This is a genomic window from Elusimicrobiota bacterium (genome assembly GCA_026388155.1).
Taxonomy (GTDB): Bacteria; Elusimicrobiota; Elusimicrobia; order Elusimicrobiales; family UBA9959; genus UBA9634.
Genome location: JAPLKI010000018.1, coordinates 172,340 through 226,832, shown reverse-complemented (window position 1 = coordinate 226,832; position 54,493 = coordinate 172,340). Strand labels below are relative to the sequence as shown.

Here is a 54,493-nt window from a genome sequence, read left to right as displayed (position 1 = left end):
TGTCGTCGGCGCGATTTCCGGGGGAAAAAGCGTCTTATTCAACGGATAGCCGATAGTCAGCTCGCCGTATTTTGCTTTTTCATCATAGGCCGCCAGAATATCATCTATCCTTAGAACGGATTTAAGCAAAGTGACCAGCAACGCTATCAATACGCACGCGGCAACAGCAACGATCATGGTCACTTTCCGGCTGAGTATTTTACGCATTATATACTCCTTGAGATGGCATCCACCTCAATTTCAAACAAAAGATCGTCACGGCATATATCAGCGCATAGGACGATCATGGGAAAGCCGGTTTTTTCATGGTCTTGACAATAGTTATTAAAAGCGGCGATATCTTTTGCGCGTTTAAGGTAGACAATAGACCGGGTAATATCAGAAAAGCCCATCTTTCGGGAAGCGAGTATAGCCCCGACAACTTTCATGGTAAACGCGATCTGCGCGTCTATATCATCAATATGGGCGGTTTTCCCGCTGATGTCAATGCTTGCGGTGCCGGATACAAGAACACAGCGATGATCGGGCATGACTATTTCCACAGCCCTGCTGAACAAACTGCCGTATGCGGAAGCGGGGTCCTGCAGGGGCGATAGTACTTCCCGTATAATGACGTTCTTTTGTTTTGTCTGAATCGATACGGCGCCGGCGATAAGCGCGCTATGAGCGGGGTTATTTCCTCCGATACCGGTACTGGCAGGCAATAAACCGCCAAAAATGGCTTTTTGCTTGAAAAACCCGGTGCGCGCGGCGTTGAACTCAGCATACCACTGAACAATGTCAGCGTTATAGAACCAGGTGCGCACAATGTTTGACACCTTCATCCCGGCCAGTCCCAGCGTTTTTTCCAGCTTTTCCAGGGTTTGCCGGGCTTGTTCACTTCGCGGGACAGAAGAAACATCCGGATTTACATTCCCGATAAAACAATATTTTGCGAGATTATCTTCAAAAACACGCGCTGCAGGTTTAGCGTCAAGGAATATTGTCTCAACCTTAACGCCGGATACGGCATGTACCTGTATGCCTGCTATGCCGCTTCCGGGATAACGATTGCCCTCAACCCAGGTAACCGGCCAGTTTATCCGGCCAAATGCATTCTCCAGATATTTTATAAATGCGCCGGATTCGCTAAGAGGTCCGAACACGTCAAATTTAACTATCTCGGCGTTCTGTGTTTTAAGCGAATGGGCCAGCCTATCGATCATGGCCGGGAATTGTTCACCCGCATTGGGATAAACTGAAATATAGATCTCTTTCAGATTGTGCCGGGAGATAGTTGTTGAGTAAATCCCCGGACCTGATAGTTTCTGTATATTTGCCAGGCTGTCCACGACCTTTCTCCTGTCTGCAAGCCTTATATCTTCGCGAATTTATTTAAATGACTATTAAAAGATTATGTCAATTCTTCGAGGATAAGTCTACCGCTAGAAATATCCAATGCCGGATGAGCCTGAGAATTTCCATGTTTCCAACGCAAGATGAGCATGAAAATGATAAGTGTCTTCGGTGTTTGTAAATCATCCGATAAGAGCGCGGCAGGCAAATCAATGGAGCGGGTGACGGGGATTTGGGTGGAAAAAACCGTCCGGAGGCCGAGACTTACGTAAGCGGCGAGGCCGAGGAACGGAAGGGCGGGCACGGTGTGTCCCGACCCTGATTTTTGGAACCCAAACCCCCGACAGGCCCCGCGAACCCTATCAACAGCTATCCATGCTAAAGTCGGAAGACCCTAAAAGATTATGTCAATTCTTCGAGGATAAGTCTATCCCTCATTTAAAAAGACTGTTGCTGTAATATTTCAGTAATTAAGGGAGTATTATGGAGTAAATTAAACGGGGTGGCAGCAGGGGCATTTCGCAGAAGCCTCCGGAGCCCGACTTGGGCTTGCAGTCAGTGGAGGGCGAGGATGGCAGGGGCCGACGCGCTGGAGGACCCCGGTTCTGCGGGGTGCCCCTGCTGACAGGACCCGGAAACAGTTACCGAATCACTAAGCATTAACACCTTTTGCCTTTTTTCTTGATATCCCTATCCCTTTATTACAAGCAGCGGCCTGAACCTGGCCACCCGGCGGGCAATTCCGGTTTCAGCCACCACCCGCACCACGGCTTCCACATCTTTGTAAGCTTCCGGCATTTCCTCGGCCAGCGTTCCCCGCCCGGCTGAGCGTACCCATACTCCCTTGTCGGCAAGTTCCTGCGCTATATCCCTGCCGCGGGCGCGCTTTACGGCTTCGTGGCGCGACATCAGCCGCCCGGCGCCGTGACAGGCTGAGCCAAAAGTTTCGCTCATAGCCTTTCGGGTGCCGGCAAGCAGATAAGAGCAGCGCCCCATGTCGCCGGGTATTATAACCGGCTGGCCGGTGGCGCGGTAGGCCGGCGGGAGTTCCGGGTGGCCGGGGCCGAAGGCGCGCGTGGCGCCCTTGCGGTGCACCACAACTTTGATCATTTTGCCGTCCACTTCATGTTCTTCCAGTTTGGCGATGTTATGCGCCACATCGTAAACCAGATTCATGGCCAGCGCCCTTTCCCCCAGGCCCAGCGCCGCGCCGAATATTTCCCGCGTAAGGCCTGTAAGGGCCTGGCGGTTCGCCCAGGCGTAATTAGCGGCCGCCTGCATGGCGCCGAAATACTTCTGTCCCTCGGCGCTCCTGAAAGGAGCCGCGGCCAGTTTCTGGTCGGCCAGGGCTATACCGTAACGCCGGGCGGCGCCGCGCATGACTTCTATAAAATCGGTGCAGACCTGGTGGCCGAGGCCGCGCGAACCGGTGTGCAGCATTACGGTAACCTGTCCCTTGAACAGGCCGAAGCTCCGCGCGGCGGCTTCGTCGAATATGTCCGTCACCTCCTGCACTTCCAGAAAATGATTGCCGGACCCCAGCGTGCCGAGCTGTCCGCTCCCGCGCTCCAGGGCGCTCCTTCCCACCGCGTGCGGGTCGGCGCCGTTCATAACGCCGCCTGATTCCGAGTTCAGCAGGTCTTCAGGCCGGCCCAATCCGTTTTCAACCGCCCAGGCGGCGCCCTTTATAAGCGGCTCTTCCCGCGAACGCCTGCCCAGCAGTATGCCGCCGCCCACGCCCACTCCGGCGGGAATGCGGGAATAAAGCGCGGCCGCCAGCGCCTCAAGTTTGTCCTGTATGCCGGGCCTTTCCAGGCTTGTGGCCAGCAGGCGAACACCGCAATTTATGTCGTAGCCCACGCCGCCGGGTGAAATTACGCCGTTTCCTGCGTCAAAAGCGGCCACGCCGCCTATGGGAAAACCATAGCCCGTGTGTATGTCCGGCATGACAAGGGCCCGCCCGGCCAGACCCGGCAGAGTAGCGGTGTTTGCCGCCTGCTCCAGGGCTTCGGCTTCAATGAACTCTTCTATTGCGGAGTCTGCGTAAATGACGGCGGCGGCGTTCATGCCCCGCTTATAGGAAGGGCTTATCTCAAGCCTGTAAGGGTCCAGGCGTTTAATATGCGGATTTTTAACAGACATAAAACAATAACCTGCCGCCTTTTTCCCCGTGATCCGGGAGGGGGCTCAGGCGTGTGCGCCGCCGGCGGTTATTTTTTAAGCGCGGCTGATTGCGCGCCGGCTTCCACAATACGATAATCTTTGGCTCTATAGAGCGTTTTGTACAGCCGAAGGGCGCTGCTTATGTTCTCAGCGGCCTCGCTCCTGTCACCCAAAGCTTTCAAGGTGCGTCCCTTATAATCAAGAACGCGGGCTTTTAACGCCGGCCTGGAGTCCAGTTCCGTCCAGTTGGTCCAGGCGCGCAGGGCGCGGGTATAAAAATTGTTCGCCGCTTTTATATTTCCCTGCCTGCGGTAAAATTCCCCGGTTTTATAGAGAATAATAGGGTAAGAGTCCATAAGTTCGGCGTCCAAAACCTGAAACGGAAAAGCGGTCTCCTTGTTATGGAATATTGCGACCGCTTTGTTGTAAAAAATTTCCGCGTTTTTTAGATTCCCCTTTTTTTCATTAAATTCCGCCAATGCGGATAAAGCATCGGCAGTACTATATTTTTCTTCGACGTTCTCCTCTTCCCGCCGCGACAATATTAATCCTTGCTCAAGGAAAGGTCCGGCCTTGCCAAGCTTGTTCTGCTGAAGATATAGCCTGCCCAGGCCGGATATTCCCATGAAGCACCCTTCAGGATTGTTCTTGCAGTTATAGTCCAGGCTTTCCCGGTAAAACCTTTCCGCTTCGGGCAGATACCCGTGTATATGGTACGCCGTTGCGAACAGCACACTTGACCGTCCATATTCCCATGTTGCTCCGGGCAATTTTACCGCCTCCGTCATGGCAGCGTAATAAGAGGCTTCGGCATCCCTGAACTTGCTTGTCATATGGGCGTTTATAGCCTGGTTGTAAAATTTATAGAAAGCTTCTTTTCCGGGTTCCGGTGAGACAAATTGTTGCTGCGCGGCCAGAGTTCCACCGGTCAGAACTATGGTAATTAACGCCAGTTTTACCGTTTTTCGCATATAGCTCCCAATGTGTAAAATAATATGAGGGACGATCTTAAATCTACCACAAAAGACTTAAATGGTGCAACAATAAAAAAGATAATATCGCGCCTCTTACTTTACCGGGATTTCAATGTTTTTTTCGGGACAGAAGCTCCGCCCGGAGTACTTTATACTGTTGGATTTTGGACTTGTAATAGTCGTCAAGCTCGGGATAGAGCGGTTCTTTGATATCTTCCAATCCGGCTTCCGAACAGGGGATGTTCAGAACTTTCCGGCAGTATTTTTCCGGGTCGGCGGAGTAATATTCCCATCTCCATTTGTAAGAGGGGTTGGCCATCCGGGAGACAAAGCGGGGCGTCCGGGCCATTTCAAATCCTACATAGGTCTGCTCGACAAGATACGCCAGATATTCGCCGGCGTTGGAATAGCGCAGGTTCCATTCCGCGGTCAGGGGCCTGCGGCCCAGCTTGACGGGGTCCAGTTTATAATAGGGCCACTCGAACGATATCCGCATATGCGTCAATTCATGCGCGATAAAAGCCGCGTTCTCCCGGATAAAACTCCGGAACACCTTTTCATTCCCCGCAAGCCTGCCGAGCCGCCAGTACTTTTTCAGATACCTGCTGTCCGTGTAAACGGTCTTTCCTTTGCTGTTGCACCAGTTCAGCGCGGTCTCGTCGTCCGTAAGCCCTATCCTGAAGGATATTTCCGGATGCTCTTTCAGGAACCCCGCCGTTTCAGCGGCCACCGGGTTCGAGCTGCTTTGAAATATATCCAGATACGCCCCGCGCAGCCGGGGTTCTATTTTTTTTATCGCGGCCACATCCGCGCGCGAGAACAGCTCCGCTTTCTTCCCGGCGGAAAAAGCCGCCGGCCCCGTGAAAAGAACCAGAAGCACAATTAACCAGGGTTTTTTATTATTCATCCTATTTTCTACTCGTACTGCGGCTTCCATAACCGCGAGAAACGGAGCGAGACGCCGGTCATCAGACTGTATCCCCAAAGCGGGCGCGTCTTCAACGAGAACCAGTAGAGATCCACGAACGGCGCGATGGACAGATGCCTGTGAACCGGAATGCTGAGCCTCGCGTTCGCGTCGCCCTCCACGCGCAGGTCTGTCGGGCTGTCGCCGTGCGCAGAAAAAAAGTAGTTATTCCAAAATTCCCCTTCCAGCTTCGCGCCGCCGGGGCCGAACGGCGCTGAAACAAGGGCCCTCACGCGGAGACCGGTCTGGGTGTTCGGCGGATCGCGCGAGAGATCGCGCTTGATGTCCGCCGTAAGTTCAAGGGTCTTTACCACCGAGCCGTCATAGAATTCAACGCCGGGGAAAACGCTGTAGACCTGCTTTCTGCGCAGGCCGGGCACGGCCTGAAATTCGCCGTCGGCCTGCAGGCCGAGCGAGGGGCCCCAGGCGCCGGCGAGCCAGCCATACGGGGTGCCTCCCACGCGCCGCGTGGCGAGGGTCAGCAGCATAATACGGTTGGCGGCAAGGTTTGTAATCGTCGGCGCATTGCGCGGGCTCAGGCGGTCCTTCGCGTAATCCATCTCAAGCGTGGTGGTCCACTTGTATTCGCTGCGCAGATACTCGACATCGGTCTTGAGGGTTCCGCCGATAGTCAGCTCATTGAAACCCTGTATGCGCGAATTCGGCACCTGGTCAAAGCCGGCCGGGCGGTCAACGCCTACCTGGCGCAGATTCAGGCCTATATCGCGGAAATTGACCCGCCAGAGACCGTGCTCGCTGACCGGTTTGCCGGTCATCCATGAACGCCAATCCGCAAGCGTTGCGGTCCCGGAAAGAGCGCGCAGTCCGTCAATAACTGCGGCCGCGACGGTCGGCGCGTCCCTGAGCGGCGCGTAGGGCGCCGGCAAGCCGAGAGCCTCGGCCGCGCTGCGGGAAGTCGCAAGAAGATAGGTATCCTTCTCATTGAACGGTACTCCGCTCACAAGCCCTTTTTCCGAGTCAAAGCCCGAAATCGCCATGCGTATCCGTCCGCCGGAGGGCTGGCCGGCGGCCTCCCGCTTTTTCTGCCCGGCGGCCTCGTCGAAAAGCGATTTAAGCTGCGAGCCGGGTATATGCGCCAGCACTGCCTCGTCGGCGGGGCCAAGCCACTGGCGCACAAAGCTCTCGCGCACCGCTCCGACGGTTGGAGTCTGCAGCCCCGGCGCGGGTAAGAGGGCGGCCTCAGCCCGGGCGCGCCAAGCGAGCACCGCGGCCGCAAGCGTCCAAAAGTCGCGAGATTCGTAAACCGGCAGGCCGGCGCGCTCGGACTGAGGAAAGACCTCGCGCGCTGACGGCAGTATAGGGACATCGGTTGAACGGGCGACTTCCAGGAATTTTAGAGCGGGCTCCGGTGAATCGGCGGCGAGCTCCACCTCGTCGTCCAGCAGGCGCGCGCTTTGAGCCATCTTCCACATTACGCGGTCCCCGTCGGCGCGGCGCTCCACCTCAACGATATTGAGCGCGGGCCAGTAAGCGTACACGGGCGGCAGTGTATTGGCAAATTGCTGCCGGCCGGACTGTTCAAAAGCGCTCGCGGGGGGCGGAGTAAAAGTCAAAAACGGCGCGTCATCCGCGAATATCAGGTCAAGGCCGCGCGTTGTAGTGGCCAGGCGCGCGTTGTCGGTCGCGTCCAATGGTGAAAGGACGATTACAATGTCGGCCTCCGCGCGCAGGCGCGGTATCAGCGCCTTGACCGCGGCAACGGGCTCTTCAATTTTAAAGTCCGCCAGCTTTGCGGGCTTGAGCAGCCGTCCGGCCCACGCCGGTGTGAGGCCGACAACGGCCACGCGCGCGCCGGGAACTGAAAAGACCGCGTACGGCGGCAATATAGTCCGCTCGGATGCGGTTGAAAAAACGAGGTTCGCCGATAAATACTGTATCCCGGCGGGGCGCTCACGGCGGTAAGCCTCAAGCGCGGGCCAGTTCTCTATTTCCGAAGCTGAAACGGCTGAAAACTTCAGCCCCGCGCGCTCAAGCATCTCCAGCGCGGCGCGGCCGCGCGCGTCCGAATCATCCGCGCCGAAAGTCCCTCCGCGCGCAAGGCCTATGAGCGGGCCTTTCGCGGCCTCCTGCGCCGCCGCGGCGGACAGCCGCCCGATACCGCCATAGCTGCGCCCGACCATCACTATAGTGACATCGCCCCCCTTCCAATGCAGGCGGTAGTAGGCGGCAAGTCCCGTGCGCAGGCGTCCCGAAACCGGGTGATATAGTTTGGCATGCGCAATGACGGAAGCCTCAGGATCGGGCGTGGTTCCGACATCGGTTTCCGCCTGGGATTCGTTCAAAGGCCTGGAATCCGGCATCCGGAACGTAGCGGGATTTGCCGCGGCTTTTTTGAGCGCCGCTATGAGGGATGCAACCGGCGGATAGACAAATATGATCTCCGAATCGGATTCAAGTACCGCGGTCCCGGACGGTGCGGCGCCCGTGGACAGGCGCAGATAATAATCCGGGCCGGCAAATGAACACGGCAGCTCGTCAACGGAATCAAGCGTCGCATCGGCGCCGGCTTCGCGCAGAACGCGCTCTATCGCCTGAACTAACTGGAGCGTGACCTCGGTTGGTTCGTTCTCTATGAGAGCGAAGCGCAACGGCGCCGCAGCCGCGCCCTCCGAGAAAGCGGAAACAAGCAGGGCCGCCGCCGCGAACACAAAGGCTTCCCCCCGCGCGAGGCAGATTAATTTACGGAATATATGTGATCTTTTTCCTGAATTCCCCGGCCGGCCGCAAAAAAGTTTAGGGTTATATGTCATGTCCACAAAGTTGCCGCCAGGCTGTCCCGCTAATAAAAAATAGGTCAACACCTGTTTGATTTATTTTTTCCCGAAACGCAGTTTAAAGGTTAAAAGAGATTCCCCGGAGAAAAGCCGGCCCGCCACGGTCACGAACACGGCGAACACCGCCGCCTGGTAAGCTATTCCCCATACTACATTGGCGTTATTGCCCGCCATGACGTTCTGGGGAGCTATGAAAGCGTGCGTGAACGGAATAGCGTAGAGCAGAAATTTGAGGCCGAACGACGCGCTGTTTATGTCCACGAACATCGGCAGGAGATAGGAGAGCATAAGCATCATCATAAGCGGAGTCATCATCCCCTGCACGCTTTTCAGGTCGTCGGCGAGCGCCCCCAGTATAAAAGCTATGGACAGCGCGCAGAGAATGCAGAACAGCACCGACACCCCTATCAGCAGGTAGCCCTGGGGCGTTATTAACAGACCGAGTTTTGCAAGGGCGGCGCGCGTGGAAGCCGCCACCGGGCCCGCCCCGCCGGTCACCCCCGACATGAACGAGCGCATGCCCAGCATATACGCCGCCGAAAGGAGCGATGCGATGAATGCCGAAGCCGCGAGCTTGGACACCACCAGCATCCGCCTGTCGATGGGGGAGCTTAAAAGCGTCTCCAGCGTCTTGTTCTCTTTTTCGCTCGCCACCGCCGTCATGACCATCTGCGCCGACAGCATCACAATAAAGAACACCGCTATGGGGAAAAAATAGGTCTGCGACTGCGCGAAAGCCGTTACCTGCGACACCGGCACCCTGGCGACGGCGCCGCCGACAGCCACGAATTCCGCGGCGGACATCGGCTCTTTGAGGAAAGCGGCGTCGGCCGACGGGGCCCTCTTTTTTATTGCGTAATCGCTCAGTTCGGCGTTAACGCGGGATATGGTTTTGCCTACCCTGGAAGCCGACAGCGCCGCGCCCATGCCGGTCACGCTCGTTTTAAACTTGGAGTAGAATCCGACCTCCGGCTTCCCGCCGGCGTCCAGCGTCTTCTGCATGCCGGCGGGCAGCGTTATAAAAGAGCTCTCGCCGGAGTATTCGGGAGAGAAAAGCGCTTCCTCCGCGCCCGCCGGTATCACTTTGTAGCCCGCTTTTCCCAAAGCGCCGATAACAGCCCCTGATAGGGCGGAACGGTCCATGTCCGTCACAACCACGCTGTTATGCGCGGCCGACGCTTTGGTCTGCTCGCCGGTGAACTTGCCTATCAGATTGAAAACAAAGAGCATCGCCGCTATGGATATTACGAGCTGGCGGGTGAGAAGCTCTTTTATCTCTTTTTTGACCAGTATGAGGAAGATGTTCATTGCGCCAATTTTATGAAGACCTCCTCCAGATTGTCCGTGGCGAAATGCGCCTTCAGCGCGGCCGGCGTGTCGCAGGCCAGTATCACGCCCCTGTTTATCATTCCTATCCTGTCGGAAAGGAATTCTATTTCCAGCATGTTGTGGCTGGAAATAATGAAGCTCATTCCCTCGGAAGCGAGCTGTTTTATGGTCCGCCGTATCTCGTAGCCGTTGATTATGTCAAGTCCGCTCGTCGGCTCGTCAAGTATGGCCAGTTTCGGCTTTATCATCACGGCCCGTGAAAGCAGGAGCTTCCTGGCCATGCCTTTGCTGTATGTTTTTATCTTTTCCTTAAGCCTGTCCTTCAGCCCGCAAAGCTCGGCGCCGTAGCGGACCGCCGCGGCGGCCTTTTCTCCGTCGCGCAGGAACACGGAAGCCATGAAATGGAGGTATTCGTGGCCGGTGAGGTTTTTATAGGCGCCCGCTTCTTCGGGCAGATAGCTTATTATTTTTCTGACCTCGGCCGCGTCCTTGACGGTGTCCAGGCCGAACACCTCGGCCCGGCCGGAGGTCGGCAGTAGTATAGTGGCCAGTATTTTTAGAGTGGTGGATTTTCCGACCCCGTTGGGGCCGACCAGGGCGAATATTTCGCCTTCATGCACATTGAAACTCACGCCTTTGACGGCTTCAACGCTCTTGTACTTTTTAACGAGGTCCGTTACGTTTACCGCGTTCATACGGATAAGTTATCAAGTTTCCCCCGTCTTTACAAGCCCGCGAACGGCGATAACGCACTAAATATTTTCATGTTTATACCATTAACACCGGGCGACTTTCCACCCACCACAAAAGGTAGACGCTACCTTTTGCTATTAGTATCGTTGGGTGGCTGACCTCATTTCTTCAGTCCGCGTAGTGGTGGAGTATTTCGGAGATGAAGGTCTGATAAGGAACGCCCAGTTTCTGGGCTTTTTGCTTGAGATGGGTTAAATCTTCACTGTTGACGCGGATATTCAACACGGCGTCTTTTCTGCGTGCGGCGATAGCCCTGGCTATCCCGCGGATTTCGACCGCGCCGGCAGGCACATATTCCCCGCGCAGAAGCGCCTTCTCCGCGGCGAGTTCCGTTTTACCCAGCTTGATTTTTTTCATTAGAGTTCACCCTTCTCCAGCAGCCTCGTATACTTTCGGCTCGGGAACAGCGTCTTTAAAAATATTTCGCCATCGCGTGAAACATACGGCACTACCCAGATATAACCCTTGTGCCGAAAAAGCAGGATATTCTGGTTCGCCCTTTTTAAATGCTTTAACACGCCCACAAGTTCGGCATGTATGATCTCCTCAAAAGAGACCCCGCGCTCCCGCTTAAGCCGCTCGCTCTTCCCAATATCCCAGCGCATCCCGCCTCCAATATTGTAATACATTTGTATATACAAATCAAGGCCCCTGTTTTAGACCTTCTTTGGATCAATTTTTTCTCCTTATTTAGCATAGCAGACGAACACGACAAAGGTCTGTCGTGTTGGCTTTTCCATATACGATGTATTGTCTTAGGGATTTAACCCGGATTTATCAGCTCTACCGCTATTTTAATTACGATTTTCATTACAGGGGATGGTGAGTTCACGGCCATTTTGGGGGCATGGCCGTCTTCGGGGTAAAACACAGCAAGTTCACCCGCCTGCAGATGTACAGGGGTCCAGCCCCCGTTCATCACCGTACCGAAGCAGGCATCCTTGTCCGCATCATAGGCCTCGGTAATATCCAGCCTCTCCAACGGCACCCAGCCTATAATTTCCGAACCTGACGCGATATACTGGATATCAATATACTTCCTATGGCATTCAAACTTAGGGGCGGTCGTTATCACCGTTTCATAGCGCTGCACCAGGGCGAACACCCTTTCCCCGTCTATCGCTATCTTCCCATCGGCCAACCCGCCAAGGTCCTCCCGCCGCAAAAAATCCATCACCTTAGCCATACCCCCCGGCCCAATCCCCTGCCGCCCAAAGCTCTTAATATCCGTAACGATCATGTTTTATTTCCTCGGTACATTTTTTCAATCTGTTCCCAGCTACCCTTATAAAATAAAACCGCCGGGTTTCCCCGGCGACGACAAGAACCCACCTCAAATTAATTATTCACGGCCCATAAGGTCTCTTGTGGGGCACGCGTAGCTATTCGCCTTTCACAAGAAGCCCTGCGTCGTCAAAATCCCCTTGATTGGCGTTCCATTCTGTTTTTAAGCCAACCTTTAAGTTATACAAATCACGTAGTTCCCAGGAAGCCACCTTCCAATATTTATCCGCTTCCTCAATTATTTGAATTTGCAATAGCAGATGGTGTGCATCCATTTTTATTTTCTTCCCAGACGTGAAATAGAATAGCCGATGGTGGGTTCCTTTTTTATTCTTCTGTGCACTTGTTTTTAATTCAATATATGATATTTTCCCATCTAAATTTATAAGCAAATCAGGATAACCACTACTTCCAAGTTTTTCTGGGTTCAACGATGTCTTTTTCATTTCTTCAACAATTGCGCTTTCCATTTTACTGCCAGCTTCATTTGCCCGACTTGCTTTATATCGTGTTTCCGATTTTCGGCTGGCCTTCATGAAATTATCCATCGCTTTTTTGATTGTATCTAACAGTTTGCTGTCATCCGGGTCGGTTAAAGTCATTGGCAAAATGTTGTAATTGCAGACAGCCATAAGAATCTCAGAAAAACTACGCTTCCCAAGTTCCCCGGGCAACTGAGATATTTCCTTGATTGTTATTTTATCTTTTGGATTAATGTCCATTTGATTTTAGTATTAACAAGTCTTGTTTTCGTTTGAAAATAGCTTTTTCAGCTTCTTTTACATATCTAGGATCTATCTCAGTACCTAAAAATGACACACCGAGTCGAAGGCAGGCAAGAGCAGTGGTTCCGATTCCCATGAATGGGTCGTAAACTATCATTTCGGGTGCTATTCCATGAAGTTTTACACAGAGGTAGGGTATTTTTTCCGGAAATACTGCCGGATGGACGATGGGAGTAAAAGCACCCTGTTTGTTTTCATATCTAACAAACCAGATGTTTCCCCTATCTCTTTTGTTTGATTTGGTTTTCCATCGAGTTCTATTGCTCTCATGTTGATAAGGCACACCAATCGCCAACTTGTCTAATTCCACTGTCCCGTTTTTTGTAAAGTGAAAAATATACTCATGACATTGGTTTAAATATTTAGGGGTATTTATGGGCTTAAAGTGCCCCAACGAAATATCCCCATTAAGCCCATTTGAATTAGATTTCGTCTCCGTGCTCTCCTTTGGGAGTGCGATTGCTTTAACCCAGTGGATGGTGTTTTGTAATTTAAAATACTTAGAAAACTCTTTAGCCACATCGAAAGGAACCCAAGGTTCACTAGGAGATCCAACGATATTGAGAAAAAAAGAGCCATCATCTTTTAAGACTCTTTTACTCTTTTCAGCGACTAACCCCATCCACGCAACATATTCACCATTTTCTTTGTTGTCTTTATATTTTGAATACTTTTTATGTAAATTATAAGGAGGAGAGGTTACAATCACATCGAGCGATTCTCCCGGCAGCTCATCCATAAAGACGAGACAATCTTTTTCATAAATGAGGTTAAGTCTATTCTTCGCCAGTTTTTCCTTTTCCCCCAGTTTGATTTCTCTGGTGGGCATTACTGCGGAATTTGAAACTGGTAAAGGTGTGCTCATAATTTTATTATAACTAATTCGGAATAGATTGTCCTGCATGAGGTCCTCCCGAGTATACGATTGTGTTCCTCTTGTAGATATGCACATATATCCTCCTTAAACATTTTTAAACAGTCCATGAAGATCATCACGACAACGGAATGTTATGAGACTTTAGAAGGGATATATTCCGCTAAACTGTATTGCTTTGCTCTGGAATACACACCCTCCTCCTTAATATCCACATAAATAGCATAGCAGACGAACACGACAAAGGTCTGTCGCGTTAAAATGGGTGGGATATTCGGATTTATCGTTAATGGGCGGGGAAAATAACCTATTAATTTAATGAGCCAGAGAAACGTGACAATCTAAGGGGTGGCACCGGGGTTTGTTCGCGGGGGTTTTCCGGAAGGCGACTTGGTCTTGCAGTCAGTGGAGCCTGAGGATAAGGGCGGCCGCGCTGGCCGACCCGACCCCCGCGGACAAATCCCGGTGACAGGACCCCGCACTTTTTCTGGAAACCAGCCAAAGTGCGGGACAAGCCCCGACTTGCCATTGACTGGACCCCCGATAACGAATCTCGGGGGTGACAAGGTATATATTTAAACTGTTACGGCTTTTCTATCTCCACGGTGGAGGCGGCGGTGCGGCCGAAGACTTCGGGCTCGTACATGCCTTCCACAAGCGTCGACGGCGCATAATACACCCCCGGCACCGTCGCCTGCACAATATAGGAATACTTGTGCTCCCCCGCCGTCAGATAATCCGCGAAAATGAGCATCCGGTCGTCATACTTCTCCGCCCGCTCAAATTCACCCCAGTCCCCCCCGCGCTCCCCCTTGGCCGCCAGCGTCCGCGCGTCCTCCGAACTTTCCACCGCGAAAGCCGTATTCACTATCTCAAAACCCGCCGGCACCGGGTCGTTGACCGCCACAAAAGTCCGGTCCTGCGGCGTCTTGACCGTAATAGTTACCACCGCCCGCGCCCCCGCCTTGAAAGCCCCCGACCCGCCCAGCATCGGCTTGATCTCTTTTGTTATCTCAAAACCTTCCGAAGCAGGCTTATCCCTTTTCTCCGGCACAAAACCCATTCTGAGAGCATAGTAAAACCGGCCCGTTCCGGACTTTGAGAACTCCAGCTTTAACTTGTCCCCCCCGCCGAACAGCCCGGTGAAACCAAACGTTTTTTCCCTCGGGGAAGGCGTTCTCTCCGTGAACCGCTCCCGTATAAGCTCGGGCAGCTTCTCTTCCGACCTGGAAACCACGGCGGTAAAATCAGGCGTTTCCTTTTCATAATGCCGGTAAAAATTCTCAAAGGCCCGCAGGGACCAGGAATTTTCCTGCGTGGTGCGCCAGCGCCCCTTGGCCTTGCGCTCCCCGGTAAGCCAGGTAACCGCTTTTTCGTCACCCGCAAAGCCGCCCTGCGAGTCAAGCATGGCGTCCAGCATTACCGCCGTGGTCTGCACGGGGCTCGAGTGTATCCAGGGCATGGCCTCGGCGTCCTCAAAATGCAGTTGGGTGGGCGAATACCGCGCCTGCGTCATTATTTCGGCCGAGAGTTTTTTGGAAGTCTCGGCGTCAAAGCCCAGCAGCTTGGCCGCTTTTACCATGTAAGCCTTGGCCAGATACGGCACCTGGTCGCGCTTATCATAAAGCTGGCTGAAGTAGCCGCTCATGTTTTTGCCGTTAAGCGCCAAAGCGTAAACCGCGTAGGCGCGCGCGGCATAATTCTCGCTTGTGCTGTAAGGGTAAGCCCAGTTGGTCTCCTCGGAGCCCAGATAAGCGGTCAGCCAGTCAATGTCCTTATTGATAACCGCCGGGTCCACCTTATAGCCTTCCTTAACGGCCAGCGCCGCGGCCTCAAGCGTGTAAGCGCTGATATAAGGGTCCGGCTTCCAACAGCCGCCGGTCCAGTAGCAGAAGCCGCCTGACGGGTGCTGATAATCCGGCAGATGGTCAAACACCTTCTGCGTTTCCTCTTTCAGCGTGGCGAGCCCCCCCAGGCCGAAAGTTTCAATAAGTTCCGCGCCGGTAATTACGGGCATAGAGCGGGAAAGTTTCTGCTCAAGACAGCCGTACGGATATTCAAGCAGGTAGCGCGCCCCTTCGCTGAGGCCGCTTAAGGCCGTGGGTGAAAGGTTCACAAGCAGGTCCCCCTCGGCTTTGGGGTAAGGCCGCAGAAGCGTTTCCTCGCTTAGACCTGAAGAAACGCCGCTTGTGGCCGCGTATTCGAGGGGCTCCCAGGTCTTGACCGGCACGCGCCATTCAAGACCGTCGGTTTCCGAACCGGCCTCGGCGCGGAACCGGAATATCGTTTCGCCGGGTTTTTCCGCCGTGCAGGCCCAGGTTATTTCGGCGGCTTTGCCGCTTTCCACCGACACCGTGCGGTAGTCTTCCCCCTTGACCAATATGGAGTAGCCGCTGGTCTCTATGGAAAGCACCGCCGTGGAAATGCCGGCGGTGTAGTTATGAAGGACCACGCCGCAGTTAAAAGTATCCCCCACGCGGGCCATGCGCGGCAGGCTTGGCCGCAGCATCAGCGGTTTTGATACGGTGACCGAAGCGTCGCCCGAGCCGAACAATTTGGCGGAGTTCGCCACAGCCATAAGCCGGAAGCGCGTAAGACTGTCCGGCAGTTTAAAATTGACCTTCGCCTTACCGTCGGGCCCGGTTTTAACCGAAGGGTTCCAGTAAGCGGTGGGCGTAAAGTTCGAGCGCAGATCCAGGCCCGCAAGCGACGCGCCGCCGCCCCCGCCGCGCGCCTCGCCTTTTTCACCGTAACTGCGCTGGCCGATAATGTGCAGGCGCGAGTCAACGGTGAGAATATTAAGCGGCCTGGGGCCATAGAAACCGGAGAACACGTCCGGCGTGGCGTAGCCGGTCAGGCTCAGCACGCCCTGGTCAACGGCAAATATTGTGAGCTCGGAAACTATCGGGCGGCCGGATTCATTCGCGGCTTTGACCTCCAGATTTACTTGCTGGCCGGGGCGGTACTCGGCTTTGTCGCTTTTAAGGCTTACTGCCAGGCGTCTGCCGGCGGGGCTGACCAGCAGGCTTGCGTAGCCGAATTTTGCCTGCGGCTTTGACAAGTCGTCCTCGCCGTCTTCGGAATATTTCTGGTCGGCCGCGCGGCCTTTAACCAGTATCACGCTGATAAAGGCGTTGGGCAGGTATTTTTCTTTTATGGGCACATTTATAAAATCCGCGCCGCCTTTGGTGGTGGTCAGCCAGCGGTCCAGCACACCCTCGCGCTCCACCGTTACCAGAGCCTGCGCTTCGGCGTAGGGCGACTTCACCATAATTTTGGCCGTTTCACCGGGCTTGTAATCGGTTTTTTCCGTTACCAGCTCTATAATATCGGAATCCTCCCTGGCCCACCAGGCATCGCCTTTGCCGAACACATAAAAGCTGAAAGAGGTTTCTGTTTTGCGGTCTTCTTCGTCGGAACCCTCAACGGTGAAAATATAATAGCCGCCTTCCGCCGGGGTGAAGCTCCAGGTTTCTGTTGAGGCGGAAGCGGTGAAAGTGAAGCTTGACACCACGGTGTCTTTGGTTTCGCTCACCCATTCAAGCCGGCCGCCGAGGCCCGCGCGCCGCGAGCTCAGCCACTGCCGCTTTACCATTTTGCCAATGCCCGCAAGCCCAACGGCGGGCGAGCCGTCCGGCCTTACGCCTATAAGTTCGGCCGACCAGGGCTTGCCGGCTTCCACAAAACCGCCCGAGGCTTTTACGCCGAAGTAAAGATTCGCCTTGTGCACAAAAGCCGAGGCCCGGCCGAACAGTTTTTGGCGTTCGGGGTCCGTAATGCCGGCTTCAAAAGAAGCCGTAACAGCGTTGCCGCCGCCCTTAAGGTTCTTCTCGACCTGTACCTCCACCGAGGCCTTGCCTTTTGAGTCCAGCTCAACCGAACCCGAACCGGCCAGTAGGTCCAGCCTTTCCTGCGTGAATTCCCGCCCGAAGCTGAAGCCTTCGTGGCCGGGCGGCGCGTAATAAGCGCTTTCAAGCCGCAGGGTCCAGTCGGCCCTGCTTTCGGACATGGGCGCGCCGAAAAGATACCAGCCCTCCACCGCTGCCTTGAATTTATCGCCGGCGAGGAAAGAATTGCCCAGCGTGCGGGTTTTAACTTCAAAAGTTGCGGGCTTGAACTCCTCCACGCGGAAGGTTTCCGTGAAAAGGAAAGGGCGCTCTTTGCCCTGATAGCTGCGGTCCTCGTCTTCTTCGTCGCCTTCCACGGCGCGCGCGACGGACTTGTCGTCCTCGTAAGGCTCGGAGGCCTCTATGCTCCAGACGCCGGTGGGCGAACCTTCGGCGATCTTATAGGCGTAATCAAAGGAGGAAAAATCGGTCGTTACGGGCACGGTGGCCTTTAATACACGGTTGCCGCGCGAATCGGTTACGGAGATCTGCACCGCGTCAAGATCAAGCGGCGCCCAGTCGCCGGAGACCAGTTTTCTGCCTATGCCTTTTATGTCCACCGTTTCGCCGGGGCGGTAAACGCCGCGCTCGGTGAACAGCGCGGCCGAATAGCGGCGCGGCCGCGGGGCGTTTTCATAATTAACCGAAAAACGCCAGGGCTCAACGCCGCCTGTCCAGGAAGTGTTCATTACGGCCGTGCCGTTCTTGCTGCGCGCGAACACCCATAGCGCGGGCCGGGACCACCGCTTCCAGTCGGTTATCCCCAGTTTCATCCAGCCGGGCGCGTCGGCAAAGCCCTGCTTGTCGGTGACGCCGGACCACAATATTTTATTATCGTCATTCCTTATTTCAACCGGCGTGTTGGTGGCCGGGCGGCCGTTCCTGAGGAAACTGACCCAGATAAGTGTGGAATCGGGCGAGCTTTTGAGCGTGAGGCCGAGGCGCGTGACATTATCCACCATGCGGTCGGTCCCGCCCCGCGCGTCCGAAACGCCGGCGTAGGCGAAGCCCCCCGTTTCGGGGTTCAGCACATCGGAATAATCCAAGAAGGTCCGTATACGGATGTTCTTCTGCCCGACGGAGGGCTCCCAGTTTTTGGAAACGCTGTTAGAAAGCAGGATCGCGTCTTTCATGCCGCCTTTGTAAAAGGGAATAAAATAATCTTCGTTTATGTTCCCTTTTACGACGGCGACGGGGCCGGCGTTCACCGCGCTGGCGGGGTGGCGCGGCGGCAGATAACCCTCCAGCACGCCGAAGCCGGGCTTAACGGATAAATAGGGGCAGTAATCCCCGGTTTCAACGGGGAAGTCAACGGCGTCGCCAAGCTTATTGCCGAAAATATCGGTTAAGCCGGCTGGAAGTTTAAAGACGTATGAAGAAGCCAGCTTGAATATTTCATAGGGCAGGTCATAATAGACCGTGCGTTTGGAACTGTCCCTGTAGCCCTCCCTCCTATATTCCTCGACCGTGAGCGCGGGCATAAGCACCGGCGCCGCCATTTTCGTGTAAAGTTCCCAGTAGCTAAGCGGGTTGGAAAAGCCAAGCCTGAATTCGTGCGGCATGCAGCCGCCCTCGGGAAATTCTTTCACCTTAAAAGTGTAATAAGGTTCAAAATTTATGACCCTGTCGGCTTGCAGACCCAAATTACCCCCGCCCGCAAGCAGTCCTTTTTTGAACCTGAGCGCGTAGGAGTAGTCCGGCTTAAGTTGTGAGGCGGGCCTTATGGCAAGCACCGTGCCGGTGGAAATATCCTGCCAGGGGTAGGGCCAGAGTTTTTTAACTTCTTCGTCTTTGGCGGAACGGACTCCGGCGGGAACTTCTTTCACGCTGCCGTCGGGGGCGGTTTCCTCAAGGGTTATGAAATCTCTGGCTCTGACTGAAGCCATGGGCAGACTGAAAGCCGCATAAGCCACGGTATCCAGCGGCAGCCAGCGGGCCGCGTCGCGCGGCTCGCTTTCTTTTATAGCGGGGCGGAGAGTCTCAAAGAACCAGACCTCGTCATTTTCCAGGACCTGGCCGCTGTTGCCGGATTTAAGGCCTTTTTTAACGCGGGCCGCATAGAGCGTGGCGGTGGTCAGCGCCTGCGCCGGCTCAAAAGCCACGGTCTGAGTGCCCTGCCAGCGGCAGCGGCCTTCAACGGATTTGAGGTCCCTGAAACTGTCCAGTTCGGCGGAGGAAAAACCGGAGTAGTTGGCTTCGGTCAGCGTATCCCGCACCTCAAAAACCTCAAGCGGGCAGACCTCTCCCATTTTTTCTGCGGAGGTAAGGGCGGCCATGGGCTGGTTGAAGGTGGCGGCTATGGAGCGGACGGCGTTCATGTCGCTTACCGGCCCGTAGGGCGTCTTAGAAACCACCTGCGCGGCCGGGTATTCCGCCGAGGCGGCGGCACAAAACAGAGCAGAAAGAATTAAACCCACCGGAACGGTCAAATTTGAAAGTTTTTTCATTATTTCCCCCAGCCGGAATTTTTTTGATGTATCCGGAGATTATCTGTCTTCCTGATATATGGCTATTATAGAGTTAGGCTTAGTAATAGTCAATGGCCTCACTGAAAAACCCGGCAATTATCGCATCCGGCATACGGCTTTTGCGTAGCGACTATTTAATATAATACTTTTATGCAGATATTATTCCTTTCCTTTTTGTTTTTAACGCCGGCTCTTTCATACGCCAAGAGCGCCCCCGCTCCTTTGGCGGCAGCCCCGGCGCCGCAGGTTCAGCCGAAGGATCCCAATAATCCGAAGGACACCCCGGGCTTCTGCATATTCGGGGCGCAGTCCGGCAAGCCGTTTGACAGCGAGGCGGCCTTCAAATCGGTGGTCTGGAAAAGCGATATTGTCTATGTGGGCGAGACGCACGATCAACTGCAGGACCATCGGGCCCAGCTTGAAGCCCTGAAAGCCATGCGCCAGGCGCGCGGGTCAAAGATAGTGGTGGCCTTTGAAATGCTGAACATGACTTTGCAGCCGGTTTTGGACGACTACGCCGCCGGTAAAATTACCGAACAGGAATTTCTTCAGAAAGCCGACTGGTCCAAAGAGTGGGGTTTTGACTTTAACCTATATAAGCCGCTTTTTGATTTCATCCGCGAAAACAAGCTGAAGGCGCTCGCCCTGAATCTGCCGAAGGAAATTGTTTCAAAAATAGCCCGCGAAGGGCTTGAGGGGCTTTCGTCCGAGGAAAAGCAATATCTGCCGGAAAAAGTGCAAATAACAAAACATAAAAAATACACGGATTACATGAAAAAGTCTTTTGCTGAGCACGGCGATAGCCCCATGGTTAAAACGTTCAAATTTGAAAATTACCTGGCCTCCATGTGCGCCTGGAACGAGGGCATGGGCTCGCGCCTGGCCGATTTTATGAACAATAATCCGGGGTATTCGGCGCTTGCGGTGGTAGGGAACGGCCATGTGCTGTATAACGCGGCCATACCGGCCTCGGTGAAGGCGCGCGCAGAGAAACTGCGGCAGGCATCGTTTTATACAGAGGACGCCGCACTTTGCCCCGACACAATGCCGGCTGAAGCAAAAAATATGGCCAATTATATCTGGTACATAGCCCACCTGAAAAAGGCGGAACCCGCAGCAGTGCAAAGCTCAACCACCACATTTGGGAACACGCCAGCGCCGACAGCGCCGGAAGCAGAAAAACTGCCATAGGCTATACGCTTTATGCCATAGGCCTTTAAGGAATTCCTTTAAAGCATATAGCTTATGGCGTACGGCTTACGGCGCGGCTGTTCCAGCCGCATGGCTTATGGCCTAAAGCGTATGGCGTTCTTCGCATATAGCCTAAGGCTTATGGCTTATGGCGGGCGCGGCGCCCTTACAGCTTATGGCATTCATCATGCGCGATATCTTTAAAAAATCCTTTGCCACCCTGTGCGCCTTCCAGCCGAACGCGCGGCGGTTCCTCGCCATGTCTTTTTTGCTGGCTTTCGCGCAAAGCGTGTTCGGCCTGGTGTTCAATCTCTACATCTTGAAACTTGGCTACAACCGTGACTTTCTCGGCTCGCTGGGCGCCCTGCCCTCGCTGACGCTGGCGGTGCTCTCCGTGCCGCTGGCGCTGATGTGTTCAAAAATTTCAGCCCGTAAAAACCTGCTTTTTTCGCTGGCCCTGGGCTTCGCGGCCATGACCGGGCTTTCGCTGCTGCCGGGCAGAACGGCTCTCCTTTTTTTCTCGGTCCTGTCCGGCGCGTCCGGCGCCTTCTTTTCAATAACCGCTTTCCCGCTGATGGCCAGGAGTTCCTCCGAAAGCGAACGGCAGAATCTTTTCAGCTACCAGTTCGCGGCTTCAATGACGGCGGCTTTCGCGGGCAACCTGGCGGCGGGCTGGCTTGCCGGATTCGGGGCGAAGTTGTTTTTCGGAGGCGAGGAGGGGGCGGCGGCCTACCGGCTTACCATGCTTGCCGCCTGCGCTTTGCTTGCGGCGGCCGCCTGGCCGGCGCTTAAGATAAAGGAAAACGCCGCCGCCCGCGGCACGGAAAGCGGAGCCTTCTCCGGGATAAAACTTTCGCGCGCGCTTATGGTGTTCGCGCCGCAGCTGATAATAGGCTTCGGCGCGGGTATGATAATGCCCTACCTTAATATCTTCTTCAAGAGCGGTTTTGACCTGCACATAGGCAGCCTGGGATTTTTTATGTCCCTTATGCCGCTTGCCATGGCGGTGGGCGGAATGCTGGGGCCGTGGCTGGTAAAGCGCCAGGGCCGCGTGCGGGCCATAATAACTTTCCAGACGCTTTCCATACCCTTTCTCGCGACAATGGGCTTTTCCGGCCTGCTGCTGCCCACCGTGCTGGCGGCGTTCGTCCGCACCATGCTGATGAACGCGAGCTGGCCGGTTTACAGCGTGTTCATGCTGGGGCATTTTCCCGCGGCCCAGCATTCGGCCGCCAGCGCCATGTATTCGGCCGGCTGGAACCTTACCAATTCGCTTGGCGCGCGCCTGAGCGGCCGCCTGCAGATGGATTCCGGCTTTACCCTGCCTTTCCTGATAACTATAGTCTGCTATTGCCTGGCGACACTCCTCCTCTCAAAGCGCTTTCTGAAAGAAGACAATAAAAAGACCGCGCCCCCCGCGGCCTTGAAAGAAGAGATGGAGTGAGCAGGGCAGCGAATAGCAAATAGCGAATAGAGAATAGGGGTGAGGGAAGGTATTCCTTAACTACCCTTTCTTTTACCCTAAACGCTAACCCCTATCCCCTGCTGTATAACCCCCTAGCCCCTCGCCTCTAGCCGCTAATCAAATTAATTAAACGCTACTTCCAAGGATTTACTGCGCAGGAGCAGTGAATTGTCTTTCAGCCATTTCCTGCGCATTTTGTAGTCCGGATAGAACCCGCTTACCAGGCTCCAGAATCTTTTCGAATGGTTCATCTCACGGAGATGGCAAAGCTCGTGCACGATAACGTAATCCAGCACTTCCGGGGGCGCGGCGGCCAGGCGCCAGTTGAAATTAAGGTTCCGTTTGCCGGAGCAACTCCCCCACAAAGTGCGCTGGTCTTTTATAAAAACGCGGCCATATTCCAGGTTCAGCGCGGCGCCCCAGTACTTAACCCTGGCGCGGATGATATCTTTTGCCGCTTTGCGGGAAGCATTATCCGGGTAATAGCAGCGGCTAAGCCGCATTCGCCCCGCCCTTTTGGATTTAACATCAGCCCAAAAGGGCGGGGCGGGAAAAATATCCGGCAGTTCGCGGGCCAGGTCCCGCAGAAAGTTCCGCACATCGCGGCAGACTGCATTCAACATAAAATAAGATCCACGGAGAAGGGAACTTCGTTGAGCACCAGGTTCAAAGACCTGCCGGAAGCCTCGCCGTAAACATGGCTGGATTCCCGCAGCGCGGCGGTCCATTTTATAAATTCTTCTTTGGGCCAGGCCCAGATCTCTATCTTTTCGCCCTTGGGTATCTCTTTTTTTATCACCTCGCGGAACCTGCGCCCGTCCTCCGGGCTTTCCCGCAGCGCCACAAGCCTTGCGCCATGCAGGCGCCTGGCCACCTTGGTAAGCTTGTTCGTGGCGATATTGCCGCATTCTATCCATACGCTGACGGCGCCCGCTTCATCCGTAACAAGAAGGTCCGGAAAAAAACCGAAATCCACCACCGCCGGGTGCTTTGGGCCGACCTCAAGCGCCGGCTCTTGGCCAAAAAAAAGAATAGCAGCCGCGAGCCTGAGCGCGACATGCTCAATTGTTTCCTCTTCTTTGGCCACAAGCAGTATCCGCCTGGTCCCGCCGTTTATATTAAGCTCGCATCTTACGGTCATAGTTCTGATTCAATTCTATAATTAATGTGGGCGACGGTAAACCCCAACAGGATAAAAAAAGGGCTATCCCCCAATATAATGCGATAAGCAAATACGGGGGATAACCCGCCAATAGTATACAAGAACTTTATTTTACAGGCAAGAAAATAATGTGCGATTCAGGTAAAGGAAGCGGGATTTTTCCCGGAGGTAACCGCGCGATAACCGCTTATGCTTCCGCCAAATTCTTGTATTGCTCAAAATTGGCGCTGACGCTGACCAGATAGTTCTGGGTTTCCCTGAACGGGGGGATGCCGTGGTATTTTCTCACATTGCCCGGACCGGCGTTATAAGCCGCTATGGTGTTTATTAAGTCAGCCCTGGTGATATCGCCGGCGGAAAGACGCGAGAGATCTTTGTCGCCGAACTCGGCCCAAAGGTCTTTAATGTATTGGACGCCGTACTTGATGTTAACTTCCGGGTTCAGGAGTTGCCGCGTGTCTTTCAGCCCCATGCTCCGGGCTGTGGCCGGCATCACCTGCATAAGGCCAAGCGCGCCGGCGGGGCTGTGCGCCTTGGGGTTAAAGCCGGATTCCTGCTGGATAACGGCCAGCACCAGGGCCGGGTCCACGCCTTTTTCTTTGGATACCCTCAGAATAATGTCGAGATACGGAATAGAGTCGGGCAGGCTGCCCTTGTTATTCAACTGGGAAGGATCAAAATACTGCGCTTCCGGGTCTTTTTCGGCAGGCTGGCGCACCATGAAGGCCTGCTCGTCCGGCAATTGGGCGACGGATACTGATCGGGGCTCTTCGGCTTCGCCGGCAGCCGCCGGCTGGGGCTCGTAGGAAGCCACGACCGGCTGGGGAGCCGGCAAGTACCCCTCGTTCACGTCATCCGTGATTTCTTTGTCGGAGCTAAAGCGCTGGTGATACGCGTAAATTATCGAGCCGCCTTTAACCATGCCTATCAAGCGCCCCCGCTGCGACGGTTCAACCGCGGGACAACCCCAGCTTCTTCCAAGCGCGGCGACATAGTCCGCGCCGTGAACCACAATTGCCCGCTCGCGCGCATTGCTGTTGGTGGAACTCAGGCCATCCAGTCGCAGAGAATATCCGTGCTCTCCATCATAGGTTTCGGCTGTTTTGTAAAATCCCAGCGACGAGGCATGCGTACGGTCCTCGTTGGAAAAATAAGTGGCGTAGCCGGTGTGAGAGGGGTCGGACCCGCTGCCATGCGCGACCAAAAACCGCTCAACGGCTCCTGTGCGCATATTAATAAGGTAAAGTCTTTTCGCACTTGCGTGCTGAGTGAAGTCGATGACCGACAGGTAGTTCGGGTTCCCGATCCTGTTCCTGTTCGCTTTATAATACGACAGGGCGGTTTGCAGGGGTTTTGCAGGCACTATGTGGCGCGGATCTATGTAATCGAACTCAGCGCCGGTGTTGGTGTCTACAGGGCCCGACACCGCAGGGAACTGTGACGATATGGATTTAGAGGCGCCGAGCAGATCGTTTAAAGCTGAGTTCTGGGCCGCCGCCGCGCTGATAAAGCAGGTGGTTATAAGTGCCGCTGCCGCGTACCTGAACATTTGCCTTTCCATATTCATAGTGTAATGCCCGCATGGCCTATATTAAAGTGTCCAAAGTCCCACGCGTCAATAGGCCCTTTGGCCCAGTACCTATGGGGTTTAAGCTAGAGACCGCAACCGACGGGTGGGTTACTGTGATGTATAGTGAAAAGGGCGGGCCCCGCCCTTTTGGAGCAATCAACGGCGCGTGAGATTATAATAGGCGGGGTGATAAACCACAATTCCGATACCAAAAGGGCGGGGCGGGCAAATATCACCTTATATTTAAAGAAACGCCGGGGATATAGCCAGAGAAACGTGAGAATTGAAGGGGTGGCGGCGGGATTTATTTGCGGGGGTCTGGGGAGCGGGCCAGTCATAGGATTGCCCTTACGCCACGTAGGAAACCCTCCCGTGGTTTCCCTCCAATCAGAATTGGAGCCTCCCATCCGCTATGTGGCTCCAGAGCAAACCCATGCCTAGCCCTTAAAGGAATTTATTTAGGTAAAAGGAAAATTCCTAATTCCGGAAAACCCCCGCAAATCAATCCCACCGACAGGACCCCGACTATACATCTATGCAACTTATGGCCCAAAGTAGTAAACCGGCGTTACCTTACGTATTCTACGGCATTCTTAAAGAACTGATACCCTACGGCCAGGGCTTCTTTGGTTCTTTTTCGGTCCGGGTGCTGCCACGCGAAGAAATTGCGCTCCGGATGCGGCATCAGGCCGAAAACCGTCCCGCCAGCGGAACAGATACCGGCGATATCCGCCATGGAACCGTTCGGGTTATCCGGGTAGGTAAGCGCGTGCAGATCGTTTTTGAGTATGGCCGAGAGGGTTTTTGTGTCTTTCGTTATAAACTTCCCTTCACCGTGCGCTATAGGAAGCTCTATTTCAGAAGGCAGGCCTTTGGTGAAAATGCAGGGGCTTTTCGGGTTAACCCTCAATTTTATCCATTTCGCCAGAAAATGCCCGCAGTCGTTCGTGAAAAGCGTGGCAATACGCTTGCGGCCTTTATTTTGCGGCAAAAGGCCGGTTTTTACCATTATCTGAAACCCGTTGCAGATGCCTATAACGGGCCTTTTGTCCTTAATAAATTTATCAAGGTCCCCTGAAATTTTTTCAAGCTTTACCGCGAATATCTTGCCGGCTGAAATATCATCCCCGTAGGAGAACCCGCCGGGAAACGCCATAATATCATAGTCCAGAACGCTTTTTTTGCCTGAGAGAAAATCATTTATATGAGCAAGCTCCGCGCGCGCCCCCGCGCAGGAGAAAGCGTTGGCTGTTTCAACATCGCAGTTGGTGGCGGAACCGCGCAGAATGAGCGCTTTGGGTTTTTTCATAAAAGTTCTCTCTGCCAGCAGGCAAGCAAATCGGCGGTTTTTTCTTTTACAAGTTCCTTTCCGCGGGCGCTTATTATTGTCAGTTCGGCACGGTTATTGACATAACCCGCCTTTGCCACCAGCAGGCCCGTCACAATAGAGAGGAACTCTGACTCATACCCGCTGTCCACCTCAAGCAGCAGCCTTGAAGGCGCCTCGCCGAAAAGCAGTTCGGTTTCGGATATGCCGCTTTCGGCAAAACACATTTCGGGGCACAGATCGGCGCCGTAATTCCCCGCGAAAGCCATTTCAGCCGCCGCGGCCGCGAACCCGCCGTCCGAAATATCGTGCGCCGACATAATATATCCCGCGCGCATAGCCGAAAGCAGGGCCTTGTAAAGCCTGACGTTGTCTTTAATATCCAAACCGCTAAGCGCGTTATTGCCGGACGGGTACAATTCGTTGTAGATCGAGCCGCCCATGCCCTTGCAGGCCGCGCCGGCGAGGTAGATCGGATCGCCCGGTTTTTTAAGGTTCATGGTAAAAGACTTGCGTATGTCCTCCACCGGGGCCACGGCCGAGATCAAAAGCGTGAGCGGCACGGGGTACTGGCGGCCATCGGCAGCCGTTGACTGGTTGTAAAAACTGTCCTTGCCGGAAATGAACGGCGCGCCGTAACCCATGGCTGCGTCGTAACAGCCCTCGGCCGCCATCACAAGCCCCCCCATCACTTTGGGGTCTTTGGGAGAACCTGCGCAGAAATTATCAAGGAACGCCGTGCGGGTGATATCGGCGCCCACGCATAAAAGGTTGCGCACGGCTTCATCGGCCGCATAAACAGCCATCAGATACGGGTTTATGCGCCCGACCGCCGGGTTAATGCCGTGGGCAATGGCGAAACCTGAAAAATCCTTCATATCACCCGTGGCCGACTGCGGCCAGATAACGGCGGCATCGGAAGGCCCGTTCTGGCCGGGGCCTACGAACGGCTTTATAACGGTGCCGCCCTGCACTTCGTGGTCATACTGGCTTACAATGGCGCGGCGCGAGCATACATTGGGGTGGGAAAGAATGCTTTTAAGTATCTGATGATACGGCTTACTGTTTTGTTCAGGTGGCAGGTTACAGGTGGCAGGCGGCAGGAAAGCGGCGCTTTTTTCAAAATTGGGAACTCCGCCGTGCAGGAAGGAATTATCCAGCTCCACCACGCTTTCGTCGTTGAAATTGACCCTGAGTTTTTTGTCCCCGGTAAAGCGCCCCAGTACGCAGTAGCCGCAGTTTTCGCCGGCCAGTATTTCCACCAGTTTTTTGAGGTTTTTGGGCGGCACGGCAAGCACCATGCGCTCCTGCGATTCGGAAACCCATATTTCCCAGGGCTCTATGGCGGTGTCTTTAAGTTTCGCTTTTTCAAGATCGACCAACGCCCCGCACTCCGAGGCAAGCTCGCCTATGGCCGAAGAGAAACCGCCCGCGCCGCAGTCCGTTACCGCGCTGTAAAGGTTTTTATCCCTGGCTTTCAGTAAAGCGTCCAAAGCTTTTTTTTCGTTCAAAGCGTGGCCTATCTGCACGGCCGAGTTTGAGGTGTCCTCTTCAATATTGGCCGAGGAGAAAGTGGCGCCGTGTATGCCGTCCCGGCCGGTGCGGCCGCCTATCACCACTATCAGCTCTCCGGGGCTTACTTTTTTGTGTATTTTATCGCGCGCGATTATGCCGGCGCAGCCCACGAACACCAGCGGGTTAAGCATGTAGCCGTCGTCAAAAACCACGGCTCCGGCCGCCGTGGGAATGCCCATGCGGTTGCCGTAGTCGCGCACACCTTCCACCACGCCTTCAAATATGCGGCGCGCGCCAAGGGCGTTCCTGGGCAGTTTCATCTTCGAATCCAGCCTGCCGAAACAAAATATGTCGGTGTTAAGCACGGGCTTTGCGCCAAGGCCCACGCCCATTATATCGCGCACTACCCCGCCCACGCCTGTTTCGGCGCCGCCGTAGGGTTCCAGCGCGCAGGGGTGGTTATGGGTTTCCGCCTTGAAGGCAAGCGCCCACTTGCCGTTCGCGCCGAATTCAACCACGCCCGCGTTATCTTCGAACACCGACAGACACCATTTTTTATTAAGCTGCCGGGTGGCCTTGACGATGGTTTCCTTGAAAAGGTTTTTGTAGCGTTTGACTTTGCGGCCGGAACGGAATTTAACGGGGCCGGAAAAGGTTTTGTGTTTGCAGTGCTCGGACCAGGTCTGGGCTATGGTTTCAAGCTCGCCCCGGGTGGGTTTGCGCCTCAGCTTTTTAAAATATTTTTGGGCTGTTTCAAGCTCAAGCCGGTTAAGCGACCAGCCGTATTCTTTGTCAAGCGCGGCAAGCTGTTTACTATTGAGCGTTGTAAATTTTGATAAGAGTTTTTCCATAGGAATGAACTTTTGGGTTTTGGCACGCATAATAAACTCATCCACGGCATAAAGGCCGTGGCTTTGAATATCCGTAATAGGCGCTCTGGGCCTGTCGGCGGATTGGCCTGCGGGGGCCGGGTCGGCCAGCGCGGCCGCCCTTATCCTCGGCCTCCACTGACTGCAAGCCCAAGTCGGCCTGCGGAAACCCCCGCAAACCAACCCGCCGCCACCCGATCGCGGCTAATGAACCATAAAAAAATATTTAACCATTCACAGCAAATCCGAAGCCCCGACTTTTGTTACCGTACAGTAATTCACGGTTTCGTTCGCGAGGGTTTTGGCCACGGCGTGCCGGAGTTTAGTTGCGGAGGCCGCGCGCGCGTATAGGCTTTTGCCGAAACGCGCCATGGCGGGCTTGTCAAAGCCCATATCAGTCACGGCGGACCGCACGCTTTCCCCCACCACATCGGTTACGGAATCCTTCAGCCATATTTCAACGCTGTAAATATTGCGGCCGGTAAAGCGGCGCGGCGTAAATGACCATGACTCGGTTATGGTGTCGCACAAAAGTTCCCCGGCCAGTTTTTTTGCGGCGGCCTTTGAATAATTCCCGTCCAGGCGATACAGTTTCGAGAACCGCAGAAAATCGGTTTTAAACCCGGCGGCGGCCAGCTTTTTTATAAGCCCGGCCTGCTCATTTTTGGCGTATTTGTCTTTGGTAAATACTTCTATTATCATGCGGTTAGCCTTCTAAGGGCTTCCTGATATTTTTCAAGCGTGCCCTGCACAACTTCCGGCGGCAGATCGGGCGGCGGGGGTTGTTTGTCCCAGCCGGATTTTTTCTCAAGCCAGTCGCGCACAAATTGTTTGTCAAAACTTTCGGGGCTGGATCCGACCTTATACGCGGCTTTATCCCAGAACCGCGAAGAATCGGGGGTCAGGGCCTCGTCTATAAGTATTATCCCGCCGCCGGAGTCGGGATGACCCTCCAGCTCGCCGAATTCGAATTTTGTGTCGGCGAGTATTATCCCCCTGGGCTCCGCGTAGGTAGCGGCAAAATTATAAAGCTCCAGGCTTTTAGCTTTGATAACACGGGTTTTTTTTACGCCGAAAGCCGCGGCCATTTCCTCAAAGGTCACATTTTCGTCGTGGCCGTGGTCCGCCTTGGTCGTGGGGGTGAATATGGGTTCGGGCAGTTTTTGCGCTTCTTTTAAACCCGCGGGCAGCTTTATGCCGCAGACGGTCCCGGCTTTAAGGTATTCTTTCCAGCCGGAGCCCGTTATGTAGCCGCGCACGACGCACTCAAAATTCACCCGCTTGGTGCGGCGCACCAGCATTGCGCGCCCTTTCAGATATTCCCAATCCAATTCCTGCGCCTTGTGTCCCGTAACCTGCGACTTTATAGCTTCTATGTCGGAGGTGACAATATGGTTATTTATTATGTGTTTTGTGCGCTCGAACCAGAACAGGCTTATGCGGTTGAGCAGTTCGCCCTTTCCAGGCACGGGAGTGGGCAAAATATGATCAAAAGCCGATATCCTGTCCGACGCAACGATAAGCAGGTATTTATCCCCCACCGCGTAAACATCCCGCACTTTGCCTTTGTGAAGAAGTTTTATTTCGTTTTTCATAAATTAGATAAAAAAGGTAGCGTCTACCTTTTTATACCCTTCAGTCTTTCCCTACTCCCACTCAATGGTCGCCGGGGGCTTTGAGGTTATGTCGTAAACCACGCGGTTCACGCCGCGCACTTCGCTTATCACCCTGGACGAGATCTTCTGCAGCAACTCGTGCGGCATTTTTGACCAGTCGGCAGTCATCCCGTCCACCGATTCCACGCAGCGCAGCGCCAGCACATTTTCATACGAGCGCTCGTCACCCATCACGCCCACTGTTTTTATGGGCAGCAGCACGCAGAAAGCCTGCCAGATCTTGCCATACCAACCGGCACCCCAAATTTCATCCCTCATTATTCTGTCGGCCTCCCGCAGAATCTCAAGACGCTCAGGCGTAACCGCGCCAAGCACCCGGATGGCCAACCCCGGCCCCGGGAAAGGGTGCTGCATCAAAACGGCCTCGGGTATTTTCAAGCCCCGCCCAAGCGCCCGCACTTCGTCTTTAAAGAAATAGCGAAGCGGCTCTATCAGCTTCAGATCCATTTTCTCAGGCAGGCCGCCCACATTGTGATGGCTCTTGATAACCGCCGAGGGCCCCTTTACGGAAACCGATTCTATCACGTCCGGATAAAGCGTGCCCTGCACCAGAAAGCGGGCGTTCTTTATTTTTTTGGCCTCTTTTTCAAAAATTTCTATAAAGGCATGCCCTATTATCTTGCGCTTTTTCTCCGGGTCGGCCACACCCGCAAGGCGCGACAGGAATAATTTCGACGAATCCGCTATTTTAAGGTTGAAGCCGAATTTGCGCGCGAATATATCCTTCATACGCTCTCTGTCGCCATGGCGCAAAAGCCCGGTGTCCACGAAAATGCAGTGCAGCCTTTTTCCCACGGCCCGGTGAACCATCACCGCGGCCACTGAGGAATCCACCCCGCCTGAAAGCGCGCAGATAACTTCGGCACCGGCGGTATCCTTTTTTATATCCGCCAGAGCGCCGTCTAAAAATGAGACCGGCGACCATTTATGGACGCAGCCGCATATATTTTTTGCGAAATTGGCCAGTATTTTTGAGCCGTGCTCGGTATGGTGAACCTCGGGGTGGAACTGAACGGCGTAAAGATCCCTGCCGGGGTTTTCCATGGCGCCGGCGGTGATTTCTTTCGTGCCGGCCTTAAGCGCGAAGCCGGGCGGAAGTTTTTTAACTTCGTCTCCGTGGCTGAGCCACACTTTAAATTCAGCAGGCAACCCCGCCAGGAGCATTGAGCCGGACTTAATTTTCAGCCGGCCAAGGCCGTATTCCCGCTTTTTGGCTTTAAGAACTTTGCCGCCGAGTTCGCAGGCCATCAGCTGCATGCCGTAACAGATGCCAAGCACCGGTACCCCCAGGTTGAAGATGGCGGGGTCGGGCTTGGGGGCTTTTTTATCGTAAACGCTGGACGGCCCGCCGGAAAGGATAAGGCCTTTAGGCGCGCGCCCGAGTATTTCCTCCACGCTTGTATGGAAGGGGAGTATTTCGCAATATACCCCGATACTGCGCAGGCGGCGCGCGATAAGCTGAGTGTACTGGCTGCCGAAGTCGAGAATTAATATTTGTTCCATAGTTCAACATCAGGGAATAGCGGCTGGCGGCTGGCGGTGAGGGCACATAAGGAACTCCTTCCCTAACCCCTATCCGCTATGCGCTCGCCCCTATTTTTGCTTCCCCATTCCTACCGCCTGGGAGCGCTGGAGAAGTTTTCCCTCGCTTTTTATGGAGGGCGCTATTATTATCTGCGAAAGCTGCATTTCGCGGATATTATGGCAGCCCAAAGCCCCCATGGAGGTTTTTAAAGCGCCGACCAGATTCTGGCTGCCGTCATCCACACGCGCCGGGCCAAAAAGTATTTCCTCAATGGAACCGGTAATGCCGACACGCACGCGGGTGCCCCGCGGAAGGTTCGCGTGAGGGGTGGCCATGCCCCAGTGAAAACCCTTGCCGGGCGCTTCGGTCGCCTTGGCGAACGGCGAGCCTATCATCACGGCGTCGGCGCCGGCGGCTATGGATTTGCATACATCGCCGCCCGTGTGCATGCCGCCGTCGGTTATTATGGGCACATATTTTCCGGTTTTTTTGTAGTAAAAGTCGCGGGCGGCCGCGCAATCGACGGTGGAAGTGACCTGCGGCACGCCGATGCCCAAAACGCCTCTGGTGGTGCAGGCCGCGCCGGGCCCCACGCCCACAAGCAGGCCGGCGGCCCCGGTCTCTATAAGCTCAAGCGCCACGCGGTAGGTTACGCAGTTGCCCAAAAGCACCGGGATCCTCATGTCTTTTACGAATTTATGTATATCCAGCGTTTTTTGCTTTGTGGATTCATACTTTATGGTGAGCACGGTGGCCTGAACCGCGAAGATGTCCGCGCCGGCTTCGCGCGCTATGGGGCCGAACTCGGCGGCATTCTGGGGGATGGAGGAAACGGCGCAGGGGATCTTCGCTTTTTTCATTTCCTCAACGCGCCTGGCTATAAGTTTTTTGTTTACCGGCGCTTTGTAGAGCTTCTGGAAAACTTCGGTGGACTTGGCCGGATCGCAGTTCACTATTTCATTTACGGCTTCCTCGGGATTCTCGTAGCGGGTATTGAGGCCGTCAAGGTTAAGCACAGCAAGCCCCCCCAGCCTGTTCATGGCCACGGCAAATCCCGTGTTTACCACTCCGTCCATGGCCGAGGCCAGGAACGGAATTTTAAATTTAATGTCAGCTATGTTAAACGAAGTATCGGTGTCGTCGGGGTCAACGGCTATGTTGCCCGGAACCAGCGCCACCTCGTCGTAACCGTAGGTCTGCCTTGCTTCTCTGTTCCTGCCTATAAAATAAGACATTGAGCCTCCGTATAATAAGTTTTGATGCGGGACGTGTAAAGAGCAGTTAATTGAATAAAGAAATTCTAACAAATTAGAGAGCCTAAATGAATTTTCCGAGGAAGGACGAACAGAAGCGGTCAAGAGAGGCTTTTTCAAGAACGGTTTTCCTGGCCTTCCGCCTTAGGCGGAAGAGCCCGGCGGGAGTAAGGGCGATTATTTTTTTAATGCCGGCCTCAAGGTTGCGGGCGGAGAGGGTGTTATACATAAAACCGTTCGCTCCCTCCTTTATATAGCGCGCCATGTAGCGTGTGCGGCGGGCCAGCACGGGTACGCCGCAGGCCATAGCGATAAAAATTATGGAATTGCCTGCCGCCTCGTTTATGTAGCCGTTTTCTATCGGCAAAACCACAAGTTTTGAGCCCAAAAGCGCCTCTTTAAGGTTGTGCAGATTTTTCGCCAGCAGAAAAACTTCGCATATACCCTTAAATTTCCCCGGCAGGGCGATTTTAGCGTCTGAAAAAATTTTAACGGGAAGGCCGGTTTTTTTCGCCGCACCGGCCAAAGCCGAAAAATCCCTGCCGGCTGAGCCGGCTGAAAAAACATAATTCCCGGGCTGAACTTTTTCCGGACGGTAATATGCGCAATCCACGGCATAATTCCGTTTAAAAAGCTTCAGCTCGTCAAAGCCCAGCGGGCGCCAAAGCACGGTGTCATCCGATTCAAGTATGGACGCGCCGTTAAAGCCAGCGAATAATTTGAACCTGCGCGCGGCGTCGGCCGTGAAATTCTGGCCCGGCATGGGAATAAGATGGTTGGCGAGAAAAAATTTTTTTCCCGCTTTAAGTTCGCGCACCAGCTTTATAAAAGGCAGGGCGCAGCGTTTGCGTTTGGGAAAATCCAGGATGACCAGGCGGCTGTAGTCCTTTCGGAGTTCCCCCTCAAAGGTCCGCGCGCCGCTGTATTTTATCCTGCGCCCCCCGGGGACCGGCAGTTTTTTTATAAAAGTGTAGGGGAAGTCAAAATCGTGCAGAATATCAAGTTTGGCCCCGCCGCGGCGCCGCAGGGCCCTTATGAAAGCCTGCTCAAAATGCAGGTTCTCCGGGCACTCCGCGAAATTGACCAGCAGTATTCTTTCCATGGAATTACATCCTAGATTTTACAATACTTGCGTAGGTGCCGTATCAGGCACAGTGTGCCTCAGACGGCCAATACTAACCTATGGTTGTGCCGTATCTGACCCATGGGCGTGCCGCATGAGCGCTATACGCAACAAAGCGGCCAAGGGCTATGCCCATCAGACGGCCTTGCGTAGGAGGGGAAACCGCAATGCGGTGTCCCTTAAGCAGTTGGGAAGGGGTCGTTACCAAAGGACGGTGTGCCTCAGACGGCAAATACTTGAGTGTACCAGCGCTGAAGAACTGAAGAGCTGAAGTTTTCCACTTTCGTTCGCTTCAGAGCTTCAGTTCTGGTTTTAAGCCGACCAATAAACCGGGATAAAAAAATTCCCCGGATTTATAATCCGGGGAATTTTCCCGTCTGGAACGTAACCGGCAATCAACGATTGGCTGGCGAAACGTCCGATGCTTTGATATTTACTTCCTTCGCTACAGCAGGATTGCCCGGCACTCCGTACAGGTAGGTTACGAAGTCATGCCACTTGGCCGCCTTGTCAAACTCAAAATCAGCGTACTTGCCCTCAAATATTCCCTCAAGTTTCTCCTGCGGTATCCTGACCTCGGCGGGCGGCAGGTATATGGAAATCCCGTGGCTGTCGGCCAGATCGCGGCCCAGGCGGTCCTTGCCGGAAGCCTTGGAATCAATTATCAACTGATTGTCAATAAAAGCCTGCAGTTCGGCGGCTTTTTGCTTCAGGACCGCGGCTTTTGTGGGACCTTCGGTTCCTTTAAGATTGGCGGCAAGCAGCCCCGCGTAATTATACAGGTCGCCGTAAAAAGAGATGGTTTTTTGCGGATCGGAATCCTTCCCTACCATGTCATAGCGCATAACGCCGGCCCGGGCGGCCTTAAGAGCGTCCACATCGTTCGCGTCCTTAGCAAGCACCGCGAATTCCGCGACCTTAACCCCGAAGTCGGCAAGTTTGGCGGAACGTATGGCGGAGAGCTGCGCGCCCATAGGAGGTTTTCCGGCAGAGGCGAAGTTCGTGTTTACCGCGTCATAGAACATTTTGAAAGCCTCGACCGTGGTGGCTCCCAGAGTTTCCGCGTCTATGCCCGGATTCTTCGCAAGGTAGCCCAGAAAAATGCTGTACGGATAGCCAAGTCCAGGCACGACCTCCTCCGAACCCACTATAACATCGGTCTTGTCTTTCACTTCAAAAGCCACTTCGGCCATCTGCATCAGGCAGGCGTCATAAGCCAGCACATCCACCTTGCCTGCGTCTTTAAGGATCTGGCCTATCTGCTTTGTCCTTATATAATTGTCGGTTTCATCATCAAAGGATATTCCTTTGCTGTTGGTTTTCTTTTTTGTCGTCTGCTGCGGGTCCAGCCAGCCTGAGCCGTGGTCCCAGAGGATAAGCATGTACTTCTGCGCCGGGTAATTTTTCTTGGCCCAGTTGACAAAATCCACCGCCCGCTTGTAATCGCCCATATCGGCCTTGGGGTCCTGCTGCACAATGGGGGAGGTGATCTTGTTTTCATCCGTGTCTTTCTTTATAAAGAAGCGCTTTGAGCCGGTCCAGTCCCCGTCCAGGTGGGTGTCGCCGGCGGTCTGACCGTTCATCCGGCCAAGTTCCGCCACTATGTTAATATCGTTCGTGGAGCCCACTTTCTCCATTTGATTGACATTGTAAAGTCCGGCAATTTCAAGGTTGTTCTTGCCGTTAAGGAAAACCATGACGGTCCATTTCTTTACCGCTTTAACCGCGGGCGCTTTTACATGCGCGGCCTTGGCGGCCGTGGGCGGAGGCACATTGGAGTTATCCAGAATGTAGGCGGCGCCGCCGAAATCAAGGCCGACGGCACGCGAGATCCCGGACAGGCCGAGACAGAAACTTAAGAGAGCCGCACCGGCTATTATTTTACGCGTCATAAAATCCTCCTAAAAAACCTGAGCGTTTATAGTATAGCAGACACCCTCCGCAAGTCAAGACCCTAAAGTCCCGGAGCCTGAGGGCCAAAAGACCCGGGTGCGCCGGGACCTAGGGCCTTTGTCAAAAAAACCGTTTTTGTGCATAATATATTAAGGAAGAAACTACGGAGGACACAAATGATGAACAGCGCTTATTTTGCCGGTATCCTTTTACTCGCGGCCAACACGGCATTCGCCGGAGATCTGTCTTCAATCACCCTTAATGATATAAATGAACAGACACTGAAAACGGAAATACCAATTCCCGCCGCCCCCGCGCCGGACGCAAAATATAACCAGCAGAACATGGCCCTCGCCAAAATAAAACTCAACGAGGCGCAGCCCGACATGAACTACACTTTGGTGGCAAAGCTGAAAAGAGGCCTGGATATTGACGCGGTGATCACAGAACTGAAAGAGGCGGGATTCAAAGCCAGGGCCTGCGCGGACGGGGGCAATTATTATTTCGTGATGGTGGACGCTTCAGGAATAGACGCCGCCGACGCGGCCATAGGGCTCGCCAAATACTACTATGTGACCGAGGTGCAGGTGGGGCAGAAAGTTTACAGTTCTCTTTTCGGCTCCAGATCGAGGCCGGCCTTCGCCGTAAAGATCGGAACCATAAAGGGCGGAATGAATTTGAGCCCCGTGGACATTACCATCAACAAGCTGGCATGGACCATAACGGGCGCGATAAATCACAGCCCGGTCGACATAAAAATAAACCATGACGATAAAACCATCACCGGCGGAGCGAACCACAGCCCCGTGGACCTTAAATTTACCTGGAGCCAGGAGGAAGTCACGGTGGAAGGCGGCGCGAATCAAAGCCCCGTTAACTATACCGTAAACTGGAAAAACGGCCTGCTTGAAGGCTATTCGAACCATAGCCCGCTTCGCGTTGAATTTGCCATGAACGAGGGGATAGCGGACGAGACCATAGTAAAACTGACCGGCTATGCCAACCACGCCCCGGTTGATCTGACCTTCAATAAGGTAAACGGCCATCTGGGCGGCGCCATGGATGGCTCACCCATGGATATAACGCTTGTCAACTGCGACCTTTACGACTTTCTGCAATATTTCTTCCTGTTCGTGCAGTAAGGAAGTGAGGCGGCGTTTTCTAAAAGCCCTTCCCGTTAAAAGCGGGCGGGGCTTTTTATTTGCGGAGAGCTTTCCAATTATCTAAAATTTTCAAATGAACGCTCTTACATTGCTTATCATAGCCCTGCTTGTTTACGCCCTGGCTTACCGTTTTTATGCCGCCTTCATAATAGCGAAAGTCCTGGCCTTTGACCCCGACAGACGCACTCCGGCCCATGCGCTTGAAAACGGCTACGATTACAAACCCACCAACCGCTGGGTGCTTTTCGGCCACCACTTCGCCGCCATAGCCGGCGCCGGCCCCCTTGTGGGCCCGGTGCTGGCCGCGCAGTTCGGATACCTGCCTGGTTTTTTATGGATCCTGATCGGCAGCGTGCTGGCCGGCGGCGTGCACGACATGGTGATATTGTTCGCCTCGGTGCGCTACGACGGGCTTTCTATTACGGAAATAGCCGGGCGCGAAACGGGCAAAACCGCCGGCTGGGCCACGACAGCCGCCGTCCTGTTCATAATAATAACCGCTTTGGCCGGGCTCTCCATGGTGGTGGTAAACGCTCTGGCGGAAAGTTCCTGGGGAACATTTTCTATTGCCATGACCATCCCTATAGCTGTTTTTGTGGGATGGTACATGAACAAGGCCCGGCCGGGAAAAATAACCGAGGCCTCGATCATCGGCGTAACGCTGGTAGTGGGGGTTATAATACTTGGCGAACCGCTTTCGCGTTCCGGCTGGGCGCATTATTTCCTTTATTCCAAAACAAACCTTTCAATCATACTTGCCGTTTACGGCATGCTGGCCTCCATTCTGCCGGTCTGGCTGCTGCTGGCGCCCCGCGATTACCTGAGCTCCTACATGAAAATAGGCACCATAGCCTTGCTGGCGCTTGGCATTTTATGGGTGCGGCCCGACATTGCCTCGCCGGCATTTACCAGCTTCATTCACGGCGGCGGCCCCATAATACCGGGGAAAGTCTGGCCCTATGTCTGCATTACCATCGCCTGCGGCGCTATTTCGGGCTTTCACAGTCTTATAAGTTCCGGCACCACGCCAAAGATGATAGCAAGCGAACGCGACCTGCGGCTTATAGGCTACGGCGCCATGATCACCGAAGGCTTTGTTTCCATAATGGCCCTGATAGCGGCCACGGTGCTTCTGCCTGGCGACTACTTCGCAATAAATCTTTCGCCTGCCGTTTTTCAGAAACTGGGGCTTAGCGTTTCACGTCTGCCTGAAATGGCGCTGGCCGTAGGCGAGCACCTGGAGGGACGGGCGGGCGGCGCGGTATCGCTCGCGGTGGGAATGGCGCAGATCTTCGCCGCGATGCCGGGCATGAAACACCTGCTTTCCTATTGGTATCACTTTGCCATCATGTTCGAAGCGCTTTTTATACTGACCACCATAGACGCGGGCACCAGGGTGGCGCGCTATATCACACAGGAAGTATTTGGAAAAGTTTATAAGCCCTTCGCTAAAACCGACTGGTGGCCGGGGGTTTTTCTTGCGAGTTTTCTGGTCTGCGCTGCCTGGGGCGGTATGCTGCTTGCCGGCAATATCAGCACGATCTGGCCGATGTTCGGGGTAGCCAACCAGCTGTTATCGGCAATAGCGCTGGCCATAGGCACAACTTTCATACTTAAAAGGACTAAAGCCGTACATGCGTTAGTGACCTTTATACCGTTTCTTTTCATGCTGGCCACAACGGTCACCGCGGGTATAATGAACATAACAGGCAACTATCTTCCCCGCCACGACCTGCAGGGCTGGCTGAACGTGGCTCTTACGGTGATCATGCTGGCGCTGGCCGCCGTAATAACGGTCGAATCGGCGAAAAGCTGGCTGGCCGTTTTACGACAGGGGGCAGCGCATAGGGTGGAGGGGCAGAAATAAAAAACTTGATCACTGAATTGTGCTTCGCACCCCTTCCCTAAACCGCCAGCCGCTCGCCTCTATCCCCTTATCCTGTTGACACGCGTAAAAATAACGGACGGCGGGGCTCAATAATATATAATATGAAAACATGAGAAAGTCCTTGAAGCCGTTACCGGCACTGGCGGTCCTTTTATTGCTTGCGTGCGCTCCGCTTCGCGGCGCCTGGTGGGCGGAGAATGAGTACTCCTTTGGCTCGAACGGTTTTGCCAAAGACGCTTTCTCTGTTTTTACCAACATCTCAACCCGAACCGTGATCGCGCCGGGCGCCTCTTTCTATGAGGACGGCGGGACATACCGGGACAAAGTGTATTCTTTGCGGCTGCCTGTCTTGTATTCAGGCGCTCATTATTTTCTGTCTTTTAAGCCCTTTCTGTATCCCGCGGGCCGCATAAGATCAAGCGCGCACGGGGCGCAATTTTCCGTTCTGACCTCTCTGAACGACAACTCAAATCCAAGCTACCTGCACCTCACCCTTTCAGGAGCGACGGCCGAACAAAAAACCGGCCAAAACACCGGCGGAACAATAATAAACAAAACATTCAGCCAGAGCGCCTTTGGCGCGCAGATGGAAAAGGCTCTGGAGAACCAGTTTTTCTTTTCGGTCTCAGCCGCGGGTTTCACCAAACCCTCCGGGGCGAAAAACTCAAATTTAATAAACCCGGCCCTGGACCAGTCGGAATTGTTCTACCTGGGAACCTTTAGAACGATCAACGCGCTGCCCGAGTGGACGCTGACACTCCAATTCGCGCGCAACATGGCGCCTGATTTTAATAGTTATCTTTACGCGGGATTTAGTAGAATATCTTTCAGGCAGGAGGATCCGGCTAATTCGGCTGTTTTCGGGCTCAAAATGCGGCTGAATGAAAAATCCTCGCTTGATTTGGCGTATAACTTGTATAAGCAAAACCCCGGGGCCTGCAAGGATTATTATAAGCTGTTGGTTCAGGTGTTTTTTTAAACCCGAATTTCCCGGACCAAAGGGGCGGGGCTTGCGGCGTTGTCAGCGATTCGGATAACCGGAAACGATATGATACTGCAATCTCAGGAAAGCCTTGAAATGCTGGTGATGGTTTCACGGCTGCTGTCCTCTAAACTGGAGATATCGGAACTGCTGAACACCATAATGCGCCTGGCCTCGCGCGTGGTAGGGGCGGAGCGCGCCTCGCTTTACCTGCTGGATGAAAAAAACAAAGAGCTTTATTTTGACGTGGCTCTCGGCCTGCCGGAAGACGTGCAGAAAATGCGCTTCAAACTTGACGAGGGGATAGCGGGCTCCTGCGCCAAAGAAGCGCGCTCGATAATAATTAACGACGTAGTTAACGACCCGCGTCATTCAAAAAAAGCCGACGCTAAAAGCGGGTATACCACCCGGTCGCTTTTAACCTGCCCCATGATCATCAAGGGCAAGGTTATAGGGGTGGTGCAGGCCATAAACAAGACGGACGGGGATTTTTCCGAAACCGACAAGAATAATTTTGAAGCCTTCGCCTCACAGGCCGCCATCGCCATAGAAAACTCGCGGCTTTTTTCCTCCGTGAAAGAGGAAAAGCGCAAGATGGAGATAGTTTTTAAAAAGATAAAAGAAGGCGCCATACTGACCGACACCGCCGGAGAAATAACGATACTCAACAATTCCGCCAAACTCTATCTTGAACACGATAAATACCAGTTCAATAATATAAAAACGGCCTTTCAGGATTTTTCCATAAAACCCGGCCTTGAAACCATTCTGATATGCGACCAACCGGTGTCCCGCTTTGAGGCCTTCAGGGAAAAACCGAAAAAATTCTATCTGGAAGGCGCGGCCATGAAGCTTTTCAAGGAAAACAAGGACGGAGTTTCACTGCATGAAGGCTGGCTCTGGATACTCTCGGATATAACCGCCCAGCGCCTTGAAGAGTGTATGGCAAGGAATTTCCTGTCGCTTATCTCGCACAAATTCAAAACGCCCCTGGCCTCGATAAACGGCTATGCCCAGATACTCAGCGAAGAGGCGCAGGCCAAAAATCTGCCGGACATGATAAAAAAATCTTCAGGCACAATATTTGCGCAGGGCCGGAAACTGAACGCCCTTGTGGAAAATCTGCTTGATTTTGTGACCATAGAGAGTCTGGATGAAACGGCCCTGAACAAAACAAGTTTCGACATCCTTAAACTTATAGAAGAAACGACGGACATGCTGAAAAACCGCTTCAGGGATGTTGAGGGCATCACCTTTCAGATATCGGTTACGGAACCGGTGATTCTGAACGCCGACAGGAACCTGACGAAAAGCGCTCTTAAATGTCTTATGGAAAACGCCGTCAGATTCAACCCGGCCAAAGAAAAAATGGTTCTCATCTCCGCCCAGAGCAGGAACGGCCACGTCCTGTTGTCGGTAGGAGACAACGGTCCGGGCATCCCCGGCGAAGAACTGGACAACATTTTCAATAAATTCTACCAGGTAGAGGCCTCATTCACCGGCCAGGTTGAAGGCTGGGGGCTTGGGCTTGCGTTCGTTAAAAAAATGGCGGAGCTGCATAAGGGCCGCGTTGTTGTGAAGTCGCAGCTGCAAAAAGGCTCCGCTTTTACCATACTCCTGCCGCTGTAATACAATACTGCCGTAGGCCATAAGCCATACGTCGTAGGCAATTAGGCATAAAAAATGTCCCGTCGTTTTTACGGCGGGACATTTTTTATTCAAGTCAATCGCCGCCGAAGTTAAAGTTCAATGATATTCTATGCGCGCTGCCAAGCGAACCGAACGGAATAAAAGCGTAATCCAGCGCCAGGTTGCGGAACATAATCCCAAGGCCCGCAGATACTCCGGCCATACCGTCAATATCTCCCGGCGTTCTGGTATTATACCCGAGCCGCCCCGCAAAAGAAACAGCGGAATAACGGAAAAGATATTCGGCGCCCGCGCCGGCATAAAGCCCGTTATCCCGCGGAAAATTCACGTCAAGGCCGAGAATGAGCTTGTCCGAAAAAGAAAATGCGCCGCCCAGTTTAAAATTCAAAGGCAGCGGATCGGCCCTTTGCCCGTATTTCAAGCCGCCTCCGGCGTTCTGAACGACGAATGCCAGCCGCAGTTTATCGTTTATTAATCCCGGGCTTAAAATGCCGGCGTCGGCGGCTAACGCGGAGGCGCTCCCCGCAAGCCGGGACCTGATATATTTGGCGGCCGCGCCTATTCCAAAACCGCCGATCTTCCGGCTATAGGCTGCGGAGACGGCAAGCTGGACCGGGGTCATATTATTCCCGGTTTCAAAGCCGCCGGAGTCCGTTTCAGGTATGCGGCCGGCGGACAAATACTGAATGCCCAAAGCGACAGTTCCGATATTCTTCAGGGACTGCGCGTAGCCCAGATAGTCATAAGTCAGCGCGCCGAACAAGCCGGCGTGCGTAAAAGTCCCGGAAACGCCTCTCAGAGCGCTTAGCGCGCCGGGATTCCAGTAAACAGCCCCCGCGTCGGCGCAGACCGCCGAATAAGCCTCCCCCATTCCCGCGGCCCTGGCGCCTGCTCCCAATTTCAAAAATTGCGCGGCGGATGTCCCTTTGTCACCGCCGCCGAACGCGGCAAAAGCAGGCTGCGCCCGGCAGAGCGCGGCAAAGGCCGCCAGAAAAACAAGGGAACAGCGGAAATTGCTGAATTTACGCATCTTCATTTTTCCACTACCAGTTTCAAGATCTTCTTTTCGCCTTTCCATTCTATCAGCGCCAGATATATGTCGCTGGCGGCCGGCCTGCCGGCTTTATTCTTTCCGTCCCAGACGGCGAGCCCTGAGGCGTCAGCGTCCGTTTCATGCAGCAATTCGCCGAGATAAGTGTAAACTTTCACGCTCGCGCCGGAAGGCAGATGCCTGAACGTGAACTGAGCCCACGGGTCTCTGACCGGCCTTAAGGGATTCGGGCCCACGGTTATCTCCGACATGCTCGCCGCCGCAAGCGAGTGCATAAGCTGGAACAGTGAAAAATGGCCCGTTCTTGCCGTTACTGTTTTTGCGCTCTTATCCCTTGCTGAAGGAAGCGGGACCCAGACGGAACGGCTTTCATTATAATCAGCGATGACCAGCGTGTCTTCATCGGCTCCCGCAAGATTTATGCCGTGGTAATCTATGGTAACGGTCACGTCCTTTAACGGCTGAAGCTTTTGCGTTGAAGGGTTTTGCGCGGACACATCCACCAGCACCCTGTTTAAAAACCCCTCAAGCCCGCCGTTGTCCGGCGGAACCGCGGCGGGCCGTTTTAATAGAACAGTGGCGGTTTCATTAAACGTATCCGGTAAAATATTCAGCGATATTTGATCATAAACAAGCGTAGAGGCGCCGCCGGACCGGATAACCGCCATTGTGTTCGGAATAAACGCGGTAACCGTTGAATCATACTCGGCGGGAATGCCGTCGCCGTTAACCGCTCTGACCCTCGCATAGACCGTTGTTTCCCGCGCCAGGCCGGTCAATACGGCGCTGGTCAGGCTGACGGCCAATGAAGTCGTTGAACCGCCGGCGGTCCAATATTCCGCCTCGAATGAAGTTCCCGGCGGATTGCCGTTGGCCGACCATTGCACCACGGCCGAACTGCCCCAGACCGTAAAAAACCCGGAACCGGCCGGCGGCGCGGCCAGCGTGTAAAGGGTAACGGCCGTTGAGGTGGAAGCCCCCGATATATTGGACACCACCGCTTTGCGGGTATACGCGGTGTTAGTTGAAAGCTGGGTTTCAACCCAGAACACATCGCCCGCCTCAAGGTCTCCCGACAAATTATCGCCCGCGGAGTTCACGATCCTGTATATCGCTTCGGCGGCGGCGGCGTTCCAGGTCCATTTGATGGAAGACACATCCGGCTCCGTCCCGGACAACACTATGGTTCCCGGGGAAGACGGAGGCGTGCGGACAATTAATTTTGAATCGAAATCCGTGTATATCCCGGTTTTATTCACAGCGCGGACCTTGAAGTAATATGTGGTTTGCGGAAACAAACCGTCAACAAGACAATCGCTTGCGTACAAAATAGTCTTCACCGGCGCCGTGAATTCCGGGTCAATAGCCCGCCACAGCTCATATTTTGTGCCCGGTTCCGGATTCCCGTTGGACAGCCAGTCCAGACTCGCCGACATTGAAGTTATGGCTATCGCCGCCGTCTGCGACGGCGCATTCGCCAGCGTCACGATCGCGCCCAGATCCGCGAAAAGCCCGGCGCCGCTATAACCAAGCGCCCGGACACGCGCATAGTAGGTGGTATCAGGCGTAAGGCCGGTAAAGCCTGAGGTTAAGATATATGTCAGCGAAGAGCCGGAAACGGAGTTAAACCCCTCGGCAGCGGATAGTTCCGCTTTGTACAGCGTATCAGCCGGATTATAACCGGCCGCGGCGGTGCCCGACGACCAGTTCACGGTAATGCTGCTCACGCAGACCTGCGTAAATACGGACCCGGTGGGAAAATCCGGCATAACCGCTGCAGTGGCCGTTGAGTCCAATATGGCGAAATCCGTGCTTAAGCCGCCATTGTTTATTGCCTGCGCGCGGGCATAATATGTCGTGTTCGGCGTTAATCCGGTAAAGCCGGCGTTAAGCTCGTAAGTCAGCGACGTTCCGAATACGAGGCCGGATTCCGCAGCCGTCGACACTTCCACTTTGTAAAGAGTGCCCGCCGGATTATAGCCGGATATGGCGGTTCCCGACGACCAGTTGACCGTCATACTGCTGGCATAGACTTGCGTGTATGCCGCGCCCGCGGGCCGGCCGGGCATGGCGGCGGGCAGCAATGTTGAGCCCAATACTGCGAAATCCGTGCCTGAGCCGCCTTTGTTTATTGCCCGCACGCGGGTATAATATGCCGTGTTAGGCGTTAATCCGGTAAAGCCGGCATTCAAATTACAGGTCTGCGAAGAACTAAGCACCGGACTAAAATCCTGGACGGTGGACACTTCCACTTCGTAAAGCGCCTCCGCCGAATTATAGCCGGCCGCGGCGGTTCCCGACGACCAGTTTACCGTCATGCTGCTTGAGCAGACCCCGGTGTATATTTTTTCCCCGGGCAGATCCGGCATAAACGCGAAGGTGGCCGAGGAGATCCTGTTGCCGGCATAGTCCCATTCGGTCTCGGTGGAAAGCCTGACTTTAAAAAAATACTGTGTCGCCCCAAGGAGGCCGGTAAAGGCCGACGAATTTCCGCTTTGCGGGCCTGAAGAAACGATATTCGTGAAATCAGCGTCCGAGGACAGCGCGACGGCGTAATCCGCTCCCGGCATTGCGGTCCACGTTACGGTCAGACTGGAGAAATTAACCTGCGTGAACGCGGGATTTAACGGGGTATTATCCACCCGCTGGCCGTTGGAATTCGTCGCAGCCGACCATAAGCCGGCCCCGTTTTCCGCCTTTACCGTGAAATAATAGATCTGGTTTTTGGCAAGGTTCAAGCCGGTTTTGGTAACCGAAGTATTCATTCCGTTATCTGCCCAGCCCCCGCTTACGTCCGTCCCGCCCGCGGCGGCGCCTATCGCATACCAGTATCCGGCTATGCCGGACTGCCCGTCGGAACTGGGAGTCCAGTTGGCCGACAGCCGGGTGCCGGAAGTAGTGTAGACGATGTCTTCCCCAAGGCCATCGTTCACGGTTTCAATAGTTGAAGGGGCGGTATTATCTACCGTCTGGCCGTCGGAATTTGCCGCGTCCGACTGCAGGCCGGCCCAGTTTTCCGCCCTGACCGTGAAATAATATATCTGCCCGTCGGTCAGGGACAGGCCGGTCTTTGTGGCCGAGGTGCTGGCGCCGTTATCCGTCCAACCCGCGACATTCGTATCTCCGGCCGTGGTTCCGATGGCGTACCAGTAGCGGCGTATGCCGCTTTCAGCGTCGCTGGACGCGGTCCAGTTGGCCGACAGCTGGGAGAGCGAGTTCGCATAGGTTATATCCGCGGAAAGACCGTCGCGCACCGTTGTTATAGCGGCCGGCGGCGTCGCGTCCTCAATGACGGAAGTGAAAGCCTTCACATTGGCGTTGGTGTTCGGGTATTTTGCTGTAATATCGCTCCAGGTGGAGCCGGCGGAACTGCGATAGCTTTGGCCGGCGCCGGCGGCGGCGGCGCTTGAATAGCCCGTTATGGGCTTCTCGATCGGTATCGGATAGTTATAGCCGGGGGTCGTCATCTTTATGACTACCGTAAATTTCTGCCCGTTGGCGAGCGGCACCTTGGCGGCAAGCGGGACGCTATGGTAGCCGGCGTAGGCGAAGGAACCGGACTGGCTGTCCGCCAGCGTGCCGGAACGCGGGTTGCCGGCGGCGGGCATGTCCCGGTAAACATATATTTCGTAGCTGGAGTTTACCGCCAGGGTATAGAAACTGACCGCGTCCACCTGCGTATAGTCCTCGGCGGCCGTAAAGACATTGGCGAACCAGCCCGTGCTTGACCCATATCCGATAGCTGAAGTCTGGCCAAGCGGATCGTACTGGTAAACCCTGTAATAGGCGCCGGCGGCTTCGGGGTCGGCATAAACAGTGTTGTCTATTATATTCGTGTCGTAATACGAAATGTAAAAATAGCCGTTGTCACCCCAGCTGAGGCCCCAGGAATTCTTTATAATAAACGCGCCGTTGCCGGCCGGCGCCGTGTTAAACCTGTTCCTGTCGAAATTATCATCCCAGCCGACTATGGCGACGGCATGGTTTGTGCCGGAAATGCCGTTGAAATAGTATGAATTGTAGGAGGCATTGTAATAAGCATCGTCCCAGTATATTGAAGTCTGTACCGCGCCATAATTGGTAAGAGCCCACTTGATATTGTCGTTATCGGCGGCGCCGCCCCTGTCCGGGAGGAACAGTATCTCCTGAACGTGTTTCTGCGCGTTCGCCGACGGGTAGGCCGGAGTTTTTCTGCTCAAGTCATTATCGTCGTAGGGGTCGGCCGCCTCCGTCCACGGGCCGCTCCAGCGCGACAGATACGCCGTGGCCAGGTCGCGGTTCCCCCCATCGCAGGGACCCCAGTTAAAACCGGCGCTATCCTTCAGGTTGTTCTCGGAGAAGTCCCAGAATTCACCGGTAAGCAGGCGTGATTCCAGCGAGCCCATAGCGGCAAAAGCCCAGCAGGAACCGCAGTTCCCCTGGTCTTTAACGGACGAGACCTTTCCAAGGGCGCGCAGGTCATAAGAGGCGGCGTAGCCGGAGCCGGCGCTTTCAATACCTGAAGAAAGGGCCCGCGGGTGAGCCCCTTTCATGTGGGAGAAATCGAAAGGCGAGGGCAAGCCTCCAAGCGCCCTGCCCGGCGCCGGGGCGGACACAGCTTTGGTTTTAGCGGGAACGGCGAAATAAGCTTCAAACGCCGGATTCAGAGGCGCCGTGGAGATCTGCGGCTCCTGGGCGGAAAGTCCTGAGGGCGCGACAAGAGGGATGGCGGCAAACACGGACAACCCGAATCCTGCAATCAGGATTCGCCCGAAGGGCAGCTCTTTTGCCCTATGATTCAACAACTTATTGGGCAAAAGGGCTGGGTTGCCCCGCCCTTTTACGCTCGCAGGTAGGTTTTGAGCGCATTTTTTTGCGCGCTCCGTACCGAGTGCACATTCGCCTTGCTTGCCATCGGAAAAGGGCGGAGGCACCCCTTCCGGGGGAATTGAGCCACAGGTGGCAACCACATTGTGGTTTCCCCTACCCTTTGGGGCGCAAGTTGCAGTCAACTGCAACTTGCGGGCTAAAAAGAAAGCCCGCGCGAGCGGGCGCGCGGGCTTTGCTGGAAAAGCCGGTCCGAAAGAATAGGTCTTCATTAAAATTTGAGGGACCCCTTCGTTATGATAAAATTATTTTAATTGAAAAAGAAGTTTACGACGGAGAGTTCCCTATGTTTCATTATACAAAACAATAACCGCCGGCCGGAGCCGGCGGTTTTCTCCAACGGGTTAAAATTACGGCTCCCCGACCATGAACGTTATAGTATCCAGCACATTTCCGTTCTCGTCGGTTACTTCAACTTTCCATTTGCCCGGGTATACTTTGGTCGTGCTCCACGTACGCCAGGACGCATTTTCCTCCACCGGCTGCACCGGCAGTTTAACCGTCAGGGCTTTTCTTCTTTCCGGGTTGTACCAGACGTGTTTTATAGTCCCCGGCGCGGGCGAAACTTTCACCGCGGTCCAGCAGTATAGCCGGCCGACATTCGGATCGAACTTATCCGCCGTTCCCTGCGGATAGCCCCCGCTTATGCTTTGAGCAATTTTTATATTGGTAACTTTAAGTTCAGCAGCGGGTTTCGGCTCAACAGCAGTTTTAGGTTCGGCGGCGGGCGGAGCCGGTTCAACCGCGGGCGGCGCTACGACAGGCTGCTCCGCGGGCGGCGCGGCGACAGGCTGCGCCGCGGGTTCCGGCTCGCCGGCGAGGACCGCGGTCACGCGCCGGTTTTTCTTGCGGCCTTCTTCGGTCTCGTTGGATGCGATGGGCTGCGACTTGCCCATTCCCTTGACTAATAGGCGGCCGGCGTCCAGAGCCCCCGCCTGGACAAGGTACTTTTGAACCGCCTCTGCCCGGTCTTTGGAAAGATTGATATTATATTCATCCTCGCCGTGGTCATCGGTATAACCCCGCAGGTCAAGCCGCGCCCCGGGATTGGCCGACATATACACCGCTATCTTTTTTAACTGTTCGGCGAAATCGCCTTTGAGCTCGGCCTTGTCGTAATCAAATTCTATATCCAACTGGCACGACTTGTCCGCCTGCTCCCATGGGCAGGCGGGGTTCAAGGCTTCGGGAACAACTGCTGCAACCGGCGCCGAAGGACAACCGACCGTATCCACGGCTACCGCCGCCGGTGTGCCGGGACACTTGTCTAAGTAATCCGGTACGCCGTCGGCATCGCTGTCCAGGGGGCAGCCGGCCGCGTCAACTATCGTCCCGGCGGAAGTGCCGGGGCATTTATCCAAAGAGTCCCGCACGCCATCCCCGTCCGAATCGACGGGCACGGGGAGTACGGAGGCCGCGGGGGGAGCGGGAGGAGCGGGAGGAGCGGCCTTAGGGCAACCAAACCGCGCTCCCACCCCGATCTGCATCGCGTTGCCTATTTCTCCGAATGGCCGGTAAGAGGCGTCAAAGATAAAATTGTTCCAGCTGAGCCGCATCCCGGCCGCCAGCCCGGAAGGCCCGTCCTCTCCCTGCCCTGTCGTGTACCCCGCCCCGATAGAGATCGGTCCCGCGAGCTTGAACAAAGCCCCTCCGTGCAACCGCGTCCCCTGCCCGTTTGAAACGCTCATGTCGGAAGCCAGCGTTAACCGCTTCACAACCTCATAAGTGGCGCCCGCGCGCAGCGTGGCAGGCAGCTTAAACGCCGTTGAACCGACCTTGAGAGAGGAACCGAGGTTCGTAACCGCGGCGCCAACAGACCATTTCCCCATATCGCGCTGTACCCCCGCGTCCAAAGCCACAGCCGAACCCGCGCTGTCGTCAATGTTCTGCCGGATAAATTTAAAACCCAGGCCGCCGCGGAACGGACCAAACATGCCTCCCCAGGCCGCGCCGGCCGCAAAATCTCCGGCCGAAAAATCGCCGGTCCGGGTCCCCGTATTATCCACCCGCATCAGATCGCCCTGACTCAGCATCTGGAGAGACAGGCCAAGACCGCCCTCAAACACGCCGCGGCGGATGGGCAGCACAAGCCCCGCAAAATCGTAACTGACCGTTCCCGGCAAGCCGTAATGCGCCGCGTACGCGTCCATGCACTGGGAGTCCGCGAGGCCGGCCGGGTTCCAGTATAAGGCCGTTGCGCCCCGCTGGCAAGCTCCGGACGCGTCCGACATGATCGCGGGCTGGCCCACTCCGAAACGGAGGAACTCGGCCGCGGTAGTTCCCGCGCCCGCGGCCAGCGCCGGCTGCGCCCCTATCAGGCCCGCCAGAACAATGCCTGGAGCCGCCATTATTATTTTCATCGCACCACCGCCAGCCGGCCCGTAGCTTTTTTGCATTGCGGGCTTGAGACCACATAGTAATACACCCCTGTAGCCACCCGCGCTCCGTCAGTGTTTTTCCCGTCCCACTTCTTTTGATTCCCTTCAGCCGATACTTTGTCCAGTTTGCGGACCAGATCGCCGCTGAGCGTGAAGATGCGGATAGTCGCTTCCGCGGTCAGGTTGGTAAAGGTTATCACGGTCGCGTCATAGGCCCCCCCGCTTCCGGGCCTCCAAGGATTCGGATAGGCCAGCGCCCTTGAAAGGTCGGTAGCCGCTGTCGTCCCCAGGGCCGTATAAATAGAGAGGTGCCACACCTGCGCGCTCACGCGGTGATTAACCCGGTCCAGCACCGAACCAGGAACCTCTTCCCAAAGCTGAGTGGTTTCATTAAGAGTATAGAGCTTAAGGGAAGCGATAAGGACAGGCGGAGAGGTTCCGTCCACATTCCCGTCATTGTCCGCGTCCGTATAGGAAACGTAAACCGTTACGGACGACCCTAAAAGACCGGTGAATCTTTCCTCATTGATGGTGACCAGGTACTCCCGTATCATTGTGGTCGTTCCGCCAAGTCCCGCCGGCATACTCGCGCCCGCGGCTATGATCAAGCCAGGCGTCTCGTCCGTCAGCGGTTTCTGAACGGGGTCCAGCGACACAAGCCAGCGCATGTCGGTGCCTGACGCTCCGGCCGGAATGTCGATCAGGGGATCATTCGTAGCCGGATCACTGATGGTGCCAGAGGAGACCCCCCCCGCGGCAAGATCGAAAGATATGGGTATGGCGACCGTAACCGTACTGGAGAGCGCCCAGCCGGTAATATTCTCCGCTTTCAGGTAGCGGCTGTACGCGGCAGCGGTTGTAAGTTCCGTTTCCAGGAAAGAGGTAGCCGAGCCCGGGAGCGTGGCGATGAGCCAGCCGGTAGAGGTGTACAAAGTGTAAACGGAAGGCGCGCCGGCTGGTGCGGGGGCGGCGGTCCAGTGCCAGTTCACCGTAGCGCTTGAGAGGGCGAAAGCATGCAGCTCAGGCGCCCCGGGCGCGGCGGGCGTCTCGAAATTCCATACCGCCGATTCCGGCGATACCAGTTCCAGCGGCGCGTCCGCTGAATCATATGAGTATGCGTGTACCGACCAATAGTACACCGTGTGCGGGATCAACTCCGCATCGAGCGTGAAGTGCGACACGATCAGAGCCGACGTCGTATGTACGATGCTGAAATCGCTGGTCGTGCTGTAGCGCACCTCATAATAAACCGCGTCGTTGGGGTAGGAACTGCTGATATCCGTCCAGTCAAACAACGGCGTCTTGGTAGTCAGCATCCCGCCATTGAGCGGAGTTAAGAGAACCGGCTTGAGCAGCCCGGTCTTAGAGGCCTCGGCGGTGCCGCCGTATGAGCCGAGATTGGCGCGCAAACCGTTAGGGACCGGCTCATCCGAGTACGGCTCCGCCGGGTCCGCCTTGTCTATGGCGGGCGAATGATCCCCGTCAATTATCCACGAGCCGTTCGAGTAGCGCCCGGTATGGGACTCGGGGTGGAAATCTTCAGCGCCGGCCGAGCGGTTATACCAGAGCGGGTCCACAAAAATAGAATTGGCGTCATAACCCGCGGCCCAGCTCTGGGCCAGGGGATAGCTTTGACCGCCCAGGACGGCGGCGTTAGACCCGGCCGGCGCGAACCAGTCGTTATAATCCGAATATATACCGCTGTCCGAATCCATCCAAAGAGAGGCCGAAGAACCGGAAACGCTCCAGGAGGCCAGGAATATATTGTTTTTAACCGTCACAGTGGAATTGACCAGTTGGAGCAGATAGGCGTCGGTCAGGCCCGTGCCGGTGGAGTTGACATCATTGAACCTGAAATCAGTATCCGGGACCCCTTCAAAATAGGCCATGACGATACTGCCGCCGGCAGCCAGGCCCGGATCGTTCAGGCGGTTATGGTTAAAGCTGAGCCCCGCTGCGGCGTTGGCATAGAGGCCGTAAGCGGTATAGCCGCTGTTGTCGCCTGAGGAGCGATAATAGATGCCGTTGTTGTAGATGGTGGCTCCGGTTGTAAGGCCGCCGATATAAATGCCGTAGGTATTATTGTCGCCGCTAAGCGCGGAAATTATGGTGTTGGAGGTAATTAAAATCCGGGTGTCGCCCTGCGGGTAGATGTAGAGGCTGTATTGGGAGCCGGCGATGGTGTTGGTTGAAAGCGTGAACTGGCCGCCGTAGCTGCCTTTGTAGACACCTGTTCCGTATTCGCCCATGGCGGAGATTACGCTCCCGCTGATCTTGTCGCCGCCGGAGCTGTAATCGAAAACGCCTGTTCCGCCCGAACCCGTGGCGGAGATGACGCTCCCGCTGACGGTGGCGCCGTCCCCGCTTTCATCGTCGATTCCGCTATACAGGGCTGAAATCGCGCTCCCGCTGACGGTGTTGCCGCCATCTCCAGAATAGTAGATCCCGGTTCCGTCCACGCCGGTGACGGTAATGGAGCTGAAGCTGATGCTGTTCCCGCCCCAGCTTTCATCGTCCACTCCGCAACCCGGAGCGGAGATGAAGCTTCCGCTGACGATGTTGCGGCCGTTGCTGTAATCTAAAACCCCCGTTCCGTATTCGCCTGTAGCGGAGATTTCGCTTCCAGTGACGGTGTTGCCGCCCGATACATCCCAATTGTTATCATAGTAGACTCCATAGTCCCGGCCGGAGATTACGCTTCCGCTGACGGTGTTGGAGCCGGCGCTGTAATCATAGGCTCCGGCCCAGCCCCGGGTGGTGACGGTGCTCCCGCTGATCATGTCGCCTTTAACACCGCTGTCAAGATACACGCCGGCCTCAGTGTTTTTGTCCCACGCGTTTATGACGCTTCCGCTGATGGTGTTGGAGCCGGCGCTGTAATCATAGACTCCGGCCCATCCCTCGACGGTGATGGTGCTCCCGCTGAGGATGTTGCCTCCACTCTCAAGATACACTCCGGTCTCCCCGGCAAACACGGAAATATTGCTATTGGTGACAAGATGATTGCCTGAGCCGGAAAGTACGATTCCATCGCCGTCAACGGCGACTATGGTGCTGGAACTGATGTCGTTTCCGTCACCTAAAATTATCGCGCCATTGCCCCGGACATTGATGATGGCGCGCACGGCGCTGTTGCCGCTGGTATCGTAGTCAAAATAAAGGCCCGCGTAGACATGCATATCTTCATCCGGCGCGGCAACCGGCTGCACGATCACGCTGTCACTGACAGTGTTACTGGTACCATAAGAGTAAAGCCCAAGGTAGCCGCCGGCCAGGGTGCTTGTGATAACGCTGTTATTGCTTGACTGCGCGTAGTCGGAGTCGTACAGCGAGCATGGGCCCTCCTCCGAGCATCCGAACGCTACCGCGGCGCTGTTACGTGAGGTAACGCGGCTGTTGCTGATAATATTGCCCCCCGTTCCCATGTCCATTATACCGTAGCCGCTCCCCCCCACATTAATATGGCTCTGTGTAACGGTGCCGCTGCCCGCCTCCCCATTTAAATAGACGCCTGCCGCCCAGATCCCCCAGTCTTCGTAGTAGGAGGCGTTGAGGGCATCCGTCTTATCATCAATGGTGACGCTTGACAGCGCCACATTGGGAGAGGAAACCATAACCCCGTAGTCCAGGTACGCGTAGCGCGGGGAAATAACCATACGGGACAGGGTAACGGAGGCTGTCAATATATTGAATGCCGCGTCGTAGTAGCCGTCGTACGGAACCACGGAGGGCATTGCGGAGCCCAGGGCGGGGTCGCCGGTGATTATAAGCCTTGAGGTATTGTTGGCGAAAGTGAAGCCGTCTACCGTCACCGACTCGTTATAGGTGCCAGTGTCGCGGATGACGATGCAGGTAGTATTGCTCAGGCTGGCTCCCGCCAAAGACGCGACCGCGTCACCGATAGAGGTGAAGGTGCTTACCCCGTCCGACGCCACATTCTGCGCCACGTTGAGGCTGCCGGCGCCGCAGCCATCCGGCATGGAGCCGCCGGACCACGGCGCCACTTGCGAGGTCCATTTCACATAACCCAGCGGATCCAGCGCGTAGTACGGGCCGCTCCTGACGCCGCTTGCGCCGGCCATATGAATGTCAGAACCCTCCTGGAGGGCCGGGTAGGCATCCACATTCACCTCAATATTCGGGCTGTCAAAGGCGATAGCGGTGAAGGTGGCCGTCACCACCTGGTCGCCCATGAAGGAGATGGCGGTGTTCATGGGACCGGCGGGCGAGGGATCTTTAAAAGTCAGGTTGGAGAAATGATATACCGCGTTGTCGCTCTGCGGCTGGGTGCCCACGTTCGCGTTATGCGGCGAGATTACCAGGCCGTCAAAC

At 55.0% G+C, this 54,493-nt stretch carries 35 protein-coding genes (1 of these 35 only partly in view); 6 read left to right on the top strand and 29 right to left on the bottom strand.

Annotated features, from left to right (window positions below; all coding sequences use genetic code 11):
- The 14 genes from NTX59_08600 to NTX59_08535 all read right to left on the bottom strand — a co-directional run.
- Positions 1–207: hypothetical protein (locus NTX59_08600; GenBank protein ID MCX5785737.1), on the bottom strand; the 207-nt coding region annotated here is incomplete at its 3' end.
- Positions 207–1,331 (bottom strand): RidA family protein, encoded by a 1,125-nt coding sequence (locus NTX59_08595; protein ID MCX5785736.1) that lies wholly within the window; start codon positions 1,329–1,331, stop codon positions 207–209. The genes NTX59_08595 and NTX59_08600, both read right to left, overlap by 1 nt.
- A gap of 694 nt (positions 1,332–2,025) precedes the next feature.
- On the bottom strand, positions 2,026–3,477 hold the full coding sequence (locus NTX59_08590; protein ID MCX5785735.1) for an RtcB family protein: 1,452 nt from the start codon (positions 3,475–3,477) through the stop codon (positions 2,026–2,028).
- Between the two features lie 68 nt (positions 3,478–3,545).
- Positions 3,546–4,469 carry a tetratricopeptide repeat protein gene (locus tag NTX59_08585; protein ID MCX5785734.1) on the bottom strand — a complete coding sequence of 308 codons (924 nt, stop codon included), beginning with the start codon at positions 4,467–4,469 and terminating at the stop codon, positions 3,546–3,548.
- 112 nt (positions 4,470–4,581) lie between these two features.
- Entirely contained in the window at positions 4,582–5,379 is a 798-nt protein-coding gene (locus NTX59_08580) for a hypothetical protein (protein ID MCX5785733.1), read from the bottom strand.
- 8 nt (positions 5,380–5,387) lie between these two features.
- Positions 5,388–8,108 (bottom strand): hypothetical protein, encoded by a 2,721-nt coding sequence (locus tag NTX59_08575; GenBank protein MCX5785732.1) that lies wholly within the window; start codon positions 8,106–8,108, stop codon positions 5,388–5,390.
- A gap of 162 nt (positions 8,109–8,270) precedes the next feature.
- Entirely contained in the window at positions 8,271–9,542 is a 1,272-nt protein-coding gene (locus tag NTX59_08570) for an ABC transporter permease (protein MCX5785731.1), read from the bottom strand.
- Positions 9,539–10,258: an ABC transporter ATP-binding protein gene (locus NTX59_08565; protein MCX5785730.1), complete on the bottom strand. Its 720-nt coding sequence runs from the start codon at positions 10,256–10,258 to the stop codon at positions 9,539–9,541. The genes NTX59_08570 and NTX59_08565 overlap by 4 nt, the downstream gene beginning before the upstream one ends.
- A 166-nt stretch (positions 10,259–10,424) precedes the next feature.
- Entirely contained in the window at positions 10,425–10,673 is a 249-nt protein-coding gene (locus tag NTX59_08560) for an antitoxin (GenBank protein ID MCX5785729.1), read from the bottom strand.
- Positions 10,673–10,921 carry a toxin gene (locus NTX59_08555; protein ID MCX5785728.1) on the bottom strand — a complete coding sequence of 83 codons (249 nt, stop codon included), beginning with the start codon at positions 10,919–10,921 and terminating at the stop codon, positions 10,673–10,675. Before NTX59_08555 ends, NTX59_08560 begins: the two co-directional genes overlap by 1 nt.
- 158 nt (positions 10,922–11,079) lie before the next feature.
- Positions 11,080–11,556: a YhcH/YjgK/YiaL family protein gene (locus NTX59_08550; GenBank protein MCX5785727.1), complete on the bottom strand. Its 477-nt coding sequence runs from the start codon at positions 11,554–11,556 to the stop codon at positions 11,080–11,082.
- Positions 11,557–11,698: 142 nt separating this feature from the next.
- Positions 11,699–12,322, bottom strand: coding sequence for a hypothetical protein (locus NTX59_08545; GenBank protein MCX5785726.1), 624 nt, complete (start codon positions 12,320–12,322; stop codon positions 11,699–11,701).
- On the bottom strand, positions 12,312–13,289 hold the full coding sequence (locus NTX59_08540; protein ID MCX5785725.1) for a site-specific DNA-methyltransferase: 978 nt from the start codon (positions 13,287–13,289) through the stop codon (positions 12,312–12,314). Before NTX59_08540 ends, NTX59_08545 begins: the two co-directional genes overlap by 11 nt.
- 553 nt (positions 13,290–13,842) lie before the next feature.
- Positions 13,843–19,593, bottom strand: coding sequence for an MG2 domain-containing protein (locus NTX59_08535; GenBank protein ID MCX5785724.1), 5,751 nt, complete (start codon positions 19,591–19,593; stop codon positions 13,843–13,845).
- A 171-nt stretch (positions 19,594–19,764) separates the two neighbouring features.
- Between NTX59_08535 and NTX59_08530 the strand changes: the two genes are divergently transcribed.
- The gene (locus NTX59_08530; protein MCX5785723.1) at positions 19,765–20,805 is read left to right on the top strand and encodes a ChaN family lipoprotein; all 1,041 of its coding nucleotides are present in this window, start codon (positions 19,765–19,767) and stop codon (positions 20,803–20,805) included.
- 175 nt (positions 20,806–20,980) lie between these two features.
- Positions 20,981–22,249: an MFS transporter gene (locus tag NTX59_08525; GenBank protein ID MCX5785722.1), complete on the top strand. Its 1,269-nt coding sequence runs from the start codon at positions 20,981–20,983 to the stop codon at positions 22,247–22,249.
- 143 nt (positions 22,250–22,392) lie between these two features.
- On the opposite strand, the gene NTX59_08520 is transcribed toward NTX59_08525, so the two are convergent.
- The 11 genes from NTX59_08520 to NTX59_08470 form a co-directional block, all read right to left on the bottom strand.
- Positions 22,393–22,893: a M48 family metallopeptidase gene (locus NTX59_08520; GenBank protein MCX5785721.1), complete on the bottom strand. Its 501-nt coding sequence runs from the start codon at positions 22,891–22,893 to the stop codon at positions 22,393–22,395.
- Entirely contained in the window at positions 22,887–23,411 is a 525-nt protein-coding gene (locus tag NTX59_08515; protein ID MCX5785720.1) for a YaeQ family protein, read from the bottom strand. Before NTX59_08515 ends, NTX59_08520 begins: the two co-directional genes overlap by 7 nt.
- A 208-nt stretch (positions 23,412–23,619) precedes the next feature.
- Positions 23,620–24,999 (bottom strand): murein L,D-transpeptidase catalytic domain family protein, encoded by a 1,380-nt coding sequence (locus tag NTX59_08510; protein MCX5785719.1) that lies wholly within the window; start codon positions 24,997–24,999, stop codon positions 23,620–23,622.
- 571 nt (positions 25,000–25,570) lie between these two features.
- Positions 25,571–26,311 (bottom strand): phosphoribosylformylglycinamidine synthase subunit PurQ, encoded by a 741-nt coding sequence (locus tag NTX59_08505; GenBank protein MCX5785718.1) that lies wholly within the window; start codon positions 26,309–26,311, stop codon positions 25,571–25,573.
- Positions 26,308–28,725, bottom strand: coding sequence for a phosphoribosylformylglycinamidine synthase subunit PurL (purL, locus tag NTX59_08500; protein ID MCX5785717.1), 2,418 nt, complete (start codon positions 28,723–28,725; stop codon positions 26,308–26,310). Before purL ends, NTX59_08505 begins: the two co-directional genes overlap by 4 nt.
- Positions 28,726–28,947: 222 nt before the next feature.
- Positions 28,948–29,415, bottom strand: coding sequence for a phosphoribosylformylglycinamidine synthase subunit PurS (locus NTX59_08495; protein MCX5785716.1), 468 nt, complete (start codon positions 29,413–29,415; stop codon positions 28,948–28,950).
- A complete protein-coding gene (locus NTX59_08490; GenBank protein MCX5785715.1) occupies positions 29,412–30,308 on the bottom strand; it encodes a phosphoribosylaminoimidazolesuccinocarboxamide synthase in 897 nt (298 codons plus the stop codon). The genes NTX59_08495 and NTX59_08490 overlap by 4 nt, the downstream gene beginning before the upstream one ends.
- 51 nt (positions 30,309–30,359) lie before the next feature.
- Positions 30,360–31,892 (bottom strand): glutamine-hydrolyzing GMP synthase, encoded by a 1,533-nt coding sequence (guaA, locus tag NTX59_08485; GenBank protein MCX5785714.1) that lies wholly within the window; start codon positions 31,890–31,892, stop codon positions 30,360–30,362.
- Positions 31,893–31,982: 90 nt separating this feature from the next.
- Entirely contained in the window at positions 31,983–33,149 is a 1,167-nt protein-coding gene (locus NTX59_08480; protein ID MCX5785713.1) for a GuaB3 family IMP dehydrogenase-related protein, read from the bottom strand.
- A gap of 82 nt (positions 33,150–33,231) precedes the next feature.
- Positions 33,232–34,269 (bottom strand): glycosyltransferase, encoded by a 1,038-nt coding sequence (locus NTX59_08475; protein ID MCX5785712.1) that lies wholly within the window; start codon positions 34,267–34,269, stop codon positions 33,232–33,234.
- A gap of 416 nt (positions 34,270–34,685) precedes the next feature.
- Entirely contained in the window at positions 34,686–36,182 is a 1,497-nt protein-coding gene (locus NTX59_08470) for a clostripain-related cysteine peptidase (protein MCX5785711.1), read from the bottom strand.
- Between the two features lie 177 nt (positions 36,183–36,359).
- Here NTX59_08470 and NTX59_08465 point away from each other — a divergent pair, with 177 nt between their 5' ends.
- The 4 genes from NTX59_08465 to NTX59_08450 all read left to right on the top strand — a co-directional run bounded on the left by NTX59_08465 (position 36,360) and on the right by NTX59_08450 (position 41,845).
- Positions 36,360–37,325: a hypothetical protein gene (locus tag NTX59_08465; GenBank protein MCX5785710.1), complete on the top strand. Its 966-nt coding sequence runs from the start codon at positions 36,360–36,362 to the stop codon at positions 37,323–37,325.
- Between the two features lie 94 nt (positions 37,326–37,419).
- Positions 37,420–39,213 carry a carbon starvation protein A gene (locus NTX59_08460; protein MCX5785709.1) on the top strand — a complete coding sequence of 598 codons (1,794 nt, stop codon included), beginning with the start codon at positions 37,420–37,422 and terminating at the stop codon, positions 39,211–39,213.
- 130 nt (positions 39,214–39,343) lie between these two features.
- On the top strand, positions 39,344–40,213 hold the full coding sequence (locus tag NTX59_08455; GenBank protein ID MCX5785708.1) for a hypothetical protein: 870 nt from the start codon (positions 39,344–39,346) through the stop codon (positions 40,211–40,213).
- A gap of 69 nt (positions 40,214–40,282) precedes the next feature.
- Positions 40,283–41,845, top strand: coding sequence for a GAF domain-containing sensor histidine kinase (locus tag NTX59_08450; GenBank protein ID MCX5785707.1), 1,563 nt, complete (start codon positions 40,283–40,285; stop codon positions 41,843–41,845).
- A 94-nt stretch (positions 41,846–41,939) separates the two neighbouring features.
- On the opposite strand, the gene NTX59_08445 is transcribed toward NTX59_08450, so the two are convergent.
- From NTX59_08445 to NTX59_08430, 4 genes are all read right to left on the bottom strand, one after another.
- Complete coding sequence (locus tag NTX59_08445; GenBank protein ID MCX5785706.1) at positions 41,940–42,944, bottom strand: PorV/PorQ family protein; 1,005 nt, start codon at positions 42,942–42,944, stop codon at positions 41,940–41,942.
- On the bottom strand, positions 42,899–47,635 hold the full coding sequence (locus NTX59_08440; protein ID MCX5785705.1) for a lectin like domain-containing protein: 4,737 nt from the start codon (positions 47,633–47,635) through the stop codon (positions 42,899–42,901). The genes NTX59_08445 and NTX59_08440 overlap by 46 nt, the downstream gene beginning before the upstream one ends.
- 498 nt (positions 47,636–48,133) lie before the next feature.
- Positions 48,134–50,143 carry a PorV/PorQ family protein gene (locus NTX59_08435; GenBank protein ID MCX5785704.1) on the bottom strand — a complete coding sequence of 670 codons (2,010 nt, stop codon included), beginning with the start codon at positions 50,141–50,143 and terminating at the stop codon, positions 48,134–48,136.
- A protein-coding gene (locus tag NTX59_08430; protein ID MCX5785703.1) for a right-handed parallel beta-helix repeat-containing protein crosses the window boundary here: on the bottom strand, positions 50,140–54,493 show its 3' end. The gene runs 8,108 nt beyond the window's last position; 4,354 of the gene's 12,462 nt are visible here — the last part of the coding sequence; its start codon lies off the right edge, out of view; the stop codon is at positions 50,140–50,142. The genes NTX59_08435 and NTX59_08430 overlap by 4 nt, the downstream gene beginning before the upstream one ends.

Excerpts from the sequence above, each read along its gene's own strand:
- NTX59_08535 (MCX5785724.1), bottom strand. The coding sequence starts at position 19,593 with ATGAAAAAACTTTCAAATTTGACCGTTCCGGTGGGTTTAATTCTTTCT.
- NTX59_08530 (MCX5785723.1), top strand. The coding sequence starts at position 19,765 with ATGCAGATATTATTCCTTTCCTTTTTGTTTTTAACGCCGGCTCTTTCA.
- NTX59_08490 (MCX5785715.1), bottom strand. The coding sequence starts at position 30,308 with ATGAAAAACGAAATAAAACTTCTTCACAAAGGCAAAGTGCGGGATGTT.
- NTX59_08480 (MCX5785713.1), bottom strand. The coding sequence starts at position 33,149 with ATGTCTTATTTTATAGGCAGGAACAGAGAAGCAAGGCAGACCTACGGT.
- NTX59_08455 (MCX5785708.1), top strand. The coding sequence starts at position 39,344 with ATGAGAAAGTCCTTGAAGCCGTTACCGGCACTGGCGGTCCTTTTATTG.
- NTX59_08495 (MCX5785716.1), bottom strand. The coding sequence starts at position 29,415 with ATGATAATAGAAGTATTTACCAAAGACAAATACGCCAAAAATGAGCAG.
- NTX59_08590 (MCX5785735.1), bottom strand. The coding sequence starts at position 3,477 with ATGTCTGTTAAAAATCCGCATATTAAACGCCTGGACCCTTACAGGCTT.
- NTX59_08505 (MCX5785718.1), bottom strand. The coding sequence starts at position 26,311 with ATGAAAAAACCCAAAGCGCTCATTCTGCGCGGTTCCGCCACCAACTGC.
- purL (MCX5785717.1), bottom strand. The coding sequence starts at position 28,725 with ATGCGTGCCAAAACCCAAAAGTTCATTCCTATGGAAAAACTCTTATCA.
- NTX59_08520 (MCX5785721.1), bottom strand. The coding sequence starts at position 22,893 with ATGTTGAATGCAGTCTGCCGCGATGTGCGGAACTTTCTGCGGGACCTG.
- NTX59_08450 (MCX5785707.1), top strand. The coding sequence starts at position 40,283 with ATGATACTGCAATCTCAGGAAAGCCTTGAAATGCTGGTGATGGTTTCA.
- NTX59_08540 (MCX5785725.1), bottom strand. The coding sequence starts at position 13,289 with ATGCAGGACAATCTATTCCGAATTAGTTATAATAAAATTATGAGCACA.
- NTX59_08515 (MCX5785720.1), bottom strand. The coding sequence starts at position 23,411 with ATGACCGTAAGATGCGAGCTTAATATAAACGGCGGGACCAGGCGGATA.
- NTX59_08435 (MCX5785704.1), bottom strand. The coding sequence starts at position 50,143 with ATGAAAATAATAATGGCGGCTCCAGGCATTGTTCTGGCGGGCCTGATA.
- NTX59_08580 (MCX5785733.1), bottom strand. The coding sequence starts at position 5,379 with ATGAATAATAAAAAACCCTGGTTAATTGTGCTTCTGGTTCTTTTCACG.
- NTX59_08545 (MCX5785726.1), bottom strand. The coding sequence starts at position 12,322 with ATGGACATTAATCCAAAAGATAAAATAACAATCAAGGAAATATCTCAG.
- NTX59_08585 (MCX5785734.1), bottom strand. The coding sequence starts at position 4,469 with ATGCGAAAAACGGTAAAACTGGCGTTAATTACCATAGTTCTGACCGGT.
- NTX59_08465 (MCX5785710.1), top strand. The coding sequence starts at position 36,360 with ATGATGAACAGCGCTTATTTTGCCGGTATCCTTTTACTCGCGGCCAAC.
- NTX59_08555 (MCX5785728.1), bottom strand. The coding sequence starts at position 10,921 with ATGCGCTGGGATATTGGGAAGAGCGAGCGGCTTAAGCGGGAGCGCGGG.
- NTX59_08550 (MCX5785727.1), bottom strand. The coding sequence starts at position 11,556 with ATGATCGTTACGGATATTAAGAGCTTTGGGCGGCAGGGGATTGGGCCG.
- NTX59_08470 (MCX5785711.1), bottom strand. The coding sequence starts at position 36,182 with ATGACGCGTAAAATAATAGCCGGTGCGGCTCTCTTAAGTTTCTGTCTC.
- guaA (MCX5785714.1), bottom strand. The coding sequence starts at position 31,892 with ATGGAACAAATATTAATTCTCGACTTCGGCAGCCAGTACACTCAGCTT.
- NTX59_08570 (MCX5785731.1), bottom strand. The coding sequence starts at position 9,542 with ATGAACATCTTCCTCATACTGGTCAAAAAAGAGATAAAAGAGCTTCTC.
- NTX59_08445 (MCX5785706.1), bottom strand. The coding sequence starts at position 42,944 with ATGGAAAGGCGAAAAGAAGATCTTGAAACTGGTAGTGGAAAAATGAAG.
- NTX59_08460 (MCX5785709.1), top strand. The coding sequence starts at position 37,420 with ATGAACGCTCTTACATTGCTTATCATAGCCCTGCTTGTTTACGCCCTG.
- NTX59_08560 (MCX5785729.1), bottom strand. The coding sequence starts at position 10,673 with ATGAAAAAAATCAAGCTGGGTAAAACGGAACTCGCCGCGGAGAAGGCG.
- NTX59_08525 (MCX5785722.1), top strand. The coding sequence starts at position 20,981 with ATGGCATTCATCATGCGCGATATCTTTAAAAAATCCTTTGCCACCCTG.
- NTX59_08475 (MCX5785712.1), bottom strand. The coding sequence starts at position 34,269 with ATGGAAAGAATACTGCTGGTCAATTTCGCGGAGTGCCCGGAGAACCTG.
- NTX59_08510 (MCX5785719.1), bottom strand. The coding sequence starts at position 24,999 with ATGAATATGGAAAGGCAAATGTTCAGGTACGCGGCAGCGGCACTTATA.
- NTX59_08565 (MCX5785730.1), bottom strand. The coding sequence starts at position 10,258 with ATGAACGCGGTAAACGTAACGGACCTCGTTAAAAAGTACAAGAGCGTT.